This is a genomic window from uncultured Pseudoteredinibacter sp., assembly GCF_947500695.1.
Taxonomy (GTDB): domain Bacteria; phylum Pseudomonadota; class Gammaproteobacteria; order Pseudomonadales; family Cellvibrionaceae; genus Pseudoteredinibacter.
Window position 1 is genome coordinate 1 of the sequence record NZ_CANMSS010000006.1, and the last position, 57,671, is coordinate 57,671.

At 46.9% G+C, this 57,671-nt stretch carries 43 protein-coding genes (1 of these 43 running past the window's edge); 15 read left to right on the forward strand and 28 right to left on the reverse strand.

The features are described from left to right. From Q1A08_RS11975 to Q1A08_RS11990, 4 genes are all read right to left on the reverse strand, one after another. Positions 1 to 6,362, reverse strand: a 6,362-nt coding sequence (locus Q1A08_RS11975; RefSeq protein WP_299773183.1) for a retention module-containing protein, incomplete at its 3' end; no start/stop codon positions are given. 356 nt (positions 6,363 to 6,718) lie between these two features. Beyond that, a complete protein-coding gene (locus tag Q1A08_RS11980; protein WP_299773185.1) occupies positions 6,719 to 7,999 on the reverse strand; it encodes a TolC family outer membrane protein in 1,281 nt (426 codons plus the stop codon). Positions 8,000 to 8,523: 524 nt separating this feature from the next. Further along, a complete protein-coding gene (locus tag Q1A08_RS11985; RefSeq protein ID WP_299773187.1) occupies positions 8,524 to 10,236 on the reverse strand; it encodes an HlyD family type I secretion periplasmic adaptor subunit in 1,713 nt (570 codons plus the stop codon). Further along, positions 10,223 to 12,400, reverse strand: coding sequence for a type I secretion system permease/ATPase (locus Q1A08_RS11990; RefSeq protein WP_299773189.1), 2,178 nt, complete (start codon positions 12,398 to 12,400; stop codon positions 10,223 to 10,225). The genes Q1A08_RS11985 and Q1A08_RS11990 overlap by 14 nt, the downstream gene beginning before the upstream one ends. A 108-nt stretch (positions 12,401 to 12,508) precedes the next feature. Between Q1A08_RS11990 and Q1A08_RS11995 the strand changes: the two genes are divergently transcribed. Next, complete coding sequence (locus Q1A08_RS11995; RefSeq protein WP_299773192.1) at positions 12,509 to 12,856, forward strand: hypothetical protein; 348 nt, start codon at positions 12,509 to 12,511, stop codon at positions 12,854 to 12,856. Between the two features lie 32 nt (positions 12,857 to 12,888). Here the strand turns inward: Q1A08_RS11995 and Q1A08_RS12000 are convergent, their stop codons facing one another. The 5 genes from Q1A08_RS12000 to Q1A08_RS12020 all read right to left on the reverse strand — a co-directional run bounded on the left by Q1A08_RS12000 (position 12,889) and on the right by Q1A08_RS12020 (position 17,629). Beyond that, on the reverse strand, positions 12,889 to 13,413 hold the full coding sequence (locus tag Q1A08_RS12000; RefSeq protein ID WP_299773194.1) for a regulatory protein RecX: 525 nt from the start codon (positions 13,411 to 13,413) through the stop codon (positions 12,889 to 12,891). Positions 13,414 to 13,535: 122 nt separating this feature from the next. Then, positions 13,536 to 14,567 carry a recombinase RecA gene (recA, locus tag Q1A08_RS12005; protein WP_299773196.1) on the reverse strand — a complete coding sequence of 344 codons (1,032 nt, stop codon included), beginning with the start codon at positions 14,565 to 14,567 and terminating at the stop codon, positions 13,536 to 13,538. A gap of 252 nt (positions 14,568 to 14,819) precedes the next feature. Next, on the reverse strand, positions 14,820 to 15,308 hold the full coding sequence (locus Q1A08_RS12010; protein WP_299773199.1) for a nicotinamide-nucleotide amidohydrolase family protein: 489 nt from the start codon (positions 15,306 to 15,308) through the stop codon (positions 14,820 to 14,822). A 2-nt stretch (positions 15,309 to 15,310) separates the two neighbouring features. Continuing rightward, positions 15,311 to 16,732 carry an alanine dehydrogenase gene (locus Q1A08_RS12015; protein ID WP_299773201.1) on the reverse strand — a complete coding sequence of 474 codons (1,422 nt, stop codon included), beginning with the start codon at positions 16,730 to 16,732 and terminating at the stop codon, positions 15,311 to 15,313. A gap of 105 nt (positions 16,733 to 16,837) precedes the next feature. Further along, positions 16,838 to 17,629 (reverse strand): HAMP domain-containing sensor histidine kinase, encoded by a 792-nt coding sequence (locus Q1A08_RS12020; RefSeq protein WP_299773203.1) that lies wholly within the window; start codon positions 17,627 to 17,629, stop codon positions 16,838 to 16,840. Between the two features lie 426 nt (positions 17,630 to 18,055). Here Q1A08_RS12020 and Q1A08_RS12025 point away from each other — a divergent pair, with 426 nt between their 5' ends. Continuing rightward, positions 18,056 to 19,942 carry an AMP-binding protein gene (locus tag Q1A08_RS12025; protein WP_299773205.1) on the forward strand — a complete coding sequence of 629 codons (1,887 nt, stop codon included), beginning with the start codon at positions 18,056 to 18,058 and terminating at the stop codon, positions 19,940 to 19,942. Positions 19,943 to 20,164: 222 nt separating this feature from the next. Next, entirely contained in the window at positions 20,165 to 22,294 is a 2,130-nt protein-coding gene (locus Q1A08_RS12030) for a TonB-dependent receptor (protein ID WP_299773207.1), read from the forward strand. Positions 22,295 to 22,405: 111 nt separating this feature from the next. On the opposite strand, the gene Q1A08_RS12035 is transcribed toward Q1A08_RS12030, so the two are convergent. The 3 genes from Q1A08_RS12035 to Q1A08_RS12045 form a co-directional block, all read right to left on the reverse strand. After that, positions 22,406 to 23,782: a GntP family permease gene (locus Q1A08_RS12035; RefSeq protein WP_299773208.1), complete on the reverse strand. Its 1,377-nt coding sequence runs from the start codon at positions 23,780 to 23,782 to the stop codon at positions 22,406 to 22,408. Positions 23,783 to 23,989: 207 nt separating this feature from the next. After that, entirely contained in the window at positions 23,990 to 24,601 is a 612-nt protein-coding gene (locus tag Q1A08_RS12040; RefSeq protein ID WP_299773210.1) for a response regulator, read from the reverse strand. 4 nt (positions 24,602 to 24,605) lie between these two features. Continuing rightward, the gene (locus tag Q1A08_RS12045) at positions 24,606 to 26,132 is read right to left on the reverse strand and encodes a PAS domain-containing sensor histidine kinase (protein WP_299773211.1); all 1,527 of its coding nucleotides are present in this window, start codon (positions 26,130 to 26,132) and stop codon (positions 24,606 to 24,608) included. A 230-nt stretch (positions 26,133 to 26,362) separates the two neighbouring features. Here Q1A08_RS12045 and Q1A08_RS12050 point away from each other — a divergent pair, with 230 nt between their 5' ends. The 4 genes from Q1A08_RS12050 to Q1A08_RS12065 all read left to right on the forward strand — a co-directional run bounded on the left by Q1A08_RS12050 (position 26,363) and on the right by Q1A08_RS12065 (position 30,961). Continuing rightward, positions 26,363 to 28,273: a TonB-dependent receptor gene (locus Q1A08_RS12050; protein ID WP_299773213.1), complete on the forward strand. Its 1,911-nt coding sequence runs from the start codon at positions 26,363 to 26,365 to the stop codon at positions 28,271 to 28,273. Positions 28,274 to 28,365: 92 nt separating this feature from the next. Beyond that, positions 28,366 to 29,019 (forward strand): response regulator transcription factor, encoded by a 654-nt coding sequence (locus tag Q1A08_RS12055; RefSeq protein ID WP_299773215.1) that lies wholly within the window; start codon positions 28,366 to 28,368, stop codon positions 29,017 to 29,019. After that, entirely contained in the window at positions 29,012 to 30,373 is a 1,362-nt protein-coding gene (locus tag Q1A08_RS12060) for a sensor histidine kinase (RefSeq protein ID WP_299773217.1), read from the forward strand. Before Q1A08_RS12055 ends, Q1A08_RS12060 begins: the two co-directional genes overlap by 8 nt. Before the next feature lie 42 nt (positions 30,374 to 30,415). Continuing rightward, positions 30,416 to 30,961, forward strand: coding sequence for a hypothetical protein (locus Q1A08_RS12065; RefSeq protein ID WP_299773219.1), 546 nt, complete (start codon positions 30,416 to 30,418; stop codon positions 30,959 to 30,961). A gap of 152 nt (positions 30,962 to 31,113) precedes the next feature. Here the strand turns inward: Q1A08_RS12065 and acnA are convergent, their stop codons facing one another. After that, positions 31,114 to 33,831 carry an aconitate hydratase AcnA gene (gene acnA, locus Q1A08_RS12070; RefSeq protein ID WP_299773221.1) on the reverse strand — a complete coding sequence of 906 codons (2,718 nt, stop codon included), beginning with the start codon at positions 33,829 to 33,831 and terminating at the stop codon, positions 31,114 to 31,116. Positions 33,832 to 34,341: 510 nt separating this feature from the next. On the opposite strand from acnA, the gene mutS reads away from it, so the two are divergent. The 3 genes from mutS (at position 34,342) to Q1A08_RS12085 (ending at position 38,252) form a co-directional block, all read left to right on the forward strand. Further along, on the forward strand, positions 34,342 to 37,047 hold the full coding sequence (gene mutS, locus Q1A08_RS12075; protein WP_299773223.1) for a DNA mismatch repair protein MutS: 2,706 nt from the start codon (positions 34,342 to 34,344) through the stop codon (positions 37,045 to 37,047). Positions 37,048 to 37,247: 200 nt separating this feature from the next. Continuing rightward, positions 37,248 to 37,571: a ferredoxin FdxA gene (gene fdxA / locus Q1A08_RS12080; RefSeq protein WP_299773225.1), complete on the forward strand. Its 324-nt coding sequence runs from the start codon at positions 37,248 to 37,250 to the stop codon at positions 37,569 to 37,571. Positions 37,572 to 37,709: 138 nt separating this feature from the next. Then, positions 37,710 to 38,252, forward strand: a complete 543-nt coding sequence (locus tag Q1A08_RS12085) for a phosphoglycerate mutase family protein (RefSeq protein ID WP_299773227.1) — start codon at positions 37,710 to 37,712, stop codon at positions 38,250 to 38,252. A gap of 120 nt (positions 38,253 to 38,372) precedes the next feature. Here the strand turns inward: Q1A08_RS12085 and rpoS are convergent, their stop codons facing one another. The 12 genes from rpoS to tilS all read right to left on the reverse strand — a co-directional run bounded on the left by rpoS (position 38,373) and on the right by tilS (position 50,409). Next, a complete protein-coding gene (gene rpoS / locus Q1A08_RS12090; RefSeq protein ID WP_299773229.1) occupies positions 38,373 to 39,326 on the reverse strand; it encodes an RNA polymerase sigma factor RpoS in 954 nt (317 codons plus the stop codon). A gap of 144 nt (positions 39,327 to 39,470) precedes the next feature. After that, positions 39,471 to 40,307 (reverse strand): peptidoglycan DD-metalloendopeptidase family protein, encoded by an 837-nt coding sequence (locus tag Q1A08_RS12095; RefSeq protein WP_299773231.1) that lies wholly within the window; start codon positions 40,305 to 40,307, stop codon positions 39,471 to 39,473. 199 nt (positions 40,308 to 40,506) lie between these two features. Further along, positions 40,507 to 41,460 (reverse strand): DUF368 domain-containing protein, encoded by a 954-nt coding sequence (locus tag Q1A08_RS12100; protein WP_299773233.1) that lies wholly within the window; start codon positions 41,458 to 41,460, stop codon positions 40,507 to 40,509. Continuing rightward, entirely contained in the window at positions 41,453 to 42,097 is a 645-nt protein-coding gene (locus Q1A08_RS12105) for a protein-L-isoaspartate(D-aspartate) O-methyltransferase (protein WP_299773635.1), read from the reverse strand. The genes Q1A08_RS12100 and Q1A08_RS12105 overlap by 8 nt, the downstream gene beginning before the upstream one ends. Before the next feature lie 94 nt (positions 42,098 to 42,191). Continuing rightward, positions 42,192 to 43,163 carry a tRNA pseudouridine(13) synthase TruD gene (locus tag Q1A08_RS12110; RefSeq protein WP_299773235.1) on the reverse strand — a complete coding sequence of 324 codons (972 nt, stop codon included), beginning with the start codon at positions 43,161 to 43,163 and terminating at the stop codon, positions 42,192 to 42,194. A 1-nt stretch (position 43,164) separates the two neighbouring features. Next, complete coding sequence (ispF, locus tag Q1A08_RS12115; protein WP_299773637.1) at positions 43,165 to 43,683, reverse strand: 2-C-methyl-D-erythritol 2,4-cyclodiphosphate synthase; 519 nt, start codon at positions 43,681 to 43,683, stop codon at positions 43,165 to 43,167. A gap of 55 nt (positions 43,684 to 43,738) precedes the next feature. Continuing rightward, positions 43,739 to 44,455, reverse strand: coding sequence for a 2-C-methyl-D-erythritol 4-phosphate cytidylyltransferase (ispD, locus tag Q1A08_RS12120; RefSeq protein ID WP_299773237.1), 717 nt, complete (start codon positions 44,453 to 44,455; stop codon positions 43,739 to 43,741). Next, the gene (gene ftsB, locus Q1A08_RS12125) at positions 44,452 to 44,733 is read right to left on the reverse strand and encodes a cell division protein FtsB (RefSeq protein ID WP_299773639.1); all 282 of its coding nucleotides are present in this window, start codon (positions 44,731 to 44,733) and stop codon (positions 44,452 to 44,454) included. The genes ispD and ftsB overlap by 4 nt, the downstream gene beginning before the upstream one ends. Before the next feature lie 156 nt (positions 44,734 to 44,889). Then, a complete protein-coding gene (gene eno, locus Q1A08_RS12130) occupies positions 44,890 to 46,179 on the reverse strand; it encodes a phosphopyruvate hydratase (RefSeq protein ID WP_299773239.1) in 1,290 nt (429 codons plus the stop codon). 76 nt (positions 46,180 to 46,255) lie between these two features. After that, positions 46,256 to 47,113: a 3-deoxy-8-phosphooctulonate synthase gene (kdsA, locus tag Q1A08_RS12135; protein ID WP_299773241.1), complete on the reverse strand. Its 858-nt coding sequence runs from the start codon at positions 47,111 to 47,113 to the stop codon at positions 46,256 to 46,258. A gap of 8 nt (positions 47,114 to 47,121) precedes the next feature. Further along, positions 47,122 to 48,753, reverse strand: coding sequence for a CTP synthase (locus Q1A08_RS12140; protein WP_299773243.1), 1,632 nt, complete (start codon positions 48,751 to 48,753; stop codon positions 47,122 to 47,124). Between the two features lie 258 nt (positions 48,754 to 49,011). After that, positions 49,012 to 50,409 carry a tRNA lysidine(34) synthetase TilS gene (tilS, locus tag Q1A08_RS12145; RefSeq protein ID WP_299773245.1) on the reverse strand — a complete coding sequence of 466 codons (1,398 nt, stop codon included), beginning with the start codon at positions 50,407 to 50,409 and terminating at the stop codon, positions 49,012 to 49,014. Between the two features lie 163 nt (positions 50,410 to 50,572). Between tilS and Q1A08_RS12150 the strand changes: the two genes are divergently transcribed. Together Q1A08_RS12150 and greB are read left to right on the forward strand one after the other, a co-directional pair. After that, a complete protein-coding gene (locus tag Q1A08_RS12150; protein ID WP_299773247.1) occupies positions 50,573 to 52,603 on the forward strand; it encodes a S9 family peptidase in 2,031 nt (676 codons plus the stop codon). Then, a complete protein-coding gene (greB, locus tag Q1A08_RS12155; RefSeq protein ID WP_299773249.1) occupies positions 52,603 to 53,100 on the forward strand; it encodes a transcription elongation factor GreB in 498 nt (165 codons plus the stop codon). Before Q1A08_RS12150 ends, greB begins: the two co-directional genes overlap by 1 nt. 141 nt (positions 53,101 to 53,241) lie before the next feature. On the opposite strand, the gene Q1A08_RS12160 is transcribed toward greB, so the two are convergent. Both Q1A08_RS12160 and Q1A08_RS12165 read right to left on the reverse strand, forming a co-directional pair. Beyond that, the gene (locus Q1A08_RS12160; protein WP_299773251.1) at positions 53,242 to 53,673 is read right to left on the reverse strand and encodes a hypothetical protein; all 432 of its coding nucleotides are present in this window, start codon (positions 53,671 to 53,673) and stop codon (positions 53,242 to 53,244) included. A 166-nt stretch (positions 53,674 to 53,839) separates the two neighbouring features. After that, on the reverse strand, positions 53,840 to 54,934 hold the full coding sequence (locus Q1A08_RS12165) for an HDOD domain-containing protein (protein WP_299773253.1): 1,095 nt from the start codon (positions 54,932 to 54,934) through the stop codon (positions 53,840 to 53,842). 235 nt (positions 54,935 to 55,169) lie between these two features. On the opposite strand from Q1A08_RS12165, the gene Q1A08_RS12170 reads away from it, so the two are divergent. Further along, entirely contained in the window at positions 55,170 to 55,619 is a 450-nt protein-coding gene (locus Q1A08_RS12170) for a MaoC/PaaZ C-terminal domain-containing protein (RefSeq protein ID WP_299773255.1), read from the forward strand. Further along, on the forward strand, positions 55,616 to 56,113 hold the full coding sequence (locus Q1A08_RS12175) for a MaoC/PaaZ C-terminal domain-containing protein (protein WP_299773257.1): 498 nt from the start codon (positions 55,616 to 55,618) through the stop codon (positions 56,111 to 56,113). Before Q1A08_RS12170 ends, Q1A08_RS12175 begins: the two co-directional genes overlap by 4 nt. A gap of 172 nt (positions 56,114 to 56,285) precedes the next feature. Here the strand turns inward: Q1A08_RS12175 and Q1A08_RS12180 are convergent, their stop codons facing one another. Further along, positions 56,286 to 57,047, reverse strand: a complete 762-nt coding sequence (locus Q1A08_RS12180; protein ID WP_299773259.1) for an SDR family NAD(P)-dependent oxidoreductase — start codon at positions 57,045 to 57,047, stop codon at positions 56,286 to 56,288. Positions 57,048 to 57,359: 312 nt separating this feature from the next. Between Q1A08_RS12180 and Q1A08_RS12185 the strand changes: the two genes are divergently transcribed. Continuing rightward, positions 57,360 to 57,671 carry the start of an enoyl-CoA hydratase family protein gene (locus Q1A08_RS12185; protein ID WP_299773261.1) on the forward strand. It continues 519 nt past the right edge of the window, so only the first 312 of its 831 coding nucleotides appear in the window; its start codon is at positions 57,360 to 57,362; the stop codon falls past the right edge of the window.

Sequence of the window (57,671 nt, forward strand, 5' to 3'; positions counted from 1 at the left end):
GGGTTCGGCGTTGGATCTGGGTGTGGACCCGGACCTGGAGGCGTACCTGGAGTGGTCTCATCATGGATGGTGGTTTCCACATCATCCGTGCTGTTCGTGACCGCTTCATAAGCGGTAGTAATCGCGCCAGCAATGGTGCTGTTTGCACCCAAGTTAACCGTGTAGGTTTCTTCATCGTCCGAGATCAGATCGTCGGTCGCATCCACCTGGAACACTTGGCCAATGGTCACGTTCTGAGTGGCGTTGTCATAATCCGCATCACCCGCGGTACCATTGCTGAAGGTCACATCAACGGTGCCCGCCGCTGGACTGGCAATCTCAACGCCCGCCGGATCCAAAGCGATCACTTTGTAGTAAGCCGCTCCGCCTTCGTTCGAATCGTTCTCGCTGCCATCGCCAATAATGTTACCGGCACTGTCCGTGGCCACTACTTTTAGGGTTACCGTATCTTCACCAGTAGGAGGCTCAGGTTGACCAGGCGAACCGGCATCCTGAATTGTGACAACACCCTGCAGATCACTACCGGCAACATCAATGTTCGCACTGCTTACACTTAAATTAACCAAAAAGTTTTCGTCACCTTCTCGAACGAAGTCATCGTTCATAGGTACCGAAATGGTTGTGGTTAAGGTGCCTGCCGTTATCGTGGCGTTACCCGAAGTAGTATCGAAATCACTATTAGCAGTAGCTTCGTTATTCGGATTAGAATCTTCATCTCCCTCATTAGTTTGGAAGCTGAAAGTTACATCACTCGACACAGTTTGGCTTAATGATACGGTAATTGAAATTGTGCCATCCGCTTCATTAACAGTTATGTCCTGCACCGATAAAGTAGGTGCCGTTTCGTAATTTACATCGACCGTAGCTGGATTTGATACATTGCCATCGTTATCTTCAATAGTGTATTGAATCGGCGTAGGGTCACTGATAAATCCTGGCTCAGGCGTGAAGGTGATCGCGCCAGTCGTTGGATTCACCGACCAAGTACCTTCACCAGCAACTGGCAAACTACTCACCGGGCCAGAAGGCCCAACAATTTGAACAGTCGCCGGGTCAATATTGCCATCTGGGTCACTATCGTTGGCAACCACGTCAACGGTGACCGGCGTATTCAATGGATTGCCATTACTTACATCGTTAGTCGCAACAGGAGGTTGCACTGCGTAATCAATGGTGACCGTCGCGGTATTCGAAGTATTACCGTCGTTATCATCAACGGTGTAAGTAATCGGCGTTGGATCAGCTGTGAATCCTGAGTCAGGGGTAAAAGTAATTTCACCGGTGGTGGTATTGACCGTCCATTCACCTTCGCCTGCAACCACTAGTGGATCACCGGCATTACTGGTACCTGTGATTTGAACAGTGGCTGGATCTAAAGTGCCATCAGGGTCCGTATCGTTATCCAGCACATCAACCGTTACCGGGTTATTAGTTACGCCATTTTCAGAGTCGTCGTTAGCACCAGGCTCTTGAGTACTGTAATCAACGGTTACCGTGGCAGTGTTTGATTCATTGCCGTCGTTATCTTTAACTGTGTACGTAATTGGCGTTGGGTCGGCCGTGAAACCAGATTCCGGCGTAAAGGTAATTTCACCAGTGGTGGTATTAACACTCCACACACCCTCACCAGGAACAGTTAAAGAATCACCTTCATTGGGTGTGCCTGTAATCTGCACAGTCGCCGGATCCAAATTACCATCTGGATCGTTATCGTTATTCAATACATCAACCGTGACTGGCTGATTGGTAGTATTACCATTACTGCTGTCATTGCTCGCGACAGGCGGCTGAGCAGCGTAATCAATTGTTACTGTAGCGGTATTTGAAACATTACCATCATTATCTTCTACGGTATAAGTAATTGGCGTTGGGTCTGCAGTGAAACCCGACTCTGGTGTAAAAGTAATTTCACCGTTTGTGGTATTTACACTCCAAGTACCTTCACCGGCAACTACCAAACTAGCACCAGCACCTGCGGAACCAGTAATCGTTACGCTAGCTGGATTTAATGTGCCGTCAGGATCGTTATCATTGGCCAAGGCATCAACAGTAACCGGATTATTCGTTACACCATTTTCGCTGTCATCACCCGCCGTTGGGTCTTGCGCATCATAATCAACGGTTACGGTAGCTGGGTTCGATACATTGCCATCGTTATCCTCAACCGTATAAGTAATTGGCGTTGGGTCAGCCGTAAAACCAGATTCCGGTGTAAAGGTAATAGCACCGGTAGTTGGGTTAACAGACCAAGTGCCTTCTCCAGGAACAAGTAAAGGATCACCTGGGTTGCTTGTGCCATTAATCTGTACAGTACTAGGCTCTAGATTGCCATCAGGATCTGAGTCATTACTTAAAACATCTACAGTTACCGGCTGGTTGGTCGTATTACCATTACTTGTATCATTGGTGGCAACTGGCGGCTGCACTGCGTAATCAATAGTGACGGTCGCAGTGTTTGAAGTATTGCCATCGTTATCATCAACGGTGTAAGTAATTGGTGTTGGATCGGCCGTGAAGCCCACTTCCGGAGTAAAAGTAATTTCACCGGTGGTGGTATTGACCGTCCACTCACCTTCGCCAGCAACCACTAGTGGATCGCCGGCATTGCTGGTACCTGTGATTTGAACAGTGGCAGGATCTAAAGTGCCATCAGGGTCCGTATCGTTATCCAATACATCAACCGTAACAGGATTGTTGGTTACGCCATTTTCAGAGTCGTCATTGGCACCCGGTTCTTGAGTACTGTAATCAACGGTTACCGTGGCAGTGTTTGATTCATTGCCGTCGTTATCTTTAACTGTGTACGTAATTGGCGTCGGGTCGGCCGTGAAACCAGATTCCGGCGTAAAGGTAATTTCACCAGTGGTGGTATTAACACTCCACACACCCTCACCAGGAACAGTTAGGGAATCGCCTTCATTAGACGTACCTGTAATCTGCACAGTCGCCGGATCCAAATTACCATCTGGATCGTTATCGTTATTCAATACATCAACTGTTACTGGCTGATTGGTGGTATTGCCATTGCTGCTGTCATTGTTCGCTACTGGCGGCTGAACAGCGTAATCAATCGTTATCGTTGCGGTATTAGAAACGTTACCGTCATTATCTTCAACGGTATAGGTAATTGGCGTTGGGTCTGCTGTGAAGCCAGCTTCAGGGGTAAAAGTAATTTCACCGTTCGCTGTGTTAACACTCCAAGTACCTTCGCCGGCAACAACCAAACTAGCACCAGCACCTGCAGAACCAGTAATGGTTACACTAGCTGGATTTAATGTGCCATCAGGGTCGTTATCGTTGGCCAAGGCATCAACAGTAACCGGGTTGTTTGTTACACCGGTTTCATTGTCATCATTTGCACCAGGATCTTGTGCACTATAATCGATAGTAACAGTTGCAGAATTTGACAAGTTACCATCGTTGTCTTGCACGGTGTAGCTAATCGGTGTTGGGTCTGAAGTAAAACCAGATTCCGGTGTAAAAGTTATAGCACCGGTAGTTGGGTTAACAGTCCAAGTTCCTTCACCAGGAACTACCAGTGGGTCACCAGGGTTTCCAGTGCCGGCAATTTGTACCGTCGTCGGATCAAGGTTTCCATCTGGGTCGGAGTCGTTGCCCAAAACGTCAACAGTTACCGGCTGATTTGTTGGGTTGCCGTTACTTGTATCGTTATTTGCTACGGGTGGCTGCACACCATAATCAATGGTAACTGTCGCAGTATTTGAAACATTGCCATCGTTGTCGGCAACGGTGTAACTGATTGGCGTCGGATCCGCTGTAAAACCCGCCTCAGGGGTAAAAGTAATCTCACCCGTTACTGTATTTACTGTCCAAGTTCCCTCACCAGGCACGGCTAATGGATCACCGGCTCCTGGAGTACCAACAATTTGTACTGTTGCAGGGTCAAGCGTTCCGTCTGGATCACTATCATTTGCTAATACGTCAACGGTTACTGGCTGATTAGTCTGATTTCCAGAGCTGCTATCAATAACCGCTGTTGGGGGCTGGGCAGTATAAGAAATAGTAACAGTTGCTGTATTCGAGCTTTCACCATCGTCGTCACTGACTACGTAATTAATTGGCGTAGGGTCGGAAGTAAAGCCGGACTCAGGAGTAAAAGTGATTTCACCTGTGGTGCTATTTACCGACCACACACCTTCACCGGCAACGGTCAGATCTGTTCCTGGCGCTGGAGTACCGACAATTTGAACAGTGCTTGGCACAAGAGTGCCATCGACATCACTGTCGTTTGCAAGAACATCAACAACAACCGGCTGATTAGTGGTATTACCTGCAGAGCTATCATCGCTCGCTACTGGAGGAGCATTCGGATCAATAACCGTTAGATTCAGTTGTGAATCTTCAGTATTTGGACCGTCAGTTAATGTGTAGCTAATTGGCGGCACGGTACCGGCAAAATTAGGGTTCGCATTAAAGGTGTAACTACCGTTACTGTTGATAACAATTGAACCAATACCCGGAATATTAGCCGTCTCACCCGCTTGAAACTCAGTACCATTTACATTAAACGTTAATACCACGGCAGGCTCAGGCCCATCTGGGTTATCTGTGTTCGCTAGAACATTGCCGCTTACGCTCTCGCCTGATAGCAAGCTATTAGATTCGTCAGCATCTTCAAGAATATTCGCAGCATCAACATTGATACGAATGATTGCAACATCGGTGCTGCCATCACTGTCGGTCATGGTGTAGGTGAAAACGTCTTCACCAAATACGCCAGGATTAGCAGTATAGGTATAACTACCGTCGGCATTGATGACGATGGTGCCTTTGTCTGAGCTAACTTGTATGCCAACGCCAGTATCAGAAGTTTCAGTTGTCTCACCAGCTACAACGCCGACAACTGTTGGGGCACCAAAACCGTCAGCGCCGGCAATATCCGCTTCACCGTCGCTAGTATTGCTGTCGCCACCAGGAATATCGATACCAGTAATTACGTTGCCGGTAGCTACCAAAGAACTATCGATAGCATCTTCTTGATCTTCTGCAATTGGAGTGTCGTCAATGATATTAATAAGCAAGTTGCCATTAATATCGTCAGCCGCATTACCGTCGGAATCAATAATTTGAATTGGGAAAACATCATTTACTGGACCGGCACTATGATCGGCCGCATCAGTCAGCGTATAGGTGTAAGTAATTTGGGTAGCACTTACCGAAGTGATCACCAAAGTGCCGTAAGTGCCTTGAATGGTGGTGCCTTGCACTTGGCCATTACTATCAATGACCTCTACCCCAGCGATAGTAACCGTCGCCGGGCCATCGCCTGGCAAATAATTTATTACGCCAGTGGTAACTTCTACACCGCTGCCAGCATCTGTACCATTTGGCAAACCAGCTTCGTCAACGGTATTAACCAAAGTGCCATCTGGGTTTTCGCCCGGATCAGTCACTTCTAATAATGGAATACCATCAATATTAATTGTCAGCGTGGCAAATGAAGTGTCGTCATCAGAATCGATGATGGTGTAAGTAAAGACATCTGTTCCGCTGGCATCTCGGTTTGGAACATAGTTGTAGCTGCCATCAGCATTAAGTGTCAGAGTACCCTTATCAGAGACTAACTCTACACCTACACCTGAATTGTCTATAAGTTCTACTTCGGTATCACCAACCTCAACACCAATAACAATGGCATCACCAAAACCATTGATACCAGAATCATCGGCATTACCGTCTAAAGTATTCTCATCGCCAGAGGCAACATCGATACCGGTAACAACGTTACCAGTGGCTATACCAATACTGGTAACTTCATCGAGATCGTCAACAGCTTCTGGCGCTGAGTCGATTGGGTCTACTTGTGTATCAGAATCTTGAAAAGCATTACTTGGCGGAGTCGTTTCAAAACCTGCTAGCGGAATGGTTTCATCACCAGTCATAATGAAGCGGACACCAGTGCCTGCTGAGCTGCCATTAGTACCACCACCTGTTGGGGCGGCACCAGCGGCGGTAGCGGGTAACAACTCTTCCAGGCTTAAACCTTCTTCTAAGCCTTGTTGTAATCGATCGAAATCGATACCTTCTTCAACAGAGTCCTTAACTTCATTTTTGCGGATAAGGTCAAGTAAGCGCTGGTCTATGTCCACGCTTTGATTATGACCTAATACCAATAAGCCTCCACCAGGAAACTTCACCACGATTGCTGCCCCAGCCTGGGTCGCTAACTGATCGCCGAGGCCAATCTTTTGCCCCATTTCAACAGCAGCACCCGCATCCAGCACCACACCCTTAATAGCAACAACCGTTCCTCGATCGCTTACGGCTTGCTCAGAGTTGGCCAGGTCAGTATTGGCTTGATTAGTATTTGAATTGTCATTTATAACAACATTATCCGCCATAATCTTTTCCGCTCAAATATGGTCAAAGTATCGAAACGGGCGTCCCGCCCCTTCCATTTCAATTTTTAATGCTGTGGCAGTGGCCACTCGCACTAATACACCCTTAAATCGGACCGAAACTAATCCAGCCCTAAATTTTCTGTCATTGGTAAAGCTATTTATCCAAGTAAGCCAATCGGCAGCTCTTCAAAAATCTAAATACCGTTGATCAGTAAACTACAGTCTCAACAGCCGTTGCAGATAAATGGGTAGAACCCACTCCCTTTTAGCCACAACTCAAAAGACTATGCCCGGTAAAGAAAGATCTTTCCGGGCAAAAAAATTCTTAGCGACACCAAAAGTTCACTAGACGCAAGCTATAGGTTTACACCTAATTTCGGCAGTAACATTCCCATAGAGTTGTACACTCTAAGCTCTGCCAATTTTTTGTTGGACTCCGCCCGAATCAGATTACGCTTCGCATCGACTACTTCATTCTCAGTATTCAATAGATCTAGCAATGTACGACGGCCAATATTGAACTGCTCGATATAGGCTTGCTTTGTAGCTACTGCTGAATTCACATGCTGCTGCAAAAATTGCAGTTGAGTACTGACTGACTCAAAAGCGGTCCAGGATAGACGTAGGCCCTCTACTACCTGGCGGCGAGTGTTGTTGCGCACGTCTTTAGCTTCTTCCATCAAGTAGCTAGTCTGCTTGCGGCGAGCCTTATCAGCACCGCCACGGTATAGGTTGTAACGTGCTCTAATGGCGATAACGCCGCGCTCATCTTCACCAACTACACCACCGATATCTTCGTTCCAGTTTTGGTCAGCTTCCAAACGTACATCTGGATAAAAAGAGCTTTTCGCCGCAGTGTGTTGAGCAATCGTCGCATCGATATCCGCGTTCGCCGTCTTAAGTGTTGGATGATTTTCTAAGGCAGTAGCTGTAGCCTCATCCAAAGTAGCTGGCAAGCTTTCTTGATTTGTAGGCATTGCCAAAGCGCTCATATCCGGCATCGCCCCCATTACTCGATAGTAATTAGTAACAGCGTCTTTTAGATTCGCATCGGCAACCACAACATTACTATTGGCCAAAGCAAGACGTGCCGCTATCTGGTCCAAATCAGCACGACTACCTACGCCAGAGCGATTGCGTAAAACCATTTGGTCATAAATGCTTTTATGCTCTTGTAACGAGGTCTCCGCCAACTTCATTAACTCAACTTGTGTCATCAATGCTAGATAGACTTCGCTAGCACGCAACGCAATAAGTTCTTGGGATGTCGTTAATGAGTGACTAGCGCTGCTTGTTCTCGCTTCTTGGCGTTGAACCTCAGAGCGAGTCGCAAATCCATCAAAAATTAACTGGCGGGCAGATATAGAAGCCTCTTCACGAGTTAAATTAACTTCATCTTGCCCCGTAGTTGGAGATTTGGTGTTTTCGCGGCCAATGCCTAGCGCCACGTCAACTGTTGGCAAATATCCCGCCTTGGCTCTTTTTATCTCTTGCTCGCGTGACATCAGCTGGTTTTTCGCTGCATTTACCTCTGGGTGTCCATTCAGAGCATTTTGCAGCGCCTGATTAAACTCTTCAGCCTGTACCGCTGTTGCCCCCAGAAAACCCGTAATTAACCCAATTATTGTAGTTTTCATAACCCTTTACTCGTGGCCCCCTTGCCTCGATCAGCTAATGCCTTTTTAGTAGGAATTGTGAGGTTTTTCACAAACTCAGGGATTATAAATGTTAAGTTCATCATAAAAAACCCCACCTATTAGTCCCAATAGTCATCATAACGACGGATGGCATAGTTCATTTTTGTCAGCTAAAACTACATTACCCCTCATTACAGCTACTGACCAAATGGAGAGCAAAGCAAATATATAATGATTTAAACGACAAAGTAGTACATCTATATCAATATTTCTATATTTATTGCTAGTTTCTGACCAACTGTGTCACACCAAAATTTTAGCCTCAGGAAAGGTACAGCTAATACTGGGGGTAATGGGTGTTTGTAAGCGATATATATCACCCCTTATTAACAACCAAGAAGAATTAAAACCATTTGGTTTTATTCCAAAAAATTACAAGCAAGACTGCAAGCAGTTTGAAATTTAGGCAAATTAGAAGGCAGACAGGAGAGGTCTGCCGGAAAGAAAGGCTAGAGAACGCTCAATTAGCGCTCTCTTAATGCAAGCTGCTTAGTTTTCAAAATAGGTTTAAGGATGTAGTCTAAAACCGTCTTCTCCCCAGTTAGAACGTCCACACTCACGGTCATACCGGGAATAATTGGTAATGGAGTATCTTCGCTTCCCAAGAACGCTTTCTCGGTTTCAACTTTTACGGTATAAAAGCTCTCCCCTTCCTCATCAACAATGGTATCGGGGCTGATATGGGTAACATTGCCTTTGAGACCACCATGGATAGAGAAGTCATAGGCGGTAAACTTAACAATCGCTTCTTGCCCTGGGTGTAAAAAAGCAATGTCTGTTGGACGGATTTTAGCTTCAACCAACAAACTATCTTCGGTCGGTACAATTTGAAGCAAGTCCATACCCGGTTGAACAACGCCACCAATTGTATTCACCATAACCTGCTTGATGGTACCTGCTACCGGAGACACCACTACGGTACGATCCACCCTGTCCTCCAATGCTCCACTGCTTTCAGACAGCCGCTGCAGCTCAAGTCGGACATCTGCCAGCTCTTTACGGGATTCGTTACGAAAGGCCAGTTTCGCACCCTGCAACTTGTCTCTCGCTTCCTGTAGGCTGGATTCAGCTCGCGGAATAGCTAATTCAGCGCCATTTAGCTCGCCATACAAATCGTTTACTTGGCGCTCAAGCCTTAGCAACTCCACTTCCGACATAGCACCTGAGCCGACTAATGGTTTACTCATTTGAAGCTCTTTATCCAAAAGACGATAGCTACGCTGATGCTGGTCACGGCGAGCTTTTAACTCACTGAGCTCCTGTCGACGTTGAGCAACTTGCTGCACCAAAACCTGATCTTTAGACTTTTGCTCCTCCTGGCGTGATAGATAAAGTGCTCGTGCCTGGGACCACAATAACTCACTCACACCATCCATAGGCTGCTCTGGTAAAGCCTTACCATCAGCTTCATAACTTAGACGCGCGGCCTTCGCCTTTAGCTGATCCAGTGTTACATCGGCTTCACGAAGGGAAGATGAAAACTGAGTATCATCCAATCGTAATAAGGGCTCCTGCGCTTTAACGGCCTGACCTTCACGAACATAAAGCTCAGCGACAATACCCCCCTCTTGGTGCTGAACAATTTTCACTTGCGAAGACGGGATAACTTTACCCTCACCACGCGTAAACTCATCTACGTAGGCGAGAGAGGCCCAAACAATAGCCACAATCACAAAAGTACAAATAGCCCAAAGTAACTGCTGGCCACCACGAGGAGATTGCTGTAGAACAGCCGCTGCCGCTGAAGACATATAATCCAAATCTTCTTGGATTAACTCTTTATCTCCTTCAAACCATTTACGTTTTTTTTCACCGCTTTGTGGCATAGCAGCAGGTAAAGGAGCTTGCCCATCTGGAGCATCTTCTTGCGGCTGAACTGCAACTTGCTCACTCGCATCAACGGCGGCGTTATCAGTTGATATATCGCGATCATTTAGCTCTAGATTTTCGTCAAGCTGTTCTGCAGCTTTCGCTTGCTGCTCTACAACTTTCGAATCTTCTGCCTTCGTTCCGGACGACTTTTCAAGAGTTTCAGAAGACTGATTTTGCGATGCAGATGTGGGCATCTTTACCTTTACCGAGCTGGCACTAACACTAACCGCAGGGGCTGATTTATTGTCCGCTTCACCTTTCGCTTGAGCGGGCTTTTGTTCATCCAATTGATTATTGCTCGACACGAATTTGCCCCTTCTTCAATGCATCCAGTACGGACTCTTTCGAGCCATCAGCAATTAACTTGCCATTTTCCAAAACGATAATTCTATCCACCAAGTCCAATAGCGATGTTTTGTGAGTCACCAGAATAAGAGTCTTACCCTGTGTAACACGCATTAGATTTTGTTTAAGTTTTGCTTCGGTGCTGTTATCCATACCTGTTGATGGCTCATCAAGCAGATAGATACTTGGATCCTTAATTAAGGCTCGAGCCACACCGATACTTTGTCGTTGTCCGCCCGATAAGAATGCCCCCCGTTCACCTACAGGACGCTGGAAGCCCATCGGGTGCTTATTCACAAAACCCGTAACCCCCGATAGCTCGGCTGCTCGTACAATTTGTTGGTCAGTAGCGTGCGGCGTACCGTAAGCAATATTGTCTTTTACCGAGCCAAAAAATAGAGAGACATCCTGTGGTACATAACCAACACCGTGGCGCAGATCAGCAGGATCGAGCTGTTTGATATCAATACCGTCAATCAGTACAGAGCCGCCCGTTGGCTGAAAGAGCCCCATCATCAACTTTTGCACTGTAGATTTTCCGGAGCCCATACGACCGATAATGGCGACCCGCTCTCGGGGCTTAATATTAAACGAAACGCTCTCAATACTCGGATGCTCCTCACCGGGATAAGCGAAGGACACCTTATTAAAACGAACTTCACCCGCAAAGCTAGGGCGCTTAATAAAGGTTTTCTCTTCATCTCTTTCCTGCGCCTTATCGACAATCTTCTCCAGAGACTCCAAAGCTGTCATTGTTTGCTCAAAGTTAACCAGTAGACTGGATAACTGAGATAAAGGCGCCAAGGCTCGACTGGTTAGCATTACACAAGCAATCAAAGCACCCATGGTGAGATCTTTTTGGGCAATTAGGTAAACACCGCTCACAATAACCGCAACAGAGCTAAGCTGAACAACCGTTCCCGCTACTGTCACTGCCGAGTTTGAAAGCAAACGAGACTTTTGCCCCCAGAATGCAAGATGACCAACCGATTTCTCCCAAGAACGCTGCACACGCCCTTCTGCGCCTAAACCCTTGACGGTTTCTAAACTCGCAAGAGCTTCAACTAAGGTAGAGTTTTTCTGCGCCGAAGACTGCATGGTTTCTTCTACCGATTGACGCAGCGGCTTTAAAATAAACAAGGCGTAGCCAATCACGATGGGGATACATGCCAGCGGAACCAATACCAATGGACCGCCAACATAAAAGATCACCAGCAAAAATAATAAGGTAAATGGCAGATCTACAAAGGCTGTGACCGTAGACGAGGTAATAAAACTTCGTACACTTTCAAAATCTTTTAACTGGCTAGCGAACGAACCTACTGACATAGGCTTATCTTCTAATCGGGCACCTAACACCCTCTCAAAGATCATTGCTGACAGCAAAACATCAGATTTCTTTCCAGCTACTTCGATAAAGTATCCCCGCAAGAGCTTTAAGACGAGATCGAAAAAGTAAACCGTTGCCACACCAATTGCTAGCACCCAGAGGGTTTCTACCGCTTCGTTAGGCACTACACGATCGTAGACATTCATAACGAATAGAGGATTGGCAATGGCAAATAGGTTGATAAACAAGGACGCTAAGAGAACATCGCGATAGATGCGCCAGGATCGACTTAGCACCCCCCAAAACCAATGGCCTTTTTGGCGAACTTTAATTTCCTGGGTACGCTCATCGTAACGATGCAGAGGCTTACAAAAAATAGAATATCCGCTATAGCGCTCTTTTAAATCCACCAACTCGACAATGCTCTTGCCATTACTATGGGGATCAATGATTTCAGCTTTGCCAGCTGCCACATCAATCTTGGTCAGCACGCAAGCATCATTATCGTCTAGCAATAGAACAGTTGGTAAAACTAGGGCGCTAATCTGCTCCAAAGAACGCTCAAGCACCTTTGCAGACAAGCCTGCCCTTTCAGCCGCACGAATAAACAACCTGGGTGTTAGGCGCTCTTTAATTAACGGCAACCCGGCAGTAAGCGAGGTTTCTGAAATCGGTAAATGCTCTATACGAGCGATGATTAACAAGGATTCTAATAAGGGGTCGCAAAAGCTGGCACTTTCCGCGGGGCCTTCCACTATTTCTTGTATTTCCGTTTGGCTTGTTGCCTGCTCCATTAAGACCCCTTAAGCGTGTTTTAAAAGTTGTTCTAATAGGATTGTATACTACTATTGATATAACTAACTTATATTGTAGTCTGCCATCCGAAAAACGAAACCCGCCCTATGCCTTATATTCAACGTGACCTAAATGGCAACATAAGTGCCATTTCCATGAAATCAGGACCTGAGTTTAGCGAGTATTTATCTCCGACTCACCCACAACTTGTCTCTTTTTTAGACAATTATAAGAATGTCAGCCACTCTTTGGCGGCTCTCGAAGAGTCGGATATGGAGTTCGTGCGTATTACTGAGGATTTGGTAAACACATTAGTGGCCAAAAATGTGATTTTATTTACGGATCTTCCGGAAGCCGTTCAGCAAAAATTGCTGGCAAGGGAAAAGCTGCGTGAACAGATTCAAGGGGAGCGCAACGAGAGTTTTATGGACGATGGCGAAGCCGGGGTTTTCTAAAAGCAAATAAAACGCTAGTTAAAACAACCTGCTTATTCACCTACAGCAGCGTTGGCTTCGGCCATGGCATAGTGAATATGATCACCATTAAAACCCTGAGCCTGCAGATATCGATATCGTTTAGACTTATCCTTAATGTCCACGGCTGGCCCAGCAAATCGGCCCTGCAAACTTTCTAAAGCCAAGGCGTGCCAATCTATATCACTTTCCAATAAAGCATTATCAATCGACATAGCGGATAAGCCCTTGTGCTTCATTTCAAGCCGAATACGCATTGGCCCACGACGCTTGGCAATCGCTGCACGAACAAACATAGCGGCATAACGCTGATCATCTAAGTAAGACAACTCTTCAAGCCAGTCCAATACACCATCAATCAGGCTGCTGCTGTCATATTGTCTAGCCAATTTACTGCACAGCTCTGCACGGCAAAATTCTCGTCGGCTAATTGCTGCGAGTGCTGAATTTTTAATCTTGGCTAATAGTTCGCTGTCGCTAGGAGGCTGTTCCTTATAGGACTCTTCGCGGTAATCATCAATGGAGACTATTTTTGACATTATTGTTCTCCCTTTCACAATGTTGAGCTAATTTTGAGCTAATTTTGAAGTGCTGGAATTTGAAGGTCTCAGCTAAAGACAAGCCCCCAGCACAGCGGGGGCAAGATGGGATGGAGAGTTACTTATGCCTGTTCTGCCTCTTCACCAGGCTCTTCTGCTGCTTCACCATTGCCCAATAGCTCAGCACGGACTCGACCTTCGATCTCTTGGGCCATTGCAGTGTTTTCTTGCAAGAACTTCACAACATTATTCTTACCCTGGCCGATCTTATCGCCGTTATAGCTATACCAAGCACCGGCTTTATCGATAAAGCCAAGCTTCACACCGAAATCAATAACCTCACCCAAGCGATTGATACCTTCACCGTATAGAATCTGGAATTCAGTTTGCTTAAACGGCGGAGCTACTTTGTTCTTCACAACCTTCACGCGAGTTTCACTACCAATAACCTCGTCGCCATCTTTTACGGCACCAATACGGCGAATGTCTAAGCGAACAGAGGAGTAGAACTTCAAGGCGTTACCACCGGTAGTGGTTTCAGGGTTGCCGAACATAACACCAATTTTCATACGAATCTGGTTAATAAAGATCGCCAAACAGTTAGCATTCTTAATGTTACCGGTAATCTTACGTAGCGCCTGCGACATTAAGCGAGCCTGCAAACCAACGTGATGATCGCCCATCTCACCTTCAATTTCTGCTTTTGGTGTCAAGGCTGCAACAGAGTCGACAACCAGAACATCAACAGCACCAGAGCGCACTAGCATGTCAGCGACTTCCAAAGCCTGCTCACCGGTATCAGGCTGGGAAACAATCAAATCATCAACATTAACACCCAGCTTCTCTGCGTAAATCGGGTCTAAAGCGTGTTCAGCATCAATAAAGGCACAGGTACCACCCTGCTTTTGCGCTTCAGCAATGGCTTGGAGGGTCAGGGTGGTTTTACCGGAAGATTCCGGACCATAGATTTCAACAATACGACCTTTTGGCAAACCGCCAATACCCAAGGCAACATCAAGGCCTAATGAGCCTGTAGAAACTGCTGGAATTTTAACTTGCTCTTTATCGCCCATCCGCATAACGGTGCCTTTACCGAACTGACGTTCAATCTGGCCAAGGGCGGCTTGCAATGCCTTTTCTTTGTTCTGATCCATGGGACACCTCGTCGTATTGGCGTATAGCCTTATATATTGTCTAGATTTTTTGGCCTCAGTGGGCCACTTTTTAGCCTCATTAGGCTTGTAAGTGCATAGACTCATCGATTTATTAGGCAGTGCCAATGAGCCATTAGCTGCGATTCGGAAAGAAGCATAATTTAAAAACACTGTATACGCAACCAGTACTTGGTATTTATACAGTAGTTTTTACAAAAATAGGATTTTGGCGGAATTAACCTACAAGAGATGTTAGGCCAAAAGCGATAGCCCTAAGGCCTGCTGTAAAGACTTATCTATGGCCTGATCGCGCACGGCCACACGGTCGCCACTGAATAGACAGCACTCACTCCGGCAGTGAATCAAGCCGCCCTCAGACCAAGCCCAAGCTAGCCATACGGTTCCTACGGGTTTCTCTGCACTGCCACCGCCAGGCCCAGCGATACCACTGCTGGACAATGCAATATCAGCCTTAGACGCCTTTAGCGCTCCGAGCGCCATAGCTTCCACAACCTCTTGACTGACTGCCCCATGCTGTTCAATCAGTTCAGCCGGCACCCCCAATAATTGGCTTTTAGCTTCATTGGCATAGGTGACAAAGCCATACTCAAAGTAAGAGGAGCTACCAGCAATATCAGTTAAGGCACTGGCAATTCCACCACCCGTGCACGATTCAGCAGAGCTGATACGTAGCTTTTGAGACAATAAAGCTTGTGCTAAAGGTTTTGCGTATTGCGACATAATTAAGCAAGCTCTTGAGGAAAGGGCCCACACACCAGGGCTCGCGCCACACCAGGAGCCAACTGAGCCAAGCCCTTGTGGAGTGCTTCAGCGCCCAATAAGACATCAGCTATTTGCCCAGAATAGCGAATAGCGGTCTCACGCATCATTCCCATCATGGGCCACCCCCATAGAGAGGATACCGTCACACCATCACGAACAAAATGAGGGTCCGTTAAAAAGGTACAAGACTCAACCGCCTCGACAGGACTGCGATTGGTAGGGCTGCCGCCAACTAGATCAATCACCACAGAGCCATCTGGAATCAATTTCTTTAGATGGCCATTACTGACCAAGAAATTTACGCCCCTCAAGTGTGGGGGTTGCTCAGCGCCATTAACCACTAAGTCGATATCTTTCAACCAATAATCGATACGACCCTTGCTAGTATGGGTACGTCCCAAAACATGAACCGTTTTCACACCCTGGTCATGTAACTCATGAATCGCACCCTGCCCCACATTGCCATAACCAAGCACGGCAACTTTTGCTTCTTTTATATCCAGTTCAGGCTTATTTTCGGCTAAGAGCTTTAAACCATAGCGCGCACCTGCCATACCGGTTTCGTGTAAGCATTGGATGCGACGTAAACCAAACTCTCTTGGAGGGTGACTCTTTCTGTATTCCGCTACAGCTTTCTCACCCACTTCGGCTTCATACTGCGCTAAGTCCAGCACACTTTCGCCCGCCTTTTGCAGGCTGGCGATTAGCCCTTGGCGCTGTAGAATGCGGCTATCGTAAACATAAAGGCTATTGCTGCGGCTCAACTCTAAATCCGCCGTGGCAATATTGGCATTCAAGAGCTGCAAAGAACGCGGATCCCGATTACCGGCTCGGCGAATTGAAGCCCCTAAGTGCTCGGACCAACCTAAAACCTTCACGTTCAGTGAGCCAATAGAGTTGTCGGACATATAAGGGCTTAGGGCTTTGTTCATAGCCGTGCGGCCAATAATAGAAGCATCAGATTGCCGCTTAGGGGATTCTAGAATCTCTTCCATAGCAATGACATTAATACACTGATCTTCCAAAAGCTGGGCTCGATCAGGATAGGAGTGAAAATGCGCCATGCAAAATAAAGTCGTTCCGGGGCGCATTGTTTTGATGGAATCTAGCGAAGGACCTTTAAACTTAATAATCAGATCTTTCTCACAATAGATCTCATCAGCCGCCTGCATGATAGCGCCGGCCTCAAGATACTCTTGATCACTAAAGCCGACACCTTCGCCCGCCCCATACTCAACATAAACTTTACAGCCACTAGCGACTAATTTAGCAACATCGGTAGGAATCAAGGCGACACGTTTTTCTAAACCGCCGGGATTTTCTGGAGATTCAATTTCCTTAACCAAAGCTATGGTTTGAAAGGCTGGAAACTGAGTTGACATGGGGCATCCCTCGAAAGCAAAAGAGGGAGAATAACAGGCAGGCAAAGTGCTGCAAGTGCTTTATTGGTTAAGGACAGGATTTACTCAAATCGATCAATTGTCAGCCTAGACCAGGCTGGGTAAAAACAAGCTAAAACAGGTACCTTGCCCTTCTTCTGAGCTGAGGGACAGCTCCCCATTTAAAGTAGACTCAATCAGCTCACGAACAATACCAAGCCCAAGGCCACTGCCGCCTTGCTCTTTGGCGGTTGTAAAATATCGATCAAAAACCTTTTGCTGCAGCTCAGCCGACATCCCTCGTCCGTTATCGCTAAGCTCAATCCTTAGCCCTTCTCTAGCTGAGTTTTCAGTCAGAGCGCGGAGGCTAATAGTTAGAGGAGTACCTGGGATACGGGCATGCTGTATAGCATTCATAATCAAGTTGCTCAGCACTTGGGTCAGAGCACCTGGACAGCTTTGCAGTAGCAAAGATGCATCGCAATCTATCTTTAGCTCAGCCTCGGCTTGCTTCAATGCAAGCGCAAAGCTCATCTGCAACTGTTTAAAGTACGGCAGCAACTCGATAACACGTGCCTGCTCTTGCGCTTGATCGATTGCCACTTGCTTGAAACTATCCATTAAGGCGCTTGCGCGCTGAGTATTGGACTGCAGAATTTGCGCGGATTCGGAGACCAAATCAAAGAAGGCTTCAAGACTTTGCTGAGTCATTTTGCCAGCTTGGTATTCTGCTTTTATGCTCTCCACTTTCAGCTGAAGGTGTGAAGACGCTGTTACGGCGATACCAATCGGAGTCTTCACCTCATGACCCACTGTGGCAAGCAAACGCGCCAACTCTTCGGCTTTTTGTTCAGCGATATGCAAACGGGTCAAAAGTTGAGAATCCGATTCTGTACTCATTAATGTACCAGCAAAATTCAACGAAAAAGCTCTATTGAGAAACCAAGTATTGGCTTATTGTTATCATTCTCTAATAGCCCCAAAAGATAAACAAGCATAAAAAGTGTGGGAAAAACAATATCTTATTGCTTAGGAAAACAGTTTTTATCCACCCAGAATTACCAAGCCATATTTAAAGCCGTCTCTAAGAGCATTTATATTAGCTTAGCTGAGATTTCAGTCGTGAATCTAAGATATGTCTCTTTTCCCCTCGAAAAAGGGAAATTTCTGACAATTTCCGCCCAGACAAGCCCTTAACTATTCACAAAATAGGCTAGATTGATTTATATTTAATAAAAATAGGTATTAATACCTATAAGAATCTAAATCTAATAAATTGAGCGGAAGCTTAACTGTCAGTCTAATAACACGATAAAGCGATGTCCTATGAATAAACCTGTGCTGAATTCTATTGCCGAAGTCCAAGCCTATGAGCAGACAGCAATCGAAGAACGATTCAATTTAAACACCAATGTTTACCAAGCTCTTTTAAGCAAGGCTGCCGAGCACCCCGAACGAGAAGCCTTTATTTATCTACCTGACATCGATATCCCCACAAAGCAATGCACCGTAAGCTACGGTGAATTCGCCAAGCAGCTCAATCAAACGGCACATTTTTATCAATCTTTAGGCCTTCAATCTGAAGAATCAGTGGTCTTACTGCTTCCTCTGTTAGCTGACAGCCAAGCCCTGCTTTGGGCAGCCGAAGCAGCGGGCCGTGCTTGCTCTATTAATGGTTTTCTAGAAGCCCACCATATCGCTAACATCATTAAAGCCAGTAAAGCACGCATCGTGGTCTGCCCTGGCCCCAGTTATCAGGATGGTATTTGGGAAAAACTGGAATCTATTCGCCCCGAACTGAGTGACGATATTGTCTTTGTCACTCTCGGCGACGACAAAGGCGATTACCAATATCCACAGGCTATCGCCGATATGCCAACAAACCCGATTGAGCGAGATATTGCCCCCCAAGATATTGCCGCCTACTTTCACACAGGTGGCACGACAGGTGAACCTAAACTCGCCATGCACAGCCACTTTAATCACCTTGCGCAAGCCTATACCGTTGATACCCTGTTAGCTAATGGACGCGAGCATAGTCGTGTTGCCTTAGGCATGCCCATTTTTCATGTGCTGGGTGCACTCATCGTAAGCCTTCGCAACCTGTTAGTGGGTAATACCATTTGCATGTTCCATCACATGGGTTTTCGACATAAAAAGGCGACAGAGAATTTCTGGCAAATTATCGAGGCGATGAAAATCAATGACGTCAATGCTGTGCCCACTATTTACTCGGCCCTAGTCGATCTACCGGTCGGTGACAGAGATATTAGCAGTTTGCAACGGATGTACACCGGTGCATCTCCAGGCTCCTTGGATCAGTCTTTAAAAATTAAGGAAATGTGTGGCCAAATGCCCCTCAATGGTTTTGGCATGACTGAAATGTGCGGCGTGGTTTCCTGCTACCCGAATCAGGATATTGTCGACGGTTACGCTGCGGGCTTAAGAGTGCCCTATATGGAAGTGAAAACCATCGAGGTGGACGACGAATATAATTATATTCGAGATTGCAATAACGGTGAGTCTGGCCTATTAGTATTCGCTGGGCCTACCGTGATGCAAGGCTATCTGAATCAAAGTCATAACAGTTCCAGCTTCATCAAAAATATGCCCGATGGTAGAAAGTGGTTAAACTCAGGTGATCTCGGCCATGTTGATAAAAAAGGCTTATTTTGGATTAATGGGCGCGCCAAGGATTTGATTATCCGAGGCGGGCATAATATCGACCCGATCATTATTGAAGATGCATTTTACACTCATGATTCTGTAGAAACCGCTGCTGCAGTTGCGCAACCCGATGCTTACACCATCGAGATGCCTGCCGCTTATGTATGCCTGAAGCCTAGCCACAACGTTAACGTAGAAGAACTACTTGAACACGCCCAAAAGAATATTCCCGAGCGCGCGGCTATCCCCAAAAATATTCATATCATTGACGAGATGCCAGTAACGGCGGTGGGTAAAATTTTTAAACCGGCCTTGATGTGCCACTCAATTGAGTACGTTTATCAACATCAAATTCAGCTATTACTTAAAAAGGAAAATATCAGCGACATCAGTGCTGAAGTTAAAGCTTATTGTGATAAAAACAAGGGCACCTATGCGGAGCTCCATGTTCGATGCTGCGAAGCGGACCAGGCACAAGCCGAAACTTTAATTCGCCAGGCCTTAAATAAACAACCGATTGCCTACACCCTTTTATTTACGAAGTAAACGTGAAATAAAAACGCCTTTACAAACACCAACGTTCAACCACCAGGCAGAAAGCAAGCAACTTGCTTGGTTTCTGCTATTTTCGCCATATCGCACCCCTTAATGTAAAAATACGTAATAACCCCTATTTTTTCTTGACAGCTTGAGAGCTGTCTGAAAAACTGCATCCTACTTAATAAGTATTTTTACTCACTGATAAAAAAAATAAGCGGAGAGAACACCATGTCACTCAAGACCTCCCCAAGTGCTCTATTCACAGCGATTTGCCTTAGCACTAGCCTTAGTTCAGCGGCCCTAGCCCAAGGCACTTTGGAAGAAGTTGTGGTTACAGCTCAAAAACGAGAAACCAACCTGCAAGAAACCCCGATTTCTGTAGCCGCCTTTGATGCTGAGGCGCTATCAAAAGGCAATATTAGTGAAATCGGCGAGATCGCTCAGCGCGCGCCAGGTTTAGCAATGGGCCAATTTAATGCCGGTCAGCCACAAATTTATATCCGCGGTATCGGCTCAAATGAAGAAGGCCCGGGTGGCGACTCTTCGGTCGTTGTGTATGTAGATGACGTTTATATGGGCCGCGCCTCTGGTGCCAGCATGGAACTGTTCGATCTTGAGCGTGTAGAAGTCTTGCGTGGGCCTCAGGGCACACTATTTGGCAAGAACGCCTCAGGTGGCGCCATCAATATCGTTACCAAAATGCCTAGCGACGAGTTTACCGCCAAAGTGCGTGCCGGTGTGGGTAACCTAAGCCAGCGCAGCATAGATGCCTACATAAGTGGACCACTAAGCGATAGCGTGGCCGCCAGCTTTTCTATTTCGGATATAGAACGTGACGGTCATATTGAAAATGTTGTCACAGGTAACGATCTTTCCAATAAAAACACCACCGCTGTTCGCGGGCGATTACGCTGGGATATCAACGATCAAGCCAATATCGTTTTTTCAGCTGACTACTCCAATGATTTTGGTAATGGTGTAGGCCGTAAGCCACGCGGTTTAACCACTACTCGCCTAGCCAATACCTCACCGTTTGACCAAACCGTTGGCGATCACTACAAAGTTGCCATTGATGAAGACGGCAAACAAGATCGTGAACTCTGGGGCGGCAGCGTACGCTTTAATTGGAGCAATGACGACGTAGACTTCCTTTCGATCTCCTCATATCGCAACAACAACTGGGCAGAAGATACTGAGATCGTCGGCGCGCAAAATATTCCAGAAGCGCTACTGGTTTTGTTTAATGATGTCGTTGAAGACGGTGATCAGTTCAGTCAAGAATTCCGTCTTTCTGGCTCTAGTGAAAATATCAATCACTGGGTAATTGGCGCATTTTATTCTAATGAGCAAACCAATCGCGTCGAAGAATTCCAGGTTAGACGTCTACCTGTTGATTACACCGAAGTAGAAGCCGATGTAACCAGTTACGCTATATTTGGTGAGCTGAACTACCAATTACAAGACAACTTAGACTTAACCTTAGGCGCACGTTTTTCTCGTGATGAAAAAGATATTCGAGCGATCGGGCGAGGCATTATTTTGGTTAACGAAGACTTCGATGTTAGCGCTGGCGACAGCTGGTCGGAACCGACCTACAAGGCTGTACTGTCTTACCATGTGAATGACTCCGCGATGATCTATGGTTCTGTTGCTACAGGCTATAAGAGTGGCGGCTACCAAGGTCAGCCAGACAGCCCACAAATCGCCACCACAGCGTTTAATCCTGAAAAAGCTTTGTCTTATGAAGTGGGCGTAAAAGCCGATTTACTGGATGACACCTTGCGAGCCAACGTATCCATCTTCCATTCGGGTTTTGAAGATTACCAAGAGTTATTAACCCTAGACGTTGATGGCTTACCAGTATCCGTTACCCAAAATGCCGCTGAAGTTACTTCGAAGGGCATCGAGTTTGATCTAACCTGGATTCCAGTCGAGAACCTCACTCTGACAGCCAGCGGTGCCTATATTGAATCGACTTATGATGACTACATTCAAGATAGCAGCGTAATCGGTAACTACACTCGTAACGCTCCTAAAAAATCCTACGCCTTAGCCGCCGCTTATGAAGTGCCATTAGGCGATGTATCCAGCTTGGAATTCCGTGCTGATTATCGACATAAAGACGAAGCCTTTCAGGATCCACAGAATACGCCTTATGCATCAATCCCGGCTTACGACTTAATTGACGGAAGCGTAATCTACAATGTTGACGATAGCTTGAGCTTCACACTATGGGGCAAAAACTTGGCCGACGAAGAGTACCTAGTGCATTCATTCGCTTTTGGTAGCATCCTTACTGCGCCTTCCATTAGCGGTATGCCACGTACCTACGGCTTATCGGTCACTAAAAACTTTTAATCGTTAGTCCTCGCATCCTGTATGCAACTGGGCGTATCGCGGCGCCCACTTTTAGGCGCCCTATCGGGCGCTTTTTTTGTTTTTGCCGAGTTGCTATTTATGCCCAGTCAATCATATAAAACTGGCAATCCCAATAACCGACAAGGTAGCGATAATAGGTATAACTACCGTAATCACCGCAATATCTTTGTATACCTGCTTATGGTTCAAGCCGGTAATGGTCAACATCGCCACCACAGCACCGCTATGTGGTAGGGAATCCAAGCCGCCACTGGCCATGGCTGCTAAACGATGCAAGGTGCCCGCATCAAAGCCCATGGCTAAGAAATGTGGCGCCATGGTTTCCATAAATATCTGTAAGCCTCCTGAAGCCGACCCCACAATTCCCGACATCAAACTGATCGAGAAAAACATCGACAGCATTGGCGGCAATGAGGAATTGAGCATTAACTCAGAGAATTGATTAAAACCTACTGTGCTGGTAACCACGCCACCAAAGCCAATGACTGCCGCCGTATTAATCAGCGGCATAATGGAATCTTCAGCACCAGCACCTAGTAACTGCAAAGATCTATTACGAACATTGGAAAACAGCAAAAGGGTTACCACGCTCCCCACCGCAAGGGATATGCTCGGCCACAGAACCGCTTGCTTGCTGGCAAATTGCAGCCATAGAGCAAACAGGGTTTCACCCTGCAAGAGGTCTTGCCCCGCCAAGCTTAAGCAGAGCCTTGGCGATACAATCAAGCCCAGCACCACCACCATCGGAATTAAGGCTTTTTGCCAGGAAGCCGAAACCAATGCTCCGCTAGCCTGTATTTGCTTATCGCGCTCATTGGGCTCAAAAACTTCTCCCTTGCTTTGGGCAATTACCCTTTCACGCTTTAGGTACCACATACCTAAAGCAAACATCATTAAGCCGCCCAGCAGACCATAGACAGCACCAGCATAAAGATCCGTTCCCAGTGCCAGTGATGGGATAACATTGTGAATAGAAGGAGTACCAGGCAAGGCCGTCAGAGTAAAGGTGCCACTACCCAATGCCAAAGCAGCACAAAATAGCCGCTTGGGAAGATTAGACTCTTCCAGAAGTTTTAAACCTAAAGGGTACATGGTGAATATCACTACAAAAACCACCACACCGCCATAGGTTAGCAAAGCACAAGCTAACACCGTGATCCACAGGGCTCTTTGTGCCCCCAAGCAACGGCTCAAGCTCAACGCAATCGCTGAAGCGGCGCCACTCTCGCCCATGACTCGGCCAAACATTGCACCACAAGCAAATAGCAAAAAGAATTTGCCGGCAAAGGTAAAAGCACCCAATTTTCCGAGCGGATAAAAGACCGTAAAACTTTCCGCAACGGGTAGCTGATTACTCAGCACCACCATTAGAGAACAGATGAGTGAAGCCAAAATAATATTCACTCCACGCAGTGCTAGGTAAATGAGTAAGGCCACACTGGCGATTAAACCGATATAGGCGAGCATATGAACATCCTGCTTAGTGTTAGATTGCTATGATCGTATAGGCAAAGGAATATTGCCCCAGTAAATGATCAAGTTCTGAATACTTTACGCCACTGCTAGAAATGACAATTTTCATTCAGAAATCACATCTATTACTTTGTAGAAAGTCGTCCCAATACGGGCATGCAGCTATAACAAAGGGGATGGGTAGCTACTAGCTAAAGTGCTCTATAGCAAGCTAGCAGTCTGAAGCTGCTCATGAACTTGGCTTAACTCAACCGCGTTTTTAACTTCCATTTTCTTTAACACACGCAAACGATGTATTTCTAGGGTGCGTACACTGATGCCTAAATCTTCAGCCATTTCCTTATTGGATTTGCCCTGTACAATCAACTTGTAAACGTCACGCTCACGACCGCTTAAGCTATGCCAAAGCGCATTATATTGAGATTTTCTCTTTAGCAGTTTTTCTTCTTGACGTGCAAACTTCATAGCTCGTTTAATCTTTTTGATCAGCTCTTCACCATTAAATGGCTTCTCTATAAAATCTAAGGCGCCGTTTTGCATAGCTTTTACAGCTAAAGGCACATCACCGTGCCCGGTTAAAACAATAACTGGTAAAGCCAACTCCTTTTGCTGCAGCTTAGCCTGAAGATCTAAACCACTAATACCACCCATTCTGATATCCAGTAGCAAGCAGCCGGTGCCACCATCATAGCTTTCTAGGAACTCTTCAGCGCTCGCAAACTCTTGGCTTGGGATATCTACACCATTTAACAACCAAACCAAAGACTCTCTAAACCCTTTATCATCATCAACAATATAGGCATTTGTCGCCATGAGATTAAACCTTCTCTTCCTGTAGTATTTGTTTGTGCTGCAACGGCACAGCTTGTTTGGGTAAGGTTAAATACAGAGCTGCTCCGGGCAAACCATCAGCCCGAGACTCCATCCAAACCTGCCCTGAATTTGCCTCTGCAATTGATTTGCACATAGATAAACCAATCCCTAAACCCTGATCCTTGGAGGAATAATAAGCCTCAAAAACCTGCTCTGTATTGGGTAGCGGAGCTCGACAATTGTCGATCACTGATAAGCGCCACGAGTCACCATCTTCAAGCACTGAGATTGAAAGATTTTTGATCTTCTGTGTGGATTCTTCCAAGCTCTCACCAGCATTGATTACCAAGTTGGTCAGTAATTGCTCTATCTGGACTTTATCAGCCCGCACCCAAGCCTGCTCTGCGTAGTCTTCAAACAACTCAATATTACGCTGCTCTAGCTCCGGGTTTAATACCTGCATCAAATTCTGGCAACAATCACCCAAGTTAAAATTTACATCTTGGTAAGAGGTCTTATTTACCAAGCTACGCACTCGCCGAATGACATTTGCCGCTCGCTCGGCCTGTGTCGATATCGCTTGTAAAGCTTGCTCAGATACCTGTTCTTTCTGAGCACCTTTCTTATTTAAGCGAGTTAATGCACCGTGGCAAAAATTAATAATTGCTGCGATCGGCTGGTTTAGCTCATGAGCAATACTAGCGCCTAATTCACTAGCCGACATCAAGCGCTGAAATTTAAGCAGCTTTTTACGATGCCCCATCACCTCAGCTTCAGCGCGGCGCTGCTCACTAACATCTCGAGCAATCATGGAAAAATAGTTTCCATCAATATGATCATGATAAATAAGTTCGTGGATCAACACCTGCTGGTAACCATCAAACCAACTAAAACCTATCTGCCCTTTCCAGTGCCCCTCCGCGCGTGCCACATCGACAGCTCGACGAAAGGCCTGTCGATCCATACCAGGCAATAGATCGTAAAGCATTCCCACCTCCCCGCAATCAGCAATGTCAAAATAATGCATGGCCGAACGATTGGCGTAACTTAGCTTATAATCGGGGGAGAAAAATAAGATTAAATCTGAGGATGATTCAACCACTTTGACTAAGCGTTGATTTAGCTGCTCAGTACGTACCTGTTGAGAAACATCGCGAGTGACACATAACAGTCCTTGAATTTCCCCGCTTTGTTTATCGCGTATGGCACGGCGCGCACATTCTACGTAAATATAATGCCCGTTTTTATGACGCATGCGAAAACGCATCGGCATATTCGATTGCACTGGGCCGCGTTGGTCACAGTTCTTTAAGCACAACTCAACATCATCTGGGTGCCAGAAATCAAAAGTACTCAGCCCAAGCATTTCCTCTTTGCTATAGCCCAACACTTCCGTCACAGCCGGGTTAACACTGGTATGTATCCAGTTGTCCCAGGTGTGGGTCGATATCATATCTCGAGAGTACTTAGCGGCAAGCTGGTACTGTTCCAGTTCACTTAGTACCACGTTAGCCGAGTGACCAGTATTCATACATTAATCCACGCGCATCGTGTTATAGCCCACCCCAAAGCGGTTGATTTTTGGACAATAAATTTATACGTAATTGCACCTAGTACAACATTATCACGCTAAGCCTCCTTCAACCAGCCAGCTAAGTCGCCATATAGCGACTACTAGCTTTGTAAAATTTGTAAATCTGCTGGCTTTCATTCAACAACGTAATGATAATCGATATCATTACCATTAATAGTGAGAGAGCAATGCGTTTACCTGCCCATCCATCCAAGGCCTTAGCACTGGCCATCACATTGGCCAGCCAAGGCTTATACGCCGAGGAAATGGAAGTTATTGAAGTCGAAGGTCATCGCTTAAACGGTGTCAGCATCGTCGATTTGACCGACATACAGAAAAAGCAAGCCAATGACCTTGAAGATATCTTTAGGGATCAACCAAGTATTACGGTCGGAGGATCTTTTGGTATTGCCCAAAAGATCTATGTCCGCGGTATCGAAGATACCAACCTCAATGTAAGTGTTGATGGCGCGACTCAGGCTGGCTATTTATTCCACCATCAAGGTCGCTTATCTATTGAGCCAGAGCTACTTAAGCAGGCTGAACTTAAGGCAGGTGCTGGCACAGCACTTGACGGCCCTGGAGCACTCGGGGGCGCCATCCGCTTTGAAACAAAAGATGCTGAGGATTTACTTCGCCCAGGGGAAGACTTTGGTGCCCTAATCAAAACCGGCTATTACAGTAATACCGAAGGCTATAAAGCGAGTCTAAACCTATATGGGCGCATCAATGATAATTGGAGTGGGCTGCTAATTTTAGGCCGCAACGACACCAATGAAATCGAAGACGGGCGCGGCAACACCTTAGCCAATACCAGCACCGAGCAAGAGCTTGGGCTATTGAAGCTAAACGGCGAAATTGTCGAGGGCCATAAAATTAGCTTGAGCCATGAAAGGCGTTACGATGATGGTCGACGTAATCTGCGACCGCACTTCTACGATGCACCTTGGAACCAAACCACCGATCAAGTTAGTCGTCGTGAAACAACCACCGTTAATTACGAACACGATTCACAAAGCGATCTAATCGACTTAAAAATCAGCGCATTTAAAACCGATAACTACCTCAACCAACGCGACCCAAGCTTTGATGAAGGCGCCGGCGTGGAAAGTTATGGCTTGAATATTCGTAATAGCAGCCAAGTAGGTGGCCACCAGTTAACCTACGGTATGGAATACCGCGATGATAGGGGTTATTACATTAACCCGAACATTGAAGAAGATGCTAAAGTCTACGGCTTGTATGTTCAGGACCTATTCGAACTTAACGATACCATAAGCATCAGTTATGGCTTGCGCTACGATCGATACAGTTTAGATGATGTTGATCAGCAAAGTTTCTCTGCCAGCGGCTTTAGCCCGAATGCCAATATCGAATACAAATTGGATGACGCTTGGTCTGTTCGTTTGGGCTACTCGACAGCTCTACGAGGCCAAAAAATTAAGGAAGCCTACTTAATTGGTTTTCGTGCAAACCACCCAGATCTGAAAGAAGAGAAGGCCAACAACTCAGAGATATCGCTACAGTACCAAGGCGACAGTGTGCGTGGCAGTCTCGAAGTATATCGTAGTGAAATTGAAGATGTTGTTGGCACAGTAGGTACTCGAGCGACCGGTCGCTTCTTTGGGAATGCTGGCAACCTAGTGACAAAAGGCTTCGCTTTGCATATTGCCAAGAGCTGGTCACAGGCCGAACTGAGCATGAGTTACTCGCGAAACGAACCTGAGCTTGATGGCCAACCACTAGATGATGGAAACCTGGGTATTGGCACCTCTTTTGGCGACACACTGGTCATTAACGCTAATTATCGTTTCCCGGACCAAAACCTAGAGTTAGGCTGGAGCGGTCGATTTGTTCAAGAAATGGATGATGTCCAAGAAGACTATATACCCAAACCAGCATTCAATACCCAAGACGTTTACCTCGAATGGCTACCGATGGGAGATGAGCAGCTATCTGTAAATCTGACCGTCAGCAACGCCTTAGATAAATACTATCTCGACCATGGCACCTTTGGCTACGACCCGGATTCACAGCGAACCATTGGTTTGCCTGAGCCTGGACGAGACATGCGCTTGACACTTGCCTACAAGTTCTAGATTCTCCTCCGTAGGATACTTGCCCGGCCATGCCGGGCTTTTTTGATTTGGTTCTCGGTAGTTTTTATATTTTTACAGCTAGAAACACGCTTATGCCTCGCCACATTCTCATCATTGAAGACGATAGCAAACTCAATCAATTATTGTGTGCCATGTTGGAAGAGCAAGGATTTCTATGCAGCTCATGTCTTGACGGCAAACAAGGTCTTGAAGCTATTCGACAGCAGGCTTTCGATCTAATTTTACTCGATGTGATGCTGCCAAAAATTAACGGCCTACAAGTCCTAAGCCAACTGCGAGAGCTGTGTGAAACACCGGTTATCCTTCTTACCGCACTAGGCGCCGAGCAAGACAGAATCGAAGGCTTTAAAACAGGCGCTGACGACTACCTCACCAAACCCTTCAGCACAGAGGAGCTTCTTCTTAGAATTGAAGCTATTTTACGAAGAACAAGCAACCACAGCGATAGCAATAGCCACTCCATGCAGATCGATCACTCTCTGCGTGAGAAATTACAACTAACCCCTATTGAAAACCAGATAGTCAACGTACTACTAGATAACTTTGAACAGACACTGAGCAAGCCACTACTTTATCGACATGCTCTACAAAAGAGCTTTAATCAATACGACCGCTCTTTAGATATGCACATCAGTAAAATAAGAAAAAAACTATTTGCCTTAGATGATTGCAAAATTGCCGTACAGACTGTTCATGGAAAGGGCTATAGGCTACACCGTGTTTAAACTTAGATTATTCGGAAAAATCAATCTTTGCGTTGCGGTTTTTATCACGGCTTTTTATTGGTTATTGACGGAAGTGAACAATGCTGCGGAAACCCAGTTTAGCTACATTGCTGAAAAACATATTAAGCAACTAAAAGAGTTGGCCACACAGGCCAACACCATCGTCAATTCAGGAGACCGAGAAAAGCTACAACACTGGAAAGATCAACTCAGTCAAAAAGAAAATACGCTGGTCGCGGTGATTCATGTCGACATCAAAGATACAGTTGCAACACAATGGGATAGCACACCCTATGACGGCGGTTATTTTGGCCGTCCAATACAGTACCCAATACATCTCTATCATTCCGAGAACCCCTTAATGGATATCCCACTGGCAACGAAGGGCTACCATTTACTCATCAGATTGCCGCAACGAATGCGACCGGGGGCCTTTTGGAATGAGCTCTATTTCATCAGTCGTACATTTTTACCGATTATCTTTGCCATGCTAGTCAGCTATGTACTATACCGCTATCTATTGTCCCCTATTCAAAAGCTAGAGCGAGCCACTAGACGCTATGCAGAAGGAGACTTTGGCACCAAAATTTATCCCAAAGTGGCTCACCGTCAGGACGAAATTTCCGATTTAGCAAACAGCTTTGATGATATGGGTGAAAAAGTATCGGAAGCGATTGCTCAACAGCGCCAGCTCATTCAGGACATTTCCCACGAGCTACGCACTCCTCTGGCGAGAATCCAACTAAGTCTCGACAGCCATCAAAGGGATGAAGTTATCACGCGCGTCGAAGCTGAAGTACAAGTCATGAAAAAGCTAGTCGAAGGAGCTCTAACACTTGCTTGGTTAGAAAACGAGAAGCCAACTCTTAATAAGGATACGGTAGATCTCGCTCCACTCATTGAAAGCATTGTAGAGGACGCCAGATTTGAATTTCCAAAACACTCAATCATTTATCATCTCAATACAGTAGACCCACTGAAAAACAGTAGCCATTTAGCTCTATCGCAGTCCATTGAGAACATCATTCGAAATGCCTGCAAGTACACTCCGAGTGACAAGCAAATAGAAGTAAGATTACGACAAGATAATGAGCAACTCGTCATTGAGATTAACGATCAGGGTCCGGGCATACCCGAAAGTCAACTCGACAATATATTTAAACCCTTTTTTCGTCTAGAAAAGTCTCGTGATCGCTCACAAGGTGGGTTCGGCTTAGGTCTCGCTTTGTGCAAACGCCAGATAGAAGCCTGCGGAGGAACGCTTAGCGCTCAAAATAGAATGCCCAATGGCTTAAAAATGAAAATTAGTTTGCCTAAATGTAAAAAACGTAAATCGCTTAGCCAAACAAATTAACTAATAATAAAATCACTGCTTTTACTGGAAAACACAAAAGCAATGAAATCAAAAAGTCGTCTTCTTTGGATGAAGTGGCACGCTTACCTAGCCTGTTTCTTTTTACCTCTTATGCTGCTGTACACGGTAACCGGAACCTTATACATGCTCGATTTTCATGGCAGCAACAGCAATGAAATTAGTATACCGCTAAAAAAGGTAAATAGCTGGCCCACTAAAGAGGCAGAAGCACTGGAGTTTACACGCCAGCATCTACCCAGTGAATATGGCGAAATCAGCGGCCGCTATTTCAGCTTTAGTGAAGGACATAGCTGGTACAGCTTCAAACGAGAGATTTTGCTTCTTCCCCAAAAGCAAGCAATTGAAATTCATCAACATGGCTGGTGGAAACAATTAATCATGATCCACAAAGGCCATGCCCATATAGGCTTTTGGGTATTAGGAATAGCCTTGGGCTTGAGCCTATTATTTAGTTTGATTAGCGGTGTGGTTTTGGCTTATAGCAATCCAAGATACCGCACAATGGCAAACCGTTACATGGCCTTTGGAGCCGCACTTACTTTAATTCTCTTTTTTGTACCGCTATAGAGCGAACTAGAGCTTTCTACCTTCAATAAAAAAGCGGCAATAAATGCCGCTTTTTTTATGTTTAAAACGCTATTCACCTAGCTCGATTGGGCTACTAAAACTTCAAGCCCCTAAAGGCAACAGTTTCAGCAGCCGCAGCCAACACCACCAAATCAAGAGTTTGCGGCGATAATATCTCGTAAAACCATCGGCAAGATGCCCTTGTGGTGAATTTGATCCAGCTCCGATGAGGTATCAACACGGGAGCTCAATTCCAACTCCTGTGTTGTACCATCTGCTCTGCGAATAGTGAGCGAGACTGCTCCTCTAGGCTCTAAAGAATCAATGCCGTTTAAATCGAAGGTTTCTGAACCATCAAGGTTTAAAGAAGCTCTAGTCACACCCTCTGGGAGCTGCAGTGGTAAAACACCCATTCCAACGAGGTTAGATTTATGAATTCGCTCAAAACTCTCAGCTATTATCGCTTTCACTCCAAGTAAAGCAGGACCTTTTGCAGCCCAATCACGAGAAGAGCCAGTACCATATAACTTACCGCCAAAAACCACGGTTGCCGTACCTTCTTCACGATAGCGCGCGGCGGCATCGTAAATAGACATCTCTGTGGATTCTTGATCAACAGAAAAGTGCTTTGTTACCGCACCCGTTGTACCTGGCAGCATCAGATTTCTAGCTTTCACATTGCCGAAAATACTGCGCAACATTACGTGGTGATTACCTCGGCGCGCGCCCAATGAGGTTAAATCCTCTTCAGCGACACCTTGCGACATTAAGTATTCACCAGGAGGTGAATCGGCACGTATACGACTTACTGGAGAGATATGATCTGTCGTGGTGTTGTCATCACACATAACCAGCATGCGCGCTGCCGAAATATTGCTAAGAGCATCTGTCGGCGCTTCTAGACAAAAGTCATCAAAGAAAGAAATTTCCTGGATGTAGGTGGAATCGGCAGCCCAGTCATAAACGGGGCCAGTAGGTGATTCTAGATTCTGCCAAGTTGTCGGGCCGTCTAGGGAGTTCTCATAAGTTTCTCTAAAGGCTTTCGGGTCCATACACTCCAGCATAGTCTGCGCAATTTCTGCATTGGAGGGCCAGATATCCTTGAGGTATACATCATCGCCTTTGGCATTTTTGCCAAGTGGCTGGCTGCTCACATCGATGTTTACATTACCAACCAACGCCATTGCCACCACCAAGGGCGGTGACATTAAAAAGTTCGCATCAACATCAGGGTGAACACGCCCTTCAAAGTTACGGTTACCCGATAGTACGGATGCAGCAATAATATCGTGCTTTTGCAAAGCCTCTTCAATACTTGGTGCCAAGGGCCCAGAGTTACCCACACAAGTCGTACAACCATAGCCTGCGGTATTAAAGCCGAGCGCATCTAAATGCTTTTGCAGTCCAGCTTTGCTTAAAAAATCCGTTGCCACTGGTGACCCTGGAGCCAAGGATGTTTTTACCCCGTCAGGCACTTTCATTCCAAGCTCATTGGCTTTTTTAGCAAGTAAACCAGCAGCAATAAGAAGACTAGGGTTTGAAGTGTTGGTGCAAGCGGTAATGGCCGCAATAACAATATCGCCATCTTTCAATTTGCGCTCAGGAAGCGCCGTTAAAATACCCGCATCATCTGCCTTCATTGGCGTAACCGTTGCCACTTCAGGAGTGCGCTCAGCTTGAGCGGCTGTTTTTGTAAATACTTTTCCAATATCAGCAAGCGACAATCTATCTTGGGGCTTTTTCGGCCCAGCGACAGAAGGCTCAACCGTCGACAAATCCAGTTGTAAAAGATCGGTGTATTTGGGTAGCGCCTGGCCTGGCTTCCAGACCATATTCTGTTCTCGATAAAAGGCCAGCGGAAATTCGCTATCACGACCCGTTGCTTCTAGGTATTGTGCGGAGATTTCATCGAAAGGGAAAAAGCCCATTGTCGCACCGTATTCTGGGGACATATTGGCAATCGTCGCACGATCAGGCAATGAAAGGTTGGCGCTCCCTTCTCCGATATATTCAACAAATTTACCAACCACACCGCCAGGATAATTCCTGAGCATTTCAGTAATGGTCAACACCAAATCAGTGGCGGTTACACCTTCTCTTAGCGCGCCAGTCAGCTCAACACCGACCACCTCTGGGGCCAACATTTGCATCGGCTGTCCAAGCATTGAAGCGCCCGCTTCAATGCCACCTACTCCCCAACCTACGATCCCCAAAGCGTTTGCCATAGGTGTATGGCTGTCCATACCGATTAAGGTATCAGGCACAGTCAAACCGTTAATGTTTAAATAACCTTGTGCCAAATATTCCAAATTTACTTGGTGCACGATACCAGTTTGAGGAGGAATAATTCGAATGGTCTGAAAAGCTTGTGCTCCCCACTTCAAAAATCCATAACGCTCTTTATTGCGCTCGGCTTCCAGCTCGCCATTAATTCTCAATGAAGCAGGGCTGCCGGTATTATCCATCGTCACGGTATGATCAATAACAAGATCTGCACGCACTAATGGCTCAATAATCGCTGGATCCAGCCCCATGCGCTGCACAGCCGAACGCATCGCCGCAAAATCGACAATAGCGGGTGTACCACTTAAGTCATGCATGATGACACGGCCAGCAGCGAAAGGAATTTCAACGGGTTTTTTGCCCTGATGCTCCGGCCAGTTTCCAAGAGCTTGTACCTGTTCTGCAGTTACCCCATTTTGCCCCACATTTCGGGCAATCCCTTCCAAGATAGGGCGCAGCGAGAATGGTAATTCATCAAGATTGATTCCGAACAACTCAGCGGTAGCCGGCAAGCTATGGTAACGGTGTTCGGTGCCTGGGATAGTTTTTATGGAATTGGATGGATCGAAATCTATGGGGCTAATCATAATTTATATCTTTCGCAGAGAGGACATGGGTATATCAACAATCTTTAGCAAGAGGCTTTCTAAACTCAGGCGCTAAATAAGCTCGGGGCAAATCAGCCGCCAATACATCTACTTTCAAGGCCTCTTCAATTCGGGTGCCGCTATCCTGAACTTATATGACATAGCTACACACTTACAAATTGTCGACAATCTTAACCTCAAAACCTATCAAATCAAGTTATTTAGTATTTTAAGGTCAAATCTGTAAACAATCCTATGAATTCAAACAGCTACCTGTATGTTTTTCATGCAGACCTCAAAAGTGGTTCAAGCCAGTCACGAGACGCCACTCATTTCACTGCCTGCAAGCTCGCCCCTGCTTTACTGATAGTGGTTTAGATGCACATTTGTTATGCTGCGCTGCTAACAATTTACTGTCTTTCTTAGCTCTTCGCGATACGTACTGCGCGAAAATAAAACCTGCTCTGAAAAACATAAACGATTGATTTACTTAGATTAAAAGCTGTTTTAATGACCAAAAGTACCTCTAAAGCCTCTGCTTCAAAAACCACCCACACCCCTATGATGCAACAGTACTTAAAAATTAAGGCTGAGCATCCCAATGAGCTAGTGTTTTATCGCATGGGTGATTTCTATGAGTTGTTTTATGACGACGCCAAAAAAGCGGCTCGCTTATTAGATGTAACTTTGACGGCCAGAGGGAAATCCGGTGGTGAGCCCATCCCTATGGCCGGGATTCCTTTCCACGCGGCAGACAACTACTTAGCTAAGATTGTGCGTGCCGGCGAGTCGGTCGCTATCTGTGAGCAGGTTGGCGACCCGGCGACCAGTAAAGGGCCTGTTGAACGCAAAGTCATGCGTATTGTCACCCCCGGCACCATTAGCGATGAAGCGCTTTTAGATGGCAGCCAGGACAACTTACTCGTTGCAATTCACGCTGAAGCTAATGAAGAGCGCAGCGCATTTAACTACGGCATCGCCGCACTGGATATAGGCGCGGGTCGCTTTTGGGTGCTACAAGTCGAAGGCGATGATGCCTTACAAGGCGAGATACAGCGCTTAAACCCCGCAGAGCTCCTAGTCGCTGAAGAACTAGCCGATAGCCCACTTTGGGGCCAGCGCCCAGGTTTACGCCGTCGTGCGCCTTGGGAGTTTGAGCTGGAAACCGCCGAGCGTCTATTAAATCAGCAGTTTGAAACCAAAGATTTAAGCGGTTTCGGCTGTAGCCACTTACCCTTGGCCATTGCCGCAGCGGGTTGCCTATTCGCTTACGCCCAGGAAACCCAGCGCACCGCCCTCCCCCATATACGATCCATTCGAGCGGAAGACCGCGACCAAGCCGTAGCTATGGACGCCTCTACCCGTAAAAACCTTGAGCTCGATTGCAATCTTAATGGTGAGCAAGACAACACCCTTTATGAGGTGCTGAATCAAACTGGCACCGCCATGGGTGGCCGATTACTGCGTCGCTGGCTGCACCGTCCGCTGCGTGATCTAGAAACTCTTGAGCAACGCCAAGAAGTGATTGCCCAGTTGCAGGACGGCTATCGCTACGAGCTCTTACAACAACAGTTGAAAAATATTGGTGATTTAGAACGAATCCTCGGCCGTGTCGCATTACGCTCTGCTCGCCCGAGAGACCTTTCTCGTCTACTCAGCTCACTGGCTTGCTATCCACAAGTCCAACAGCAGCTCAATGAATTAAATGCTCCCAGAGTTAAAGCGTTAAGCAGTCAAATAGCCGAATTTCCTGACTTAGTCGCGCTGTTAGATAAAGCCGTTGTTGAAAACCCGCCGGTTGTTATTCGCGATGGCGGCGTGATTGCCGAAGGCTACGACGCTGAGCTCGACGAGTTACGCAATATCAGCAATAACGCTGGGCAATTCCTAATCGATCTTGAAACTCAAGAACGCGAACGCACCGGTATCGCCACGTTAAAAGTTGGCTACAATCGCGTGCATGGTTATTTTATTGAAATTTCAAAAGCACAAGCCGAAGCGGCACCGGCTGAATATATTCGCCGTCAAACACTAAAAAATGCCGAGCGTTTTATTACCCCAGAATTAAAAGAATTTGAAGATAAAGCTCTGTCTGCTAAATCTCGCGCACTGACGCGTGAAAAAGCGCTTTATGAAGAACTTGTAGAAATTATTAATAAAGACCTTCTGCCACTGCAGGACTCTGCAGCAGCCGTTGCTGAATTAGATGTGTTGAATAACCTAGCCGAACGCGCCGATCAACTTAGCTTGGTGCGCCCCCAGTTGCACACTGAAAACGGTATCAACATTGAACAAGGGCGCCACCCAGTTGTAGAACAAGTACTTGATGGCCCGTTTGTGCCAAACGATGTGAATTTTCATCAAGGCCGCCGAATGCTGATTGTTACCGGCCCTAATATGGGCGGTAAATCGACTTATATGCGCCAAACTGCATTGATTGTTTTACTGGCCCAGATTGGTAGCTTTGTGCCTGCGCAAGCAGCTAGCATCGGTTTGGTCGATAAAATATTTACCCGTATTGGCTCCTCCGATGACTTGGCCGGTGGCCGCTCTACCTTTATGGTGGAAATGACAGAAACCGCCAACATCCTACACAATGCTACCGAACACAGCTTGGTGTTAATGGATGAAATCGGTCGAGGCACATCTACTTTTGATGGCTTGTCGCTAGCTTGGGCTTGCGCTCAACACTTAGCAAATTCTGTACGCGCATTTACTTTATTTGCGACTCACTATTTCGAAGTCACTCAGCTGCCCGAAACCGCAAGCAGTGTTGCCAATGTGCATTTATCGGCAACCGAACATAACGACAATATTATTTTCCTCCACAATATTGAAGAAGGCCCTGCCAGCCAGAGTTATGGTATTCAGGTTGCCAAACTGGCCGGTATTCCTGCCGCGGTTTTATCTGAGGCGAAATCTCAACTCGCCGCATTAGAAGCCGACGCTAATCACCAGCTTCAAAACCACAGCAGCGCGCCGGCCAGCGATTTCAATTCAGCGGATACAAATGAAGTGGAAGCAAGTACTGCAACAAGCTCAGTTGCAGCAAGCTCAGCTACATCAAAGCCTGCTGCAGCAAGTGACGATCCTATGCAATCAGATATGTTTGCTAGCAATCACGCCGCAGTAGATGCCTTAGGAGATATAGAGCCTGATAACTTGACACCTCGCGAAGCCTTGGACGCCTTGTATCGATTAAAAAACATGTTATAAAGTGTTCAAAGAAAGCTGTTAAATCTAAGTGATTCTTAGTACGCAAAAAAATGCCTTGTTCTGAATCAACTAGATCAAATGTGTCTATAATTAGACCGAATTGAACCAACAAAGCGCGACAAAATACTGCTAAAATGCGCGCCGATTTGTAAAAAGGCCAATAAGAGCCGGATTAGCCTAAGCAAAATTAAGGAGCTAGCATGACATTTATCGTTGCCGACAACTGTGTGAAATGTAAACACACAGATTGCGTTGAAGTCTGCCCGGTAGACTGCTTTTATGAAGGCCCAAACTTTTTGGTAATTCACCCAGACGAGTGCATTGATTGCGCCCTGTGTGAGCCTGAGTGTCCAGCAGACGCCATCTTCTCTGAAGATGAAGTACCAGAAGGTCAAGAGGTATACGTAGAGCTTAATGCAGAATTGGCCGAAGTCTGGCCAAACATCACCGAGAAGAAAGATGCTCCAGCGGATGCTGAAGAGTGGGACGGTGTTGAAAACAAGCTGCAATATCTAGAACGCTAATTGTTTTCAAAAAAACCGGGAGTCGGGGCCAAGCGTTTTGCATGGGTTCTGACTTCCGGTTTTTTTATGCCTGAATTTTTATGGCAAACTACCCGCTACCAATTTTCACCCCCAGTATAAATATTAAGGACTGTATAAATGAGTAAGATTATTTTAGTTCGCCACGGTCAAGCAGCGGCCAGATGGGGAGAAGAAACCGACCCGGGATTAAGTGAGCTAGGCTTTGAACAAGCCACCAATATCCGTCAATCACTCACCCCCTACCAAAGTTATAAAGTGCTCAGTAGCCCCAAAGCGAGAGCCATCGAAACAGCGCAGACAGCCTTGCCTGAAGCTCAGGTAGAGATTGACCCACGATTTACTGAAATCCCTTCTGGTGATCGCAGCCTGGCCGAACGTGGGCCTTGGTTGAAGCAGATTTTTAGGCAAAGTTGGACAGAGCAGGAAGATCAAGTAACACAGTGGCGAGCGGATATTGTGCGGGCTCTTAGCCAGCAACCCCAAGACGCCATCGTGTTCTGTCATTTTGTAGTGATTAATGCCGTAGTTGCTGCTGCTCGTGATAATGAGCGAGTGATGCAGTGTCGACCGGATTACTGTTCTATTTGGGAGTTTGATTGTTCTGCAGGCGGTATTACTTTGCTTTCTGAAGGGCTCGAGGATCACAGTTTGGTGCTTTGATCAGGGGTCAGATCCTTGATCAGGGGTCAGATCCCAAGGGATCTGACCCCATTTCGTTGTTGGCATAAAAAAAGCCGCTCAAGAGCGGCTTTCAAGACGGTTACCTAGGAGTTTTAAAAGCTATCCTAGGGAGCCAAACAGGGCTTCTGAATTTAAGCCTTGCTGCTCTAAAATACCACGTAGTCGCTTAAGAGCTTCTACTTGAATTTGTCGAACACGCTCTCTAGTTAAGCCAATCTCGCGACCTACCTCTTCTAGCGTACTGGTTTCGTGGCCGCGCAAGCCAAAGCGGCGCGCAACAACTTCACGTTGCTTTTCAGTCAGTTCATCCAACCAAGAATCTAGGTTCTGATGCAGGTCGCTGTTTTGTAGCAACATTGATGGGTCCGATACATGCTGATCTGGGATTGTCTCAGATAAGGTCTTCTCGGAACTCGGCCCCACAGGGTTATCGATCGAAGTAACTCGCTCGTTCAAGCCCAGCATCTTTTCGACATCCGCTACTGGCTTATCAAGCAGCTTGGCGATCTCTTCTGGGCTAGGCTCATGATCTAGCTTCTGAGTCAGCTCTCGTGCTGCCCGAAGATAAACATTCAGTTCTTTCACCACATGAATCGGCAAGCGAATGGTGCGCGTCTGGTTCATGATGGCGCGCTCAATGGTCTGTCGAATCCACCAAGTCGCGTAGGTAGAGAAGCGGAAACCGCGCTCTGGATCGAACTTTTCTACAGCTCGAATCAGGCCAAGGTTGCCTTCCTCAATCAAATCTAACAGCGCTAAACCGCGGCTAACGTAGCGGCGAGCGATCTTAACTACTAAGCGAAGGTTACTTTCAATCATTCGCTTACGTGCCGCCTCATCACCTTTAAGAGCGAGTCGCGAGAAGTACACCTCTTCTTCTGCGCTCAAAAGTGGAGAAAAACCAATCTCGTTGAGATACAACTGGGTAGCATCAAAGGTCTTATTGTCACGCTCATCTGCTGGCAGGCTGGTTAAAGCCTCCCCTTCACTCGAACTTGCGACTGATTGCAACTCTGCTTTACCAACATGTGTTTCTTGATTATGGACTGCCATGTCGATACCTGTACCTTATATCTGATTTAGTATTTGTGGAATTCTTCTTCCACTCCTAAGACTCTGCATTACTCCCTTCCTGGGTAGCTAGCATTGCCACTGTGTCGCTCGGCAATGCTGGTCTTTACCTCTCCAAGTAACCCCTTAACGCTTGGGTAAATAACTTAAAGGGTTAACTGATTTGCCGTCTTTTCGAATCTCGAAGTGCAACTTCATTCGATTAGCACCACTTGATCCTATGTCGGCAATTCTCTGCCCGGCTTTAACGATATCGCCTTCTTTTACTCGCAATTTATTATTGTGGGCATAGGCACTGAGGTATTGCTCATTGTGTTTGATGATCAATAACAAGCCATAGCCACGCAATCCATTGCCTGCGTAAACCACACGGCCCGCAGCGGCAGAGACCACAGGCTCTCCCAAATTACCGGCAATATCAATACCCTTGTTTAAGCCGTTTGGCCCACTGAAGCGGGTGAGTAAGCGGCCTTTCGCCGGCCACTGCCAAGAAACCCGGCCAACCGTCGCTGTATTGCTTTTCTTAGTGGACTTGGGCTGTGTTTTTGTTTTTGAACGCGGCTTAACGGCGGCACCTGAATTAGCCTTAGGGGTCGCTTTCTTCTTCTTGGGAGTTATGACAGGTTGTTTAACCTTAGTTTTCGAGGGGGTTTTTGAGGACAAAGTGCTTGATCTGGCAACGGATTTTGGCACCTTAGAGCTCAGGTTGTCTGTCCAAAGCGATAATTTTTGACCGGGGTAAATCGTGTAGGGGCTTGATAAACCGTTGCGTTGCGCTATGGCCTTCACCGTAAGACCGTATCGCCAGGCGATTGTATACAATGTTTCGCCCTTGCTAACTAGGTGATTTTCGATTCGTTGACTAGGCGGTTGTTTTCTTTCTTGAACAGGGGCAATATGCCCACCTGTTGAGCAGGCAAGCAAAAGCAGAGTGATCAATATATTGAACAGCCCCAACTTCACGGCTCTTCCCCTCCTAACGCAAAAGTTGTGATTTACTTCACTAAGAGCAGCACAACTCTTTCCAATTATTATGATTTTCTGTGATTAAACAGTTAGATCAATAACAAAACAATCTAAAAACAGGCTAGTAAAAATCTCTAATTTGGGTGCCAAACACAAGTTTTCCGAGATTCTTTGTTTTTAGTGATCGTTTTCACGATCAGGTTTTTTGCTCGTTTTGCCCCCATTTTTCTAAAACCATCACTAGGAGCAAGCCTACAGCGCAAAAACAACCCGCAGCCAGGTAATGTGACGGCATACCTGTCAGCAATTCAAATTGTCCAGGCAATATGTTTTCCTGCACGACAGGCACTTCAACACCTTTACTGTTGATGCGGGAACTAATAACTTGCTTCCAAGGCCAGATTAAATTTAAAGATCCGAACAGAAAGCCCGTCAAACTGGCCATTGTGAGTGCTTTAAAACGATGCAAAAGAAACGACAGCACGTGGGAAAACGCGACAAGCCCCAAAGCTGCCCCAGCCGCAATTGTCGCCAGGTTCATTAGCTCAAAGTTTTTTATCGCGTCAATTACTGGCTGATATAACCCTAGCATTAGCAGAATAAAACCACCGGAGATACCCGGTAATATCATGGCGCAGATCGCCAGCGCGCCCCCAGTAAATAGTACCAATGTTGTTACTTCCAGCTCATTGACACCCATCTTAGAAACCCAATAAGCCGCAGCAGCCCCTAATACTAAAGCAGCAGTTGTTGCCACGCTATGCTCTGAAATTTGTCGCCATAACATCACCGCTGAGGCAAGTATCAACCCAAAAAAGAAAGACCAAATAAAAATGGGGTAATGGCTTAATGCTGAGCTAATCAGCTTAGCCAGAGAGAAGACACTGAGGAAAATACCGCCAAAGACCGCAGCAAGAAAGGCGCCATTGACCTCGCGCCATACGGCAAGAGGGCCTTCACGAAACAAAGTGATTAAAAGACCAGGCTTGATAGAACGGAGGGAATCAATCAGCTCGGTATAAATGCCACTGATAAAAGCAACGGTGCCACCTGAGACACCAGGAACGACATCGGCCGCCCCCATTGCCATTCCTTTAGCAAGTAGACCTATATATTGCTTAGTGCTACGCTCCGTCGCAAATTTAGGCATTAACCGTACCCGATTTCAAAGGCACAAATTTAACTGGCTCAAGAATCTGGGTAATAAAGTTATCGCTATCGCCATCTCGCATGACCAAATGCAACTCTTGTTCTTCACCACCAATAGGAATCACCAAGACCCCATTAGGCGCAAGCTGAGCCAATAAGTCTTTTGGCATGACTTGCGGCGCAGCAGCACTCAAAATGGCATTGAAAGGACCGACTTCCGGCCAGCCAAAGCCACCATCGGTATGTTTAAAGCGTACATTGCGAATACCGAGATCCCATAATCTTTGCTTCGCCTTGGCTTGCAGAGGCTCAATACGCTCTACGCTATACACCTGCTTAACCAATTGGGCCAGTACACTGGTTTGAAACCCTGAACCTGTGCCCACTTCAAGAACCTTATCTAGGCTTCCAGCAGCACCCAAAAGCACCTCCGTCATGCGAGCGACAATATAGGGTTGCGATAAAGTTTGACCAAAGCCAATGGGAAGAGCTGTATCTTCGTAAGCACGGTGCGATAGCGCTTCATCCAAGAATATATGGCGAGGGGTATTGCGCATTACATCTAATACCTCCCAATTGGAGATCCCCTGATCCATCAAGCGCTGTACCAATCGCTCGCGGGTGCGCTGGGAGGTCATCCCCAAGCCTTGCAATAAATTCTGGTTCACAAACTGTCCTTTCTAAAACTCTTTCGCAGCTACCGGCTAAACCCAGCAATATACCATAGTTGCCCTACTGTTCGACTAATTCCGGCTGCTGTAACTGACATAATTCTCGCAAAATCGATGTCGCATAAGCACCTGGCGGCAACTTAAATTCCAAACACAGGTCACGGTCTTCAAACTGCCAGCTAAAGTCGACGGGGCGTATCGCCAGCAAACGCCGATCCTGCCTAAGCCCTAAATGCTCCAGCCTTTCCTGCCAGTTTTGCATCAGTGCTAGCAAGGCTTCTTCGAGCTCCAAAGCCGCAGCGCTACTTTCTAAGCGCCCACGGCCCCACATGGGGCCCGAAGGCTGGCCATCCAATAGGTACTCGCCTTCAAGCGCATGTAACCAGCTGCCGCTTGCAACCCGCTCGCTCAGAACCAGATTGAACAAATACGATCTGGCCGCAGAAACAATAAACTTCTTTTGCTGGCGATTACGTATATTTACGCCTTCATCAAACCACTGCGCAGCGCGTTCTAAATTTGCGCCATTCACACCAAAACGCTGTTCACCAAAATAATTGGGCACCGCTAAACTAATCTGTTTTAGGCGCTCTTCCAGCTCATCATGGGCAGCACTGAGATCGCGCAAACGAATCACAAAGCGGTTATCAAGGTGATCGCCACGTCGAAGTTTGCTGCGCCCCCTGCTGATCTGTAATACCTCAGCGCCTTCTATATCCAAGGCTTTCCAATTCGGCTCTGCCCCTTTGGGCATATATAGGCTAAACCACTGCTCGGTAACAGCTCGACGATCCTTCAAGCCAGCATAACCAACATCCATATTTTGGATGCCCGCCGCCCTTGCTAATTGTTTAGCAATCCAAGCGGTATTGTTATTGGTTTTACGAACGTATAAGTACACATGCTCGCCTTCGCCCTCAGGGGCCGAAGGCAACTGCTCATATACCTGAAAATCTTCAAATTCAGTACGAAAACCTGCGGTGCCGAGCGGCTCGCCATAGGCGTAGGCGAAATTTAAGTCTATCTCAGTCACATTACACTTCCGCGGCAGCGTGCTTCTCAGCAGCAGGCTGCCTTTCAATTAATACCGTAGCGTAAGCCGCAATACCTTCTTTGCGACCAGCAAAGCCTAGCTTTTCGGTGGTGGTGGCTTTTACATTGATATCAGCCAAGTCACAGCCGCAATCTGAACTGATATTGGCTCGCATAGTGTCTATATGAGGGGCCATTTTGGGTGCCTGGGCGACAACGGTCATATCGGCGTTTACCAATTGATAAGACATTGCCGCCAGCTTGGCCATAACATGACGCAACAGCTCACGACTATCGATACCCTTAAACTGCGGGTCTGTATCTGGAAAATGCTTCCCTATATCACCCAGTGCCGCTGCACCTAAAAGGGCATCACATAGGGCATGCAGTAATACATCACCGTCGGAGTGCGCTTTTAAGCCTTTGTCATAATCGATGCTAACACCACCAATGACGATATGGTTTTTATAGGGCTCGCTATCTTCAAGGGCATGAACATCATAGCCCTGTCCTATTCTAATCGCTGTTGTTGCTCTACTTGGCACGGAGGCTCCTGAAAATGCCATCAAAACTCTGCTAGATTGCAGCTTGACGACTTAAAATAAATTGCGCCAGAGCTAAGTCTTCTGGCCGGGTAATCTTAATATTATCGCTAGGGCCAGCCACTACTCTGGCCAGCTGCCCTGCCCATTCAATGGCGCTAGCTTCGTCGGTGATTGCCGCACCTTCCGCCAAAGCGTCTTGTAAACTTTTCCGTAATAATTCAAAGCGAAACATCTGTGGGGTTTGCGCTTGCCAAAGCTCACTGCGATCGACAGTTTTCTGGATATGATTATCAGCAAGGACACGTTTAATCGTATCACTGACGGGATTCGCTAAAATTCCCCCTACCGGGTCATCAGCCAAGCTTTCAAGTAGAGTTTGCACGCTTTCTGGCCGCAAACATGGTCGGGCCGCATCGTGAACCAACAGCCAATCACTAGGCTGAATATTGGCGCTTTGATCCGCTGCCATAGCTTGTAAGGCATTGAACACCGAGTCGGCTCGCTCTTTTCCGCCATCAACCCGGTGGACTTTGGGGTGCTTGCTGATTTCCAGCTCGGCCCAAAAGCAATCATGCTCAGCTATGGCAACATACACCCCAACAATCAGCGGATTAGCGAGAAGCTTTTCTACGCTGTGTTCAATTACGGTTTTGTTGTTTAAGGGAAGGTATTGCTTAGGTCGGTCACTGGCCATACGAGAACCAATGCCTGCTGCAGGTATAACAGCCCAAAATTGGGGATTACTCATGAATCCTTGGGCTCCACAACCATATAGAAGGTTTCACCTTCTTTAATCATGCCCATATCATTACGCGCTTTTTCTTCAATGGCTTCATTGCCTTTGCGCAGAGCTTCAACCTCAACCTCTAACAGTTTATTACGCTGCTGAAGACGCTCATTGGTTTGCTCTTGCTGCTCAAGCTCCCGCTCTAGACGAGCAATATGAGCATAGCTGCCTTCCCCCACCCACAAACGGTACTGTAGCCCCAATAAGAGCAACAGCAGCAATATGCTTATCCATTTGATGGCTTTCACGGGTTAAGCGCCTTTAGGTTCTACAATTGAAAGAATAGAGATTAAACAGTTTTCAGCAAACTGTGAATAGCCATAAAGCACAATCGGCCAGCCCGCTTGGCGAACTGACCGATCGATTAGGCCTGCTTAAGACAAATCGTAGAACGATTAAGCCTTAAATTCAGCGCGGCCACGATAAGGGGCTTTTTCGTTTAGCTCCGCTTCAATACGTAGCAAACGGTTGTACTTAGATACGCGATCTGAACGGCACAAAGAACCCGTCTTGATCTGGCCAGCCGCGGTAGCAACCGCCAAATCAGCAATGGTAGTATCTTCAGTTTCACCAGAACGGTGAGAAATAACCGCCGTGTAACCAGCATCCTTGGCCATCTGGATGGCGTCCAAGGTTTCACTCAAAGAACCGATCTGGTTAAACTTAATCAAGATAGAGTTAGCAATCGACTTATCGATACCTTCTTTCAAGATCTTAGTGTTGGTTACAAATAGATCGTCACCAACTAGCTGTACGCGCTCACCCAATTTCTCAGTCTGGTACTTCCAACCATCCCAATCAGATTCATCCTGACCATCTTCAATAGAAATAATTGGGTAGTCATCACATAGGCCCGCTAGGTAATCACTGAAGCCTGCGGCGTCATATACTTTGCCTTCGCCAGCTAGATCGTATTTACCGTCTTTGTAAAATTCAGAGGCCGCACAATCCAAAGCTAAGGTCACGTCTTCACCCAATTTGTAACCGGCCGCTTCAGTCGCTTCTTTAATAACAGCCAAAGCATCGGCGTTAGAGGCCAAGTTAGGGGCAAAACCACCTTCATCACCTACCGCTGTGTTCAAGCCTTTAGCGCTCAAAACTTTTTTCAGCTGATGGAAAATCTCAGCGCCAACTTGCAAAGCTTCGGTGAAGGTTTTGGCAGCCACAGGCTGTACCATAAACTCTTGAATATCGACATTGTTGTCTGCGTGCTCACCACCGTTGATGATGTTCATCATTGGCACTGGCATGCTGTACTGACCAGGCGTGCCATTAACATCGGCAATGTGCTGGTACAGTGGGATATTCTTATCGGCAGCGGCTGCCTTCGCAGCAGCAAGGGAAACCGCCAAAATCGCGTTTGCACCGAAGTTAGCTTTGTTTTCTGTACCATCAGCTTTGATCATCGCTTCATCTAAAGCGCGCTGATCGGCAACATCCATGCCTAGTAATAATTCTCTAATTGGACCATTTACATTGGCCACGGCTTTTAACACACCTTTGCCTAAATAGCGGCCCTTGTCGCCATCACGAAGCTCTAGTGCTTCACGGGTTCCGGTAGAGGCACCAGAAGGTGCACAGGCACTGCCTACAATGCCGCTTTCCAGTACAACATCGGCGTTAACCGTTGGGTTGCCTCGGCTATCCAGTACCTCAAAGGCTTTAATATCAACAATCTTAGTCATAGCTAAAGATGCTCCTGCTATAGGTGTGTATCAGTTTTAAACGAATTTTTTATCTCAAATATCTGAACAGTGATGCTTACTCAATATCCAGTTTGGGAAGAGATTTTACCAAATCATCGACAGCTTTCATTTGAGCCAAAAAGGGCTCCAGTTTATCCAAAGGCAGAGCCGATGGACCATCGCATTTGGCTTGATCGGGGTTTGGATGGGATTCTAAGAATAATCCACCCAACTCGAGGGACATACCAGCACGCCCCAGCTGCGCAACCTGAGCACGGCGACCGCCAGAAGCAGCCCCCATTGGGTCACGGCACTGAAGGGCGTGGGTAACATCAAAAATAATCGGCGCACCATTGCTGACTTCTTTCATGGTCTCGAAGCCCAGCATATCTACCACGAGATTATCGTAACCATGGCAAGCGCCACGTTCGCACAGCATGACCTGCTCATTACCGCATTCACGAAATTTTTCTACGATATTTTTCATTTGCGGCGGGCTTAGAAACTGCGGCTTTTTAACATTGATCACCGCGCCAGTTTTAGCCATGGCTTCAACTAGATCCGTCTGGCGAGCCAAAAATGCGGGCAGCTGAATGACATCACAGACTTCAGCCACAGGCGCAGCCTGATGAACTTCATGCACATCGGTAATGACCGGCACATTAAAAGTCTTCTTAACTTCTTCGAAGATTTTCAGACCTTCTTCCATGCCCGGGCCACGGAAGGAGTGAATCGAAGAACGATTCGCCTTATCAAATGAAGCTTTAAAAACGTAAGGAATCGACAGCTTTTGGCAAACACTGACATAGTGTTCAGCAATGCTCATCGCCATATCACGCGATTCCAAAACATTCATGCCGCCAAACAAAACAAACGGCAAATCGTTGGCCACTTTAATGCCGTGGCCTGGCAGTTCAATCACTTGCTGCTGCATAGCAAACCTTATTTATTGCCGGCAGCCTTATTGGCGGCCTGAATATAGCTGGTGAACAATGGGTGGCCATCACGTGGCGTAGAGGTGAATTCCGGGTGGAATTGACAGGCCACAAACCAAGGGTGATCTTCGATCTCTACCACTTCCACCAACTCATCATCAGCAGACCAGCCACCAATTTTTAAACCCGCACTCTGTAAACGCTCGACGTAATTGTTATTCACTTCAAAGCGATGACGATGGCGCTCTACTACCAGCTCACTGCCATAAATCTCGGCAACTTTAGAAGATTTTTCTAGACGACACTCTTGACCACCTAAGCGCATCGTACCGCCCAGATCAGAGTTTTCATCGCGACGCTCAACTGAGCCCTCGTCGTTAATCCACTCAGTGATTAGACCGACAACTGGATCGGGAGTATTTGGGTCAAACTCGGTACTGTTGGCATTTTTTAAGCCAAGCACATTACGGGCAAACTCAATCACTACCGATTGCATACCCAAACAGATACCCAAATAAGGAATTTTATTTTCGCGGGCGTGGCGAACGGCCATTAACTTACCTTCCAAGCCGCGCTCACCAAAACCACCAGGTACTAAAATGGCATCAGCGCCATCCAACAAGCCTAAGCCCTGCTGCTCTACATCCTCAGCATTGATGTAGTTCACCTTCACTTTTGTGCGAGTATGAATACCGGCGTGCTCAAGAGATTCATTCAATGACTTATAAGCATCCAGCAAGTCCATATACTTGCCAACCATGGCGACGGTTACTTCGCGCTCTGGATTCAGCTTGCCATCAATCACGCTATCCCACTCAGAAAGATCGGCTTCTGGCTGATCGGCCAAACCAAACTTTTCTAAGATAATGTTATCTAGACCCTGAGACTTCAATAAACCTGGAATGCTATAGATGGTGTCAGCATCCGGTAGCGGCACAACGGCGCGTTGCTCTACGTTAGTGAATAATGCAATCTTGCGGCAGGAATCTTCGTCGATCATGCGCTCTGAGCGGCACAGCAATACATCAGGCTGTAAGCCGATAGTACGCAATTCTTTTACGGAATGCTGGGTAGGTTTAGTCTTGGTCTCACCGGCGGTGGCGATATAGGGTACGAGTGTAAGGTGAACCAATTGAGCTCGACTGCTACCCAACTCAACCTTTAACTGTCGAACCGATTCTAAGAACGGCTGAGATTCAATATCACCTACCGTGCCGCCGATTTCCACTAAGGCCACATCAACGTCTTTACCGCCTTCCATCACGCGGCGCTTAATTTCATTGGTGATATGGGGAATCACCTGCACGGTGCCACCTTGATAATCACCACGACGCTCTTTCTTCAGCACTGTCTCGTATACACGACCAGTGGTGAAGTTATTACGCTTACTCATGCGACCACGAATAAAACGCTCGTAGTGGCCAAGGTCAAGATCGGTTTCAGCACCATCTTCGGTAACGTAAACCTCACCATGCTGAAACGGGCTCATAGTGCCCGGGTCAACGTTAATGTAGGGGTCCAACTTGAGGATGGTCACTTTTAGGCCGCGAGCCTCTAGAATGGCAGCTAGCGATGCCGAAGCAATGCCCTTACCCAAAGAAGAAACAACACCACCGGTGACAAATATAAAACGCGTCATGCAAAAGCCCTGAAATTTGCAGTCAGTACAGAAAAATTAGGTGGAGAATCGCTTTTGAACCGACAATAGACATGTGCCCTCGGCGAATTGGCCAAGGTCTAAAACATGTTTTATTCGGGTTTCAAGAACGCTCTCAAGATGGGACGCCAGATTACCAGAAAAGCCCCTAGGACTCAATTGAGAAGTTAAGACTAATTACCCTTTAGAGGCTCTAGTTTAGTGCTAAATACCAGGGTGAAGCAGGAGAAATAACAGCGCTCAGCCCAAGTGGCGCCAAACTACACGGCAATAACGGGCTCCAGCCACAGCTTGGCAATAAGCCCGAGCTTCTTGCTCAACCCACAGATCGGCTACCGCTAATAACTGCCCCTGCCAAGCGATAAACGGCACATGAGGTCGCAACCAAGCCTCGAGCTTGGCCTCCTGTAATAGCTTCTTTATGGTTTGGGAGTGTCTGCGCCCTTCTGGCTTTGCCCGCTTAAAGCTATCTCGGTGGTGCAGCTCGACCGACTCTGGCAGCCATAGCCCTGGCTCATCCAGCGCAACCTCTTCAGCCAGCAGTTGCCAGCCCTCCCCTAGATCTAGGGGGATACTTGTAGCCCAAGACGCCGGCAAAACAGTTGGCATCTCGCCCTGCGGCCAATAATACAAGCGGCCTTGATGGCAAGCGAAACTGCAAGCACCCGAGTGCAATAAAGCCTCACTATCGTCTCGTTTGGGGCGTAGCAGCTGCTCATCAAGCTCTTCTAAAAAAGCTCGACTAGGCATGGCTAGCCCTAAACGCTCTATACATGCACGAATGAGCTGAAATTGCTCCGACCGACTCAAGTCAGCTACTCGCTGTAAACATAAGCTAAAGCCTAGGCGCTCAGCACGCCAATCACAGACAGCCAACTGCTTCTCTTGATAATGCTGCAACTGAGCCTCGGACTCTGCACAGAGGCGGCTGCTAGCCGCCCAGCGCTCTTGAAAGCCTGGCCAACGTTCTTGTAACAGCGGCAAGACCTGATTGCGTAAAAAGTTACGATCAATACGGCTATCTTGATTACTTGGATCTTCTACCCAAGTCAGGTTTAACTCCTCTGCACACTGTTCAAGCAGACGCCTTGGTACATCCAAAAGCGGGCGCGCCAACAACCCAACAGATAAACTTCGTATTGAAGGAATACTCGCCAAACCCTTCGGGCCTGCCCCTCTCATTAAGCGTAATAACAGAGTTTCTGCCTGATCGTCTTGATGGTGGCCTTGCAGCAAAATATCACCGCCAACCATAAACTGCTCAAAGACTTGGTAGCGGGCAGTTCTTGCCGCGGCCTCTAAACCACCGGCCGATTTGATCGTGGCATCATCCAGGGACACCTTTTGGCTATAAAATTCCACCCCCAGCTGCTGGCATTGTGCTTTACAGTGCCCCTGCCAGCTGTTGGCTAAATCAGATAAACCATGATTAACGTGAATAGCTTTAAGAATACAGTCCCCCAACAAACCTTTATCTCTTAATTCAACCACCGTTCGCAATAGCACACTGGAATCTAAGCCTCCAGAATAAGCGATGCAAAGGTTTGCGCACTGCTGCCATTGCGTTTCACTCAGTAAGGCTTGCAGCGTGTCAAAGCAATACTGTGAAAGTATGTTGATCGAGTCTTTTGTCGACATAGGTCTATTCTAATAAAAGTGCATTCTAATACCGCTTCTTGCAGTGCCATTAAACCTTAAAGCACTGCAGAGGCCAACTGCCAACACCAAATGTGATTATGGTTTAAGGAGGATGTACAATTCAGACAACTGGCGAAAGGCCATAAGACATTAGCGGAAGACTATGACTAGAAACACCACCAAGACCAGCGCGAGTTGTGGCAGCTGGCAATCCCCAATCAATGCCTCACTACTGGTTGCCGATAGCGTACGCCTGAGCGAACCCAAACTCGATAAAAATTATAATTACTGGTTAGAAGGCAGGCCCCAAGAAAAAGGCCGCTCTGTTTTGGTACGCGCCCATAAAGATAAGCCCCAAGAGCGCGAAGATTTAACAGCGGCTCCGTTTAGTGTTCGCAGCAACTGCCATGAATATGGTGGTGCCAGCTATTGCCTAGCGGGTGAAGAATTGTATTTTGTTAATGCCAAAGATCAAGATGTCTACCGACTTTGCCTGCAAAGCAAAACCACCAAACGTATCACTCATGAGGAACATATTCGTTTTGCCGATTTAATCTGGGATCAAAAGCACAACTGCCTGATTGCCGTTGCTGAAGAGCACTCCGCCAATGAAGCTCATAGCGAACCTGAAAATCGCATCGTCAAAGTCGAAACAGCCGCCGAGCGGCAAGGCCAATGCACAACACTGTTTAGCGGTGCCGACTTTTATTCTAACCCCTGCTTAAGCCCCAATGGTTCACAGCTCAGCTATTTGTGCTGGCGCCACCCCAATATGCCTTGGGATGCCACGGAATGCTATATTGCCGATCTTGATAAAGCGGGAAATGTTTTAAAGCAGGAGCAAGTCAGTGCGGCCGATTTGAGCATCGAGCACTCAAGAGGAGAATCCATATTTCAGCCTAGCTTTGGACCAGACGGGCATTTTTATTTTGTCTCAGATACTAGTGACTGGTGGAATCTATACCGCTATGACATAAACAGCAAAGCGCTTAGCTGCCTTCACAGCCTCGATGCCGAATTTGCCACACCACAATGGGTGTTTGGCATGAGCTGCTATAGCTTTTTAGATGCTGAAAATATTATTTGCTGTTATACCCAGCAAGGTCGTTGGCAATTAGCAACGATCAACATCGCAAGTGGAAATCTCGACAAAATCGAAAGCCCCGATTTAGAAAACCCCTATGACGATATATCCATGATCAATAGCACAGCTGGTCGCAGTTTGTTTTTTGCCGCCAATAGCCAATGCGCCAGTCAATTGATGCAATGGCAAAGTGGCGAAATAACCGAGGTTTGTCGCAGCAGTAATAGCGAGATTGATCCTAGTTTTATCTCTACCCCCCAGGCCTTAAGCTTCGCTGCTGGTTCTGAAGTTGCGCATGGTTTTTACTATGAACCTTGCAACCCAAAATTTCAGCCGCTTGCTGATGAAAAACCACCATTAATTGTGCTTTGCCATGGTGGCCCTACAGGAGCAACCGAAACCGCCTTAAATGTAAAAATTCAATTTTGGACTAGCCGAGGTTTTGCAGTATTTGATGTTAACTATCGCGGCAGCACCGGCTATGGCCGCAACTATCGTGACAGCTTAAAAGACCAATGGGGGATAAAAGATGTCGAAGATGTTTGTGCTGCAGCGGATTACCTTGTTGAACAAGGGCTAGCTGATCCCAAACGCCTTTGTATAAAAGGCGGCAGCGCCGGTGGCTACACCGTGCTGGCCGCACTAACCTTTGCCGATAGCTTTGCTGCAGGCGCTAGCCATTATGGAATTGGCGACTTAGAAACCCTGGCGCGTGACACCCATAAGTTTGAAGCACGTTACTTGGATTCTATGGTGGGCCCCTACCCAGAAGACAAAGACGTTTATCAAGCTCGCTCACCAATTAATCACGTCGAACAACTCAATTGCCCTGCCATCTTTTTCCAAGGCCTAGACGACAAAGTGGTACCACCTAATCAAGCCGAAGCTATGTTAGAAGCTCTCGACAATAAAGGGGTTCCCGTCGCCTATGTTCCTTTTGCTGGCGAAGGCCACGGCTTCCGTGGCGCCGATGCAATTGTTACAGCATTAGAAGGCGAGCTGTATTTTTACAGCCAGCTATTCGGTTTTGAAGTGAAGGATTTACAAGCGCAATCCATCGCTGCGGTCGATATTCTTAACCTGAGCACTGAAACACAGAGGCCAAACTAATGGGGCGCTGGCGACCACCTAGCCGCAAAGGCTCCCCCTATATAACTCGCGAAGGCGCCGATGCCTTACAATCAGAGCTTAGCCAGCTTTGGAAAGTGGAACGCCCAGAGGTAACCAATGTGGTTCATGAGGCAGCAAAAAATGGTGATCGATCCGAGAACGGTGATTATATATACGGCAAGCGCCGCCTTAGGGAAATTGACCGTCGTGTTCGTTTTTTAAGTAAACGCTTGGATGAGCTTACCATTGTCGATAGAGCCCCTGCCGAGCGAGACAAGGTATTCTTTGGTGCTTGGGTAACACTGGAAGACGAAGACGACGAAGAGCAACGCTTTCGAATTGTTGGCCCCGATGAATTTAATGTCGCCGAAGGAAAACTCAGCATGGACTCCCCACTTGCAAAAGCCATGCTAGGAAAAAAACTTGATGACGAAGTCGTGCTGAGAAAGCCCGAAGGCGAAGAATTATTCTATATTGTTGCCATTGATTACGAGTAATCGACAGCCCGTAATCAACCATCTCTTAATAAGCCAACTCTCAACAAATCAATGAAAAAAAGCGCGCAATATTATATTGAGCGCTATTTTTTAAGCTATCAAAGAGTCTGTTGAAAAAATCTATTCAACTAGCATGCAAAATTAATTGCTAGAAGACTTTGCCGCCTTTGCTAGATCTTTTGATTTCTTCTTAGCTTTTGACTTGGACTTTTTCTTGGTCTCTGCCTTAGCTTTGGCCAGCTCTGCTTTAGATTTTGATTTACTTTTGGCTTTGCTTTTCGTCTTACTTTTGGCCTTGCTCTTAGCTTGACTTACCGCAGTCTCTGATTTCTTGCTGGCGGTCTTTTTAGCGTCTTTGGCAGTGGCTGAAAGCTTGCTCTTTGCCTTGCCAGCACTGGCACGGCAGTAGCCTTTCACTTGTTTACCATCTTTACGCTTGTAGCCATCTACCCATTTGCAGCTACTGCTTTTACCACAAGCGGACTGGCTCTGGCCTTTACATTCTTTGGCATAGCCCCAAGAGCTAAGAGAAAGCGCCAAAACGGCCACCAAAGTTGTCATCAATGTTTTCATAGTTACGTTCCTTTTTACTGTGCGCGGTTTACGGTGTGAGCAAGACTCATCATATATTGGGCCAACTACGATGCTAGAGCCATTAGTATTAACTGTAACTGAATCATACCTATGGCGCTAAGACGCGAGGAGTTCAAAAAGGATATTGTGGGGCAGGATGATGAATTTAGATTTGGCTTTGCGCCAATTGACTGAGAAATAGCTTATTGAAGCCCCATTGCTCGGCAAGCGCGGACCATAAATCCAAGGGCAGCTCATCGCCTTTCTCTGAGTCTGTCCCAAGCTCTTGCTGTTTGAGATCATGCTGGGAAAGACTATAAATCTGACTGGCATAAACCGCTAAGCTTAATGTGCTAGCTAAACTGTCGTCATTGGGGGGGGTGAGCTTTGAACTATCGAGAGTGTGATCACTGGGCACTTGTTGAAATTCTGCAAAAACACACAACTGCTCTAACAACTCCCGCGGCATTGGCCAATCAGAAACAATCTCTGCACTTAAGGTAGCCGCAAAAGCTAAGCAGGCCTCTGCAATTTGAGGTTTATTTACAGCGCTATTTTTAACTTGGCTGTATTTAATAAATTCATTCGACAAAGTGATATAGCCTAAGCCCTGACACAAACCTAACAAATAGGCTAAAAAACCATCTTGGCCATTAATGCGTGCCAGTTCCTCAGCAATCATCGCTGTGCGCACACTGTATTGCCATGCCGCATTACTTTGGCTTTCCCCAACAGCTTGGCTACGCTTTGCAATGGGCTTTAATAGAGCTTCACACACAACACGCCGCAATCCATCCAGGCCCAAACTCACTACAGCTTGTTCGATACTTTGATCTGACATTCCGCTAGGACGATAAACAGCGCTATTGGCAATTTGCAGCACCGAGGCCAATAGAGCCGCATCTTGTTTGATTAATGCGACACAGTCGCGAGCCGCTGTATCAGGGTCGCGTAGAGCACGCATTAGCTTAGGTAAGACAGTGGGCAGCCGGGGCACAGCAGCTTGACGATATTGCTCATTTAGCAGCTTATCTTTTAGAGGTTTTGGTACATTTGCAGACAGCTGTAGCTCTGCATCAAGCTGTAGCCAAACCTTAAGAAAACGCTGCTCGATCTCTAGTTGAGTTAAGCCATCCAGTAATGCTAAGGGATGAAAAAAAGCATTATTGTCAGCAGGCTGCTGCAACTTTGGCAAAGCAAGCGATTCAGCTTCTGCCTTTGGCTCACTAAACATGGTTAATATTTTTGCCCAAAGCCCCATACTGTGTCCTTTCCTGCTAATGAACTCGCCCTACTTTTTAAGGGTAGCCACGCGATAACCCCATTCAAACACTGGATTGACCAAGCCGTTACAGCACCGATATAGTAAGGCCCAAAATACTATAACCGCTGGTTTCGTGCCGTTTAGGCTAGTTCAAGAATCGCTATTTGGCAAAGTCGAGGGCTATATCTTTCCTCGAAAAAAGAACGAAGCTCCAGCACTTAGAGAGCACCCCATGCAATATTGGCAAGACATCCCCCTAGGCCAGAGTTATCGCGCCGGGCCTATTGTTCTTCTTAAAAAGGACATTTTAGAATTTGCGGCAGAGTTCGATCCGCAGCCTTTTCACCTAAGTAGCGAGGCGGCCGACGAATCTATTTTCGGTGGCCTTTGCGCCAGTGGCTGGCAGGTTTGCGCATTGATGATGCGTCTGCTGGCCGATACGCTTAACGACAATGATATTCAAGCCTTAGGCTCACCTGGCGTTGAACAGTTGCGTTGGTTAAAACCCGTATACGCTGATGATGAGTTATCCGCCGATATTAAAGTTAGCGGCAAAACAGAGCATGCTGAATACGGTGATTTGCTCTGCGAAATCAGCGTATTTAATCAAGATGAAAAATGCGTAATGAGTTTAAGCAGCCCAATCATGGTGGCTTTTAATCCAGCAGGAGGCCAGCAATGAGCGAGCAATTAGTCTTTCGCAGCCGTTGGTTTGAAGATATTCCCGTTGGCGAATTCCACGTATTTGGCAGCCATACTTTTGGTGAAAAAGAAATTATCGATTTTGGCAAACGCTATGCGCCACAGCCCTACCACACCGACCCCGAAGCCGCTTTAGATACACGCTACAGAGGTTTAGTCGCCTCCGGCTGGCACATCAGTGCGATATGGATGAAGCTAATGGTGAGCTACATGGAACGCTTCGCTACAGGCGTTCGAGACGGTCGCCGCAATGGTGCCGGGGTAGGGTTTCAGAATATGAAGTGGATAAAGCCAGTGCGGCCAGGCCATACATTAACCTACACCTATGAAATTACCGAAAAGCTCGACAAGGTAGTACGAGGGCAATGGGGAATTATTCGCAGTCGCAACGAAGCCTATAATCAATATGGCGAGCTAGTCTTCACCTTCGAAATCGACATCCTAGCCGAACTCAACCCCGAAAACAGAAGCTAACAACACCGGGGTCAGAACCCGTGGGTTCTGACTCCAATCGAAGCCCGAATACTAACGTTCCTCACAAGCTTTAAACTCCACCAAAGCAAAACCTCAGCGGCAATCACCAACACCGTGCAGAAACCCGGGGTCAGAACCCAAGGGTTCTGACCCCAATCGAAGCCACCAAGCCTTACATCACCTCGCCGCCGGCCACTGCAATCGCCTGCCCGGTGATAGAGGCACTGTTGGCCTGACACAACCACAACACCGTATCCGCCACCTCTTCAGGCTGAATCAATCGCCCTTGCGGATTGCTCTTAGCTAATTCAGCACGAGCCTCATCTTCACTGCGCCCAGTCTTATCCATAATGGTCTTAATGGAATCACGAACCAGCTCTGTTTCTGTATAACCAGGACAAACGGCATTCACAGTAATACCATGCTGAGCCGTCTCTAGCGCCAAAGCGCGAGTCAATCCCAACACTCCATGCTTAGCCGCCACATAGGCTGAAACATAACCGTAACCCTTCAAAGCCGCCGTACTGGCGATGTTGATGATGCGCCCAGATTTGGCTGGGCGCATATCGGCTATAGCCTCCTGACAGCAGAAGAACACACTATCAAGGTTCACCCCCATCATCTGGCGCCAAGTTCCATGATCCATCTTATGAAAGGGCGCCGTGGCCGCCTGCCCCGCATTATTGATGAGCACATCGATGGCTCCAAAGCCTTCACGCGCTTTCGCAAAACCTGCACTCACGGCCTCAGGGTCCATAACATCAACTGCCACACACTGAGCCAGCGCCAGACCTTCAGCCTTATGCTCTAGCCCAGCAAGACTGCGCCCCATTAGGGTAATCTTGGCGCCCTCAGCGGCCAAAGCGTCGACGATAGCGGCACCAATACCTTTTGATGCCCCAGTCACTACTACATGCTTGTCTTTTAAACTCATAATGCCTTCTACAGTATTTCTAAATGCGTCGATATTTGTGCCTTTTAGCAAACAAGATTGCTCTTTTATCGCGGCTTTTCGCTCGCTCCCGATATTTAACCCCTTGCTTTGCGGCAATTGAGCTCAAATCACCCTATTTACTGACAATTTCAACCAATCTTGCCCCAGGCTCTTGATTAAAACCATACAAACTATTACTTTACTTGTAAATATCTTCCATATTAATTTATTCCGCTCAACTGCCTTATATAGAAAGCCATAACAGCGATAAGTCAGCGAGCTGCAATAACGAGACGTATTAGAGAGGGCACCATGATTCGAGACGCCAACCGCTTTGATCCAAGCCAATACCAGCCAGAGCACTTCCTTTGGAGTTATAGCGAAGGCGTAGCCACCATCACCCTTAATATCCCAGATCGTAAAAACCCACTGACCTTTCAGTCCTACGCCGAGCTTCGCGATCTGTTTCGAGATCTGGTCTATATCGATGATGTAAAAGCCGTGGTGATGACCGGTGCTGGGGAAAACTTCTGCTCAGGCGGTGATGTGCACGACATCATTGGCCCGCTGACCAAAATGGATATGCGTGGCCTACTAGATTTCACCCGCATGACCGGTGATCTC

Excerpts from the sequence above, each read along its gene's own strand:
- Q1A08_RS12065 (WP_299773219.1), top strand. The coding sequence starts at position 30,416 with ATGAAATCAAAAAGTCGTCTTCTTTGGATGAAGTGGCACGCTTACCTA.
- Q1A08_RS12040 (WP_299773210.1), bottom strand. The coding sequence starts at position 24,601 with ATGGCGACAAATGCCTATATTGTTGATGATGATAAAGGGTTTAGAGAG.
- Q1A08_RS12170 (WP_299773255.1), top strand. The coding sequence starts at position 55,170 with ATGCAATATTGGCAAGACATCCCCCTAGGCCAGAGTTATCGCGCCGGG.
- kdsA (WP_299773241.1), bottom strand. The coding sequence starts at position 47,113 with ATGCAGCAGCAAGTGATTGAACTGCCAGGCCACGGCATTAAAGTGGCC.
- Q1A08_RS12025 (WP_299773205.1), top strand. The coding sequence starts at position 18,056 with ATGAATAAACCTGTGCTGAATTCTATTGCCGAAGTCCAAGCCTATGAG.
- acnA (WP_299773221.1), bottom strand. The coding sequence starts at position 33,831 with ATGATTAGCCCCATAGATTTCGATCCATCCAATTCCATAAAAACTATC.
- fdxA (WP_299773225.1), top strand. The coding sequence starts at position 37,248 with ATGACATTTATCGTTGCCGACAACTGTGTGAAATGTAAACACACAGAT.
- mutS (WP_299773223.1), top strand. The coding sequence starts at position 34,342 with ATGACCAAAAGTACCTCTAAAGCCTCTGCTTCAAAAACCACCCACACC.
- recA (WP_299773196.1), bottom strand. The coding sequence starts at position 14,567 with ATGGATCAGAACAAAGAAAAGGCATTGCAAGCCGCCCTTGGCCAGATT.
- Q1A08_RS12055 (WP_299773215.1), top strand. The coding sequence starts at position 28,366 with ATGCCTCGCCACATTCTCATCATTGAAGACGATAGCAAACTCAATCAA.
- tilS (WP_299773245.1), bottom strand. The coding sequence starts at position 50,409 with ATGTCGACAAAAGACTCGATCAACATACTTTCACAGTATTGCTTTGAC.
- Q1A08_RS11990 (WP_299773189.1), bottom strand. The coding sequence starts at position 12,400 with ATGGAGCAGGCAACAAGCCAAACGGAAATACAAGAAATAGTGGAAGGC.
- Q1A08_RS12180 (WP_299773259.1), bottom strand. The coding sequence starts at position 57,047 with ATGAGTTTAAAAGACAAGCATGTAGTAGTGACTGGGGCATCAAAAGGT.
- Q1A08_RS11995 (WP_299773192.1), top strand. The coding sequence starts at position 12,509 with ATGCCTTATATTCAACGTGACCTAAATGGCAACATAAGTGCCATTTCC.
- Q1A08_RS12150 (WP_299773247.1), top strand. The coding sequence starts at position 50,573 with ATGACTAGAAACACCACCAAGACCAGCGCGAGTTGTGGCAGCTGGCAA.
- Q1A08_RS12020 (WP_299773203.1), bottom strand. The coding sequence starts at position 17,629 with ATGAGTACAGAATCGGATTCTCAACTTTTGACCCGTTTGCATATCGCT.
- rpoS (WP_299773229.1), bottom strand. The coding sequence starts at position 39,326 with ATGGCAGTCCATAATCAAGAAACACATGTTGGTAAAGCAGAGTTGCAA.
- greB (WP_299773249.1), top strand. The coding sequence starts at position 52,603 with ATGGGGCGCTGGCGACCACCTAGCCGCAAAGGCTCCCCCTATATAACT.
- ispD (WP_299773237.1), bottom strand. The coding sequence starts at position 44,455 with ATGAGTAATCCCCAATTTTGGGCTGTTATACCTGCAGCAGGCATTGGT.
- Q1A08_RS12105 (WP_299773635.1), bottom strand. The coding sequence starts at position 42,097 with ATGACCTCCCAGCGCACCCGCGAGCGATTGGTACAGCGCTTGATGGAT.
- Q1A08_RS12010 (WP_299773199.1), bottom strand. The coding sequence starts at position 15,308 with ATGTCGCAATACGCAAAACCTTTAGCACAAGCTTTATTGTCTCAAAAG.
- Q1A08_RS12045 (WP_299773211.1), bottom strand. The coding sequence starts at position 26,132 with ATGAATACTGGTCACTCGGCTAACGTGGTACTAAGTGAACTGGAACAG.
- Q1A08_RS12015 (WP_299773201.1), bottom strand. The coding sequence starts at position 16,732 with ATGTCAACTCAGTTTCCAGCCTTTCAAACCATAGCTTTGGTTAAGGAA.
- eno (WP_299773239.1), bottom strand. The coding sequence starts at position 46,179 with ATGACTAAGATTGTTGATATTAAAGCCTTTGAGGTACTGGATAGCCGA.
- Q1A08_RS11980 (WP_299773185.1), bottom strand. The coding sequence starts at position 7,999 with ATGAAAACTACAATAATTGGGTTAATTACGGGTTTTCTGGGGGCAACA.
- Q1A08_RS12050 (WP_299773213.1), top strand. The coding sequence starts at position 26,363 with ATGCGTTTACCTGCCCATCCATCCAAGGCCTTAGCACTGGCCATCACA.
- Q1A08_RS12165 (WP_299773253.1), bottom strand. The coding sequence starts at position 54,934 with ATGGGGCTTTGGGCAAAAATATTAACCATGTTTAGTGAGCCAAAGGCA.
- Q1A08_RS12035 (WP_299773208.1), bottom strand. The coding sequence starts at position 23,782 with ATGCTCGCCTATATCGGTTTAATCGCCAGTGTGGCCTTACTCATTTAC.
- Q1A08_RS12100 (WP_299773233.1), bottom strand. The coding sequence starts at position 41,460 with ATGCCTAAATTTGCGACGGAGCGTAGCACTAAGCAATATATAGGTCTA.
- Q1A08_RS12140 (WP_299773243.1), bottom strand. The coding sequence starts at position 48,753 with ATGACGCGTTTTATATTTGTCACCGGTGGTGTTGTTTCTTCTTTGGGT.
- Q1A08_RS12085 (WP_299773227.1), top strand. The coding sequence starts at position 37,710 with ATGAGTAAGATTATTTTAGTTCGCCACGGTCAAGCAGCGGCCAGATGG.
- Q1A08_RS12030 (WP_299773207.1), top strand. The coding sequence starts at position 20,165 with ATGTCACTCAAGACCTCCCCAAGTGCTCTATTCACAGCGATTTGCCTT.
- Q1A08_RS12000 (WP_299773194.1), bottom strand. The coding sequence starts at position 13,413 with ATGTCAAAAATAGTCTCCATTGATGATTACCGCGAAGAGTCCTATAAG.
- Q1A08_RS12175 (WP_299773257.1), top strand. The coding sequence starts at position 55,616 with ATGAGCGAGCAATTAGTCTTTCGCAGCCGTTGGTTTGAAGATATTCCC.
- Q1A08_RS12160 (WP_299773251.1), bottom strand. The coding sequence starts at position 53,673 with ATGAAAACATTGATGACAACTTTGGTGGCCGTTTTGGCGCTTTCTCTT.